We start from the raw sequence: 57,671 nt of genomic DNA, 5'->3' as shown, positions 1-57,671 counted from the left end.
GCACTGGTATACTTTTGTATGTTAGCAATATCTCCGGGATTTTGCCAGCGGGATAAGACAATTACAGGTTGATTATAATACTTGTATCCCGGAACGGTTCCGGCAAGGTTCGACAGGTAATTAACGCCGTTTTGTTTTTTAAACTCGAAAAATATATCCAGCTGGAAATTTTGATAACTTACACTGTTCTGAAATCCACCATAAAATTTAGGGTCGGTGTTAACAAGCGTGTTCCTGTCTGCCTGATTATACTTTCCATCATTATTAACATCCTGGAACTGATAAACGCCGGTTTGCGGATCAACACCTAAATAGTGATAAACCAACCTGCTCGATACGGACTGGCCAATAATATAGGTACCGGCATAGGTTGAGCTTTCTAATCCCGGAAAAGCAAGTAGCTGATTTTTAGGTATGGTTAAATTAAATGAACTATTCCAGGTAAAGGCGTGTGAATTGATGTTTTTACTGCTTAACTGAAACTCCCAGCCTTTATTGACAATAGTGGCATTGAGATTCTCTAATATGGATGTAAAACCGGTTTGTGTCGGTAAAGTATAGTTAACAAGCTGGTTCTTTGAAAGCGATCTGAAATAAGCGGCAGACAATAATATCCGGTTATTTAAAAAACCTAAATCCAATGCAAGCTCAGCCTTTTTATTTTTCTCCCACTGAAAAGACGGATTATACAGCGAAGTCGGATTTAAACTGCTGACACTTTGATAGGTGTCCGACACCGGTGTCCAGGTATCCAGGAATTGATAATCGCCGATCTGATCATTACCTGTAATACCATAGCTTCCCCTGAGTTTCCCGAAACTGACGATGTTACTAAGTGTGCTTTTTATAAATTTTTCTTCTGAAAAAATCCAGGCCGCCCCTAACGCTGCAAAATTACTGAACCTGTTTTGTGGGCCAAACCGGCTCGAACCATCTCTTCTGCCACTTATATTTACGATATATTTATCCTGTAAATTATAATTGATCCTCCCATAGATTCCTTCATACCGATACTGGCTATAACTATTGCTGCTTTGCGTAATACCTGCCGCCGCGATGGAATTTAACAGCAGATAATTATTGTAATTTGTGGCGGCTACGGTCAGGCCGTTGCTGGATTGATCCTGCCATGTTCCCCCGATCAGGACATCCAATTTTCCAATACCGACTGTTTTTATGTACTGGGCTTGCGGCTCAATTATCCAGCTTTGGAATGTCCGGTTTGCAAAATTACTGTAAGGCAGTTGCAACGAATAGGGATTAATGGATGTACTTGGAAAAGCAGCAACCTCATTGCTGTTTACGGTATTATACCCCATGCTTACTTTTAGGAGAAGATCAGGCACGAAATGATATCCGATCATTAAATTGCTATTCAGGTTGTTAAATTTTCCTGTATAAGTCTGATACTGAAATGCAAGTGGGTTGGGGTTCAGGATACCGAGGCTTGAATAAGCTTTGCCTCCTTCTGCCCAGTTTAACTTCCCGTCAGGCGTATATAATTGCAGCATCGGGTTTGAGTTGATATAACTGCTCAGGTCAGTCGTTGTGAGGTTATTTTTATTGGTGGCATAACCGGCGGTGAAGGCAATGTTCAATTTATTATCAGTTGAGTGATGATTTAGGCTCAAGTGAAGAGAGCCCCGCGTATCGCCCAAATCAGTTGGGAATACGGTTGTTTCATGATGATAGCCCCCTCCGATAATAAATTGGGTATTAACATTCCCTCCTGATAAGGAAAGCTGTGCATCAGTCGTATGAGCAGTACCACCGATTAATAGTTTCTTAAAATCTGTATACCTGGTGGTATCCCAAAGGAGCAGGTCAGGCGCATTTGTTGTGGTTGGTGTAAGCCCGCTATTTTTGAACCCTTCCCGTCGCATTTGCAAATACTGCTGCGTATTCAGCATATCCATTGTCCGTGACACTCTACTAAAACCAGTGTAGGTATTAAAATTCAATTTTACTGAGCCTGGTTTGCCCTTTTTGGTGGTTATTAAGATTACTCCGTTAGCACCCCTGCTACCGTAGATAGCTGTTGCATCGGCATCTTTCAATATCTCGATGCTTTCTATATCAGCAGGATTAATTAATTGGAAAGGGCTCAGTCCAGTGCCGCTTGAAGAAGAACCGGCAGCAGATGAAATCTGGTTTAAAGCAGAATTACCGGTTACAAATGGAACACCATCAACAATGTAAAAAGGTTCTGAACCTTGTAAAAGTGAGCTTTGTCCGCGAATCTGAACCTTAAATCCTGCTCCGCTAACCCCGCTGCTTTGTGTGACAGATAATCCGGGTACGCGCCCTTCTAATGCTGCTAAAGGATTAGATACAGGTTGTTTTTCAATGTCGGCAGCTTTGACAGAAGATACATTACCAGTGCTTAGTCTTTTAGTCGTGGTTCCATAAGCAATTATTTGTACTTCATCCAATACCCCTGTATTGTTCTTTAAACGGATGTTGAATTGTTGTTTTTGAAGTTCGGATAGTCGTATTTCTATTAGTTGATAGCCTATGAAACTAATTACAACTATGTCATTTGTAGAGGCAGGGCCAATCGTATAAGTTCCGTCTACGGCTGTATTTACGACAATTGAGCCTCCTTTTAATTTAACGGTTGCTCCGGGAAGCGGGGTGCCCTGTTCATCAGTGACTTTTCCTGTGATGATTTTACCCGGTGGTTTGTTTATGGTTTGTCCTGCCGCCCTGAAAAAAAGGCAAAGCGTGGCCAGCACTATAAAAAGTATAGTTTTTTTCATGAAATTTCTTTAGTTGAGTTGATTAAAAGATTAGTCAGATAAGACTATGAAAAGGAAAACAGCAACCTGAAATTGACTATTAACTATTAAGTTGATCTTAGGTTGCCGTTTGTCCTGGTAACTCAATCCGGAGATTTGATGATGTTTTTAAACCTGTTTTTGAGAAATTGAGATCGAGTTTCTTGAAGAAATGAAAAGTGCACTAAATGACCGTCGCTGTAAATAGCAGTCCTTGCATAACCGAAATATGACAGTTTTAAACTCATTATTGATGGATAATGAGTCTCGATGTTTGAATAAGAATAGGCAGGGCCTAACAAACCACCGCTTCTTAGGTGACAGCCAAGAAAATGGATTTACAGTAAGGCCCATACCTATTCCTACGCGCAAATATATGCACTAAGCTGATATGGGCATTATTCTTACTGTCTCGCATTCTTGGCTGTCAATCTTTGAGCGACGAGACTCTTCAGTTAATGCCTCAAAAATGAGGAGGCAATCTATCTATTGTAATTAATCTATTTTACCATAATTTATTAATAATCAAACATAAATATAATTTGTAATTATTCCAAATTTGGAATAATTATTTCTAATTAAATGAGGTCATTTTGTTTTATGGGTGAACAATTCATAGACAAAAAGTCTTTAGAAAGTATAAGAGAAAGATTGTGGAATATTTGTGGCGAGAAAAAAATAGCATTAGAAGACATTCAAGATCGAACAGGGTTTAGCTATAGTCAAGTTTATCGAATAGTTAGAGGCAAAAATAATATGTCAGTTAGTGGATTGATTGCCGTTTGTAAGGCTCTTGAAGTTCAACCAACCGAAGTATTCAATTTTAAAGTTCAAATTCCCAAACACCCACCTACAAGGAAAAACTTCAACCTGTAGTTCCAAGCTTTAGGTTAATTAAAATATGTCATTATCGTGTATTAGTCCTCGCCTGCCTTTTCCTATGGCGATTTCTCCCATGTATAGCCTCGTCATCCACATCATCCTTGATGTCGACATGGATAGGACTGATAAAGTCGTCAAGAGGCTGATCTATGGTGGGGAAATATGGATGAATGCCCGGTGCTAAGTCTATACCGGGCTGATCTTCGGCAAGGCTGATGCCTGAGTGTGCGGCTTCTTCTTTCTGATTTTGGGTTTCCATCTGCACCCGCTCGGCCAAGCTGCCGTTTTTCTGCACATTGGCATAGGCCATTGTTTCTTTAAGTAGCCTGTCAAACTCAAATAATTCGTCAAACAACGTTTCACCACACTGCTTAAAAGCCACCCGATCAAATTGCCCCATCTTTTTAGAATGATCTTCATTCTTCCCTCTTGATGTATTCATCGGGCTAAGCTTGATTTTGTTAGCCGCATCTTTTCTGCTGACAATGACCTGTACATGCATTTGCTCACCCTCCTTGCGATCCCCGCGTTCTTTAATACCCCGCTTGACTGCAGGGTCATTGTGGGTGTAATAACGGTAGTTTTCCAGCTTTCCAAACCATATCAGATCTTCATGGCTGCTAATGCCCTCCCGTTTAAAATTCTGTGCGTAGGCATCCATTACCCTTACGGCAAATCCTTTCATTTGGGCTTTGGCACCATCCTCGCCGTATTGCTCTTTTAAAAAGGCGATCTCCTTTTGACTGGGGCTGATATTAAGCAGGAAGAATTTCGCATCGTCCTTACCCAGTTTGGCGATATTATTGTCTATTGTCCGCATAGCCACGTATGGATCTATTCTGACCTGTTGCCCATTGAACCAATACTCGGGTTCATCCTTATTATAAATCCGGTTCTCTTTTTCCAGGTAATGAACCAGGCCGCTGCTGCTGCCCTTGTTAGCCGCTTCTTTACTGTCGGTAATATTAATAAACATAAAGTCGATTCGTTATAATAACCTGATCTGCTCTTTCGTAATGGCGATCAGTTCATCTTTTTCCCTGCCAGATGTCATCATACCAAAAGCCTCCCTGGATTTGATATAACCATCCAGGATAAACAGGAACTGTTCTTTCAGGGTTTCCTTGCTTTTCATAACCTTCAAGATCGCATCCATTACGCGGGCTACTTCCCCGAAGGTTTTGGCATGGCTTTGCAGGTTATTTAACACATCCACATTATGCTTCAGCACTTCGGAATTAAAGCGGTCGATGATCTTCCGCTGTGATTGGGAAACCTTATCCACCTCTGTTTTGATAGGAATGAGGAGCATAGTTTCCTGCGCTTTAATAAAACCGATGTACTGCTGATGGTTCTTCATCAGCGCATTTTTTAGCAGTTCATCATTCAGGTCTATAGGATCTTTCTTGCTTTTATAAAAATAGTCCACCATCTGAATAAAAACCTGGCGCTTTGTCCGCCCCAGTTTAAGGGCGATCTTTTCAAACTTCTGGTCCACCACAATGGGGTATCGTACTGATCTTACGTTAATATCTTCCATCACTTCATTTCATTTGTTGGCATAAGGCTGTACAGACCTATATGCCTTTATATATTTATAAAGGATACTGCCAAGTATCCTGTTTTCTTCTTCTTTGCAGGTAAAAACGCGGTAAAGTATCCCCGGAGGATACGCAAAACCCCATTTGCAGCGCAAATGGCAAGCAAAGTAGGGCTCTGCCCAACTTCCGCTTGCTCCTTTTCTTACAAGAAGAAAAGGACGTTTTGACGGCTGCATATTCCAGTAAAAGATTATATTAAGGGTATTAAAGTTCTTTGGAGAAAGTGTTTTGCAATAAGGGCCGGAGTGTTCGTTGTATGACTTCATTTGGTAACATTATATCTAACTATCGTTATAACAGATTATCAGCCGATCTTACTATCGGGTTATCTCTGTAACATTATATCTCGCTATCACCCGATTTGCTATCACGCTTATCTTCCGGCCACCCAACCTGGCTACCTTTTATCGGGTGATATGATGGGTAATAATGGATGTACCCAAAAGTTTCCAGTTCCTTTATGCATTTATGATAAGTAGCGGTAGAAGCGATCCGGCTGTAGGACATGAGCATCCTGCGATTAACCGGAAAAGGATTATTATATCCGCTTCGTTGCCAGCAAACAAACAAAGCATTATATAGGCTTATATGGGTGGCAAGCAGATGCGGATTCTTCCCCATTTGCCGTACCCGCTCCGCATAAATCGCGATTTCCTTTGTTTTAACCACTGGTTTCAATGTTTACCCCCTTCCAGTACTTTATGAATGTCTTCCAGTTTGTAATACATCATACCGCCAATCTTGGTATAGCTAAGTGTGCCATTGATACGCAGGTTTTGCAAAGTACCAGTTGAAATATTTAATAGCTTTCTCACATCTTTACTCTTCAACCATTGCTTGCTTTGTGCTTTCCCCGGCTGAAGAATAATTTCTATTTTTTCCAGGAGTCTTTTCTCGAATGCTTCCAGATCCTCTTTTGTAACTAATTCATTTGATGTCATGGTATTAAATTAAAGTAATAATGCTCCCCGCCTTAACTTTATGAGGGTGGCGAACCACTAATCCGCAATTGATTGAATCGCAGTTGCTTCCGCATAAATCAAATATAAAACATTGTTTTGATAAAATAAAATATGTCAAAACAAATGTTTAATTTTGACCTGTTCAATCAGAAAGCAACTTCATTTGGTTTGCTTATTTTTGATTAAGCTTGATAAATAATCATCAGTTATTTAACAATAGCGAACACCAAAAGCAGCCAAATAGCATCAAAAAATATTTTAAAAAAAAGTGAATAAAATCAGTTACAAAACCTACCTGAATGACCGCCTGAAGCAGGTCGACTTTCACGGACAGCTTACATACCCTTTATATGTGCAGGTAACTTTTGAGCGGAAGACCATATTTTTTAAAAGCTATTATTTTGAACTGTTCTCCAAAGCCAGGTATAGACTGGAGTCGCCGGATGGGAGTGTTAAAGGGCCTGATATGGAACAGATCATCGAAAAGGAGAACGAAGTGATCCGGTTTGTCATTGATAAAATGAAGGACGGATTTTCATTGGAGGCATTTAAAAAAAATTATGCTTATCTCAGTAAGGATCTTTGTGATGTAACCGAATTCGATTTTATCACTTTCCTGTATCTATTCTTTGACAACAAAGAAATGCCACACATGGCGGAATTAATAAAATGGGGCACGTTGCATCTGGTGACTTATGATCTCATAATGGACTTCCAAATGATACTCAAGAAATCTCTATATAATGAGCTTATTGAACAAGCATTTGAAAAGGCGCCACCTTATCTGCAATTATACAGCTTTATGATGTATACCAAAAAATGGCCGATGCTTTGCCTCACAGCTATGGAATGGGATAATATGGAAACGATCAGGTCTTTTAAGGAATACGTGGAAGTACATTATCCGAAGTTAAAGTCTACTACTCTGATTGGACAGGTAAGTGCCTGGCCGAATTATCGAAGGAAGGCTTTGTAGATTTTCAAAGAAAAAATCACGAAACAAATGATGTGTCGACCTTGATATATGACGGGTACCGATGCAGGATAATAAATAGTTATCTATTGTTAATTAATCCGATTGAGTTCTGTGGATGAATTTTATCATCTATTTCACTGACTGCCTTGTGCTCATGCATTAACTGGTTATCAAGTTTTTTTTTGTGTACTTTCTATTTCAATAATAGTTAAGCTATAAATTCTACCAGGATGTTGGCTCTGTAATAAATGCCATTATTTGCTAATGTCAATTTGTTATAACATTCACAATCTAAAACCGTTAAAATAATGTTATTTTAAACGAGTAAAAATTATAACATTTGCAGATTATTTACGACATTGGCTAAAGCCTAACACTTACAATCAAACCCTAATGGCAAGAGCTGATCTATTATTGAAACTGGTTAAAGCCGGAAGTGTTGGAGATAAAAACCTCTTTACCAAAGTCGTGGAGTCTCTAATTGCAGAAGAGCGAAACAAGCAGCACCATATCGTTGCAGATCAGTTGGCAGATATTCTAAAAAATCAGCAATTTTCAAAAGATCAAAGCTCTAAAGTCGTCCCCAAAACGTTACTCGATGAAAAGCTGGAGAGTTTTCTTTTTAGAATTTATCCCAGTAAATCTCTTGATGATATTGTATTAAATAGGGAAAACCGGGGAGTTATTGACGAAATGGTTCAGGAGCATCATAGAAGCGACCTGCTTCGGTCATATAATTTAGAACCAAGAAATCGTGTTTTGTTAGCAGGCGCTCCTGGTAATGGCAAAACTTCATTAGCTGAAGGTATTGCTCAATCTCTTATGGTGCCGTTTTACGTAATCAGGTATGATGGTATAATTGGGAGTTACCTCGGTGAAACTGCGTCAAGACTAAAAGCCATGTTTGATTTTATCAGAACACAGGAATGTGTGCTGTTTTTTGATGAATTTGATGCCATTGGCAAAGAAAGAGGAGACACCCATGAAACGGGAGAGATCAAGCGTGTGGTAAGTTCACTGCTACTACAAATAGACCGTTTACCGAGTTATGTGGTAGTTGTTGCTGCAACGAATCATCCTGAACTATTGGATAGAGCGGTTTGGCGTCGTTTTCAAATTCGTATGGAACTTGAGAAGCCAGATCGGTTAATGATTGAAAACTGGCTTAAAAAATTTGAATCTCGTGTAAAATATAGCTTAGAGCATTCGCATAGAACTATATCGGGAAAATTGGAGGGTTTAAGTTTCTCTGAAATAGAGGAGTTTGTATTGGATATTCAACGGAAATATATATTGTCGCTTCCAGAAGTTGACGTTAAAAAAATAGTTGATGAATCCCTAAACCAAATATCCAATAAGTACCAACTGCGAAATGGCTAAAAAACCACTCCTTATCTTTCCACGGGCATCATCCGGTTCCCGTGACACTTTACAACCTTTTACCGGTAATATCATATACCCTGAAAAAGAAACCCAAGTTCAAAAATTTGAAAATCGAATTTCGGAATTAGACCGGGTACTTGAAAATCAAACCGCATACTTAGGGGCCAACCCGGCTAACCTGGTTGCAGAAATGATTTTGGTATTGGAAGTCGCTGGTGACCTAAAGGATTTTTTTAAAGCAGTTGTCGCTACTCCGGGCATGGAATTTTTGGGTGAATTACAGTCAGAAATTGACCCGGATGAAAATTTTTATACCGTAAATGGGGATGGTGAACGTGTAGATAAACGTTTTGGTGCAAGGTTATTTCTTACAATGACTAATCAAGCCGCGCTTAGGGAACTGCGAGCTTATTGGGAGAAATACAAGTTAAATAGGGATGAGCAAAATTTTGTTCATGGAACAAGTAAATTTAGAATCTTGTTTGACCGGTTAAAAGACCTGCGACCGTACAGCATTGCTGATCGTATTTACGATACCGGGCTGGAAAACTACTTGGACGATATGCGTCTGCTTGAGGTTGATCCCGTAAAATTTGAGATTGAGTTAGCGTTTAAAAACGATACCGCTAAAGATGCACGAGCTTACGAGGAAGTGAATATTCTGCTACAGCAAAATAATGGACGGATAATTGAAAACTCCCGTGTCGTCATACCCGAAATTGCTTATCATGCTTTTATTGCAGAAGCGCCTATTCGTAGTTTCGATGATTTGAGCGAAAACACAAATATTACTTTTTTAAAATCACAGCAAATCTTATTTTTTCGTCCTGTAGGGCAATCCATATTTGACCTGGCCGAAGAGCCTCAGCTTTTAGATTATAATAGCGAAGTAGCGGAAAGTCAGCCGGGATTAAATCCAATTGTCGCTTTGTTGGATGGCCTGCCGTTGGAAAATCATGCCTTATTGGTTGGAAAAATAAACGTCGACGACCCAGATGATTTTGCACGGAATTATTTAGCACAAAGTCGCGTTCATGGAACAGCGATGGCATCACTTATTATAAACGGCGATTTGAGCGAAGAATCAGCTCCTTTAAATCGGCCAATTTATGTAAGGCCTATACTGAAACCGATAGCAAATAACCAGTCAGGAGGTGAATTTTTACCGGATGATAAATTACCCATTGACCTTATACATCGGGCGGTAAGACGGATGTTTGAGGGTGAAGACGGCAACCCGCCAACAGCACCGCAAATAAAACTGATTAATTTTTCTATTGGCGATCCTTTTCGGCCTTTTCACCATAACATCAGTACCTGGGCAAAATTAATTGACTGGTTGTCCTATAAGTATAACGTGTTATTTATAATAAGTGCAGGCAATAAGGTCGATGACATTGTATTAGATATCCCGGAGGCCGATTTTGATCAGACAAGTGCGGCGGATGTGCAAACAGCCACGTTGAAAAAAATGATCGAAGGCAACTTTGACCGTAAAATTTTAACTCCGGCAGAGTCGATTAATTCCATAACTGTCGGCTCTTCGCATAATGATAGTCATGGGCCGTTTAATTTCCCGCAACGAAAAAGTCTGATTACAAGCCCCTTTCTGTTAAGTCCGATTAGCAGAATTGGATTTGGCTATAACAACTCCATAAAGCCGGAAATATTAATGGCTGGTGGCAGACACCTGTATAGAAAACATATACGACAGACAGATCCTGAAAAAACACATTTGAGAATTGAAACAGGAGAATCTATCGTGCACCCGCCCGGGAATTTAGCAGCGATGCCCGGTGCGCCGGGTGATATTCAGAAAGTTGGATATTTAACAGGAACCAGCAATGCTGCAGCATTAACTTCAAATCTTGGTGCAAAGCTTTATGAAATGTTGCTGGAGCTAAATGAAGAACTGCCCAACGATCAGAAAATACCGGAAAGATATTTTACCGTCATTCTTAAAGCATTGCTTGTACACGGATCGAGCTGGGGGGAAGCACAAGAAATAATCACACAGATCATTCGCACCTTGCCTGGGATTTCGCCGCAAACCGTCAAGAGAAATATATATCCCTATTTAGGTTATGGCACCGTTGACAGCGAAAAGATATTGTATTGCACCGACCATCGTGTTACATTAATTGGTTTTGGCGAGTTAACTACCCGTACTGGCCAGGATGCCCACACCTATTCTTTTCCGTTACCGCCTTCTTTGGGGACGGTGAATATTGACAAGAGGTTAGCTATTTCATTGGCCTGGATAAGCCCGTTGAACTTTAAAACTGCACAATACAGGAAAGCCCATTTATTTTTTGATAACCTGGAAAATAATGGGCATCTGGCACTTTCAAGAAATAGTCATGATTTTAAGTTGGGTCGCAAGGGCACCGTTCAACACGATGTACTGACGGGTGAATATGCGGATGTATTTCAAGACGGTGATACGATCAATATAAAAGTAAGTTGCAGAGAAGACGCTTCTGGGCTGTCAAGGCAGGAATCAATCAAATACGCCTTAACGGTTACGCTCGAAATTAGGGAAAATGTACATACCATGATCTATGAGGAAATTCAATTAAGGCTTCAACAACGTATTCGTGAAAGAATTTAAATCGGCTATTGATGGTATTTCATGAAGATGACATAAATTTTGAGCGGCTCGATTGGAAACAGTTCGAAGAATTGTGCTATGATTTATTGGTGAAATTTCAATTCCACTCGATGGCCTGGCGACAAGGTGGTTCTGATAATGGGAGGGATATCGAAGGCAAGCGCTACATAACAGATTCAATAGTTAGCCCTTATCAGGAAAAATGGTTTGTTGAATGTAAGCGCCATAGCGCTGGCTTGTCCTTAGATCAGGTTGTTGAAAAAATAAATTGGGCAAGGGTTGAGAGGGCCGATCACTTTTTATTAATAGTATCTTCATATGTGACTACACCCACCCGCGAATGGCTGGAAAAAGCACGGCAAACAGAATTTTTTAAAATTCATCTTATTGAAGGTAAGTTTCTTAAACAGCAGTTATTACTTTTTCCTGATATAATAATTAAATATTTTGCTGATGACCATGTGAGGTTAGTAAGGAATTTAATGATGCAATGGATTTCGCATGATATTTTGCCTACGGCGAAAGCTTTATATGATCTTCACAAAAATTTAGATTTTGGCCAGTTAGACTACCAAGAACTCGGCTTTATGTGGCATGCTTATGTGCATTCTGAAGAAGCTATAGAACAGTATTGTTCGGAGCAGGACTTGGAACCAATAACTTGGGATAGGCCTGTGCCTTTTGATTTTTTAATACCCTACCTTAAATTGGCTCAAAATTGGGAATATCCTGTTATGAAAGAGTCCGAAACAGAAAAATTCGGAATGATCAATGGGCTGGGTCAACAATGGATGGAACCGCAGGGTGATGATTTTTCATTTTCTAACATCCATTATGAATTGCCAAACAAGGAAAGAGTTCAGGTCTGCTTAATCAAAGAAAGTAAAATCCTTGAGGTACGAATTGGGGTTGGATTTCGACAACAATAAAGTAGTTTGCGAACTAAATGCATTAAGCGATTCTTCTCGATTTTTCTTCCCTAAATAAAATGCCCAAATCTCTTCTTAACTGCTTTCTAAAATCTTTTGTTCCCGCCGAAATCTTTTCAACCTGTTCTGGTGAGTAGGTGCCATTATTTGCAGGACTTTTCATAATCGCATCTCGGAGCACATAAAAACTTGTTAGAGCTTCGCTCGAAATAACTAAATTAACAACACCCTTTTTCCACTCAATCAACTCTTCTACGGCTGTCTTAATTTTGACAGGATCAAAATTACCTCCCTTTTCTTTAAAGATATTATCAGTAATTTCAAATGCTTTAGGATAGTGTACTAATCTTAAATCCAATAGTTTAGTAGTCAAATTGCGATCTAATGTTTTGTCAAATTGTCGCTGTTGGAATCTCTGATTTCTAAAAAATTGATATAGAGTAATGACAGAAATCACGAGCGAAGTCAAGGAGGCAATTAGCGATGGTGATAAAATATCCTTCACTATTTTAACGCTTTATTTATAGCCTGAATCAACTTTTTCCATTGTTCAGTTTCATCTGTTGCCAATTGGTTGCATCATTTGTTTTAGTCCATCTTACATAAGCCTTTGCCAATTTATATTTGGAAAAATCCCTGATTTCTTTGGCGAAAATGTCAACTATAGGTCTGCTTGGATTTGTGTCGGCAATTTTCTTTACGTCTTTTCCAAACTCTGCTTTCGCTACTTCGATAAGGGTTTTACGTAAGAGGTCTTCTATCTCCGGTTTAGCTACCCCTGTACAGTAATCTTTTGTTCTAAGGATGTTGCTATTGCCTAAAGTATGCACCAAGTTTTCCTGTTGTGCTGCTTGATCGCCCGCCGCATCAGAATCCAACAGAGCTGCGATTTTTAATTTATGAGAGTGTAAAATTGTAGCATAGTAAACTACTTTTCCTGCCGAATTTGCGAACACCAACGCTATTTTCTCATCTAGTTTTTCAATGTTATTTGCCCTTAACAAAGCAGCCGTTGCATCAAGATACCAATAGTCCGTTAACCCTTCTAGGATCAGGTTTTTCTGTTGAGTAAATAAGCTTTGGGCTAAATCGTAACCTAATGCTTCCTGTAGTGGAAGCAGGCCTGCCGGATCGCTTGAAGAGATTGTGGTATGAACTTTTGTACCCTCATCCCTATCTTTTAATTCTACTACTCTGACAATATCCAACTCATCAGGACCAACCAAGAAAGGAGAGTGTGTAGAATAAATCGTTTGATTTTTTTCAGCTAGCTTAGATATGGTTTGGCGGAAATCACGCTGCTTCAAGCCATGCAGACTCATACCTGGTTCATCAAGTAATAAAATCGCATTTTTATGCTTGTCCATCGCTTCTGCAAAGAACACTACATAAAATGATACCAGCCATTGGAAACCTTCTGACCGTTGATCCAATTCAATTTTAACCCCAATATCGTCCTCAACAACAACTTTTAAATATTGACCATCTGCATTTATGCTTAATTTATCTGCTTCAGGGCGATTTGGATTAGGATTCCAGATGTTTCTGATTTCTCTTGTTAACTTTATACTTGCAGCATCTAACTGATAAGATCTTTTATCCAAAATATCCCTATACGCTTTCAGTCCATCAAAGTCGTTCTTGTCCGGATCAGGGGTTTTCCCGATGTCTGACAATTCTCTTGGAGAGAACCCAAGCATTTTCAAAAGGCACAAATTTCCGTAGTCGTAATGTTTATCGTCGTCCAACAATTTACGCTCTACACGGTCTGCAAGATGCTCAAGATGGATTAAAGGTTTAACTTTAAAGTAATTATTAAAAAGTACTAAAACAGGCAAATTGGCGCTTAAAATATCCAATACATTATATTTGGTTTCATTAGATTCCATTTGAGCCAAAATCCGTGCATAACGATCTTCTTCAGTTTTGTTATTTTCATCGACACTTGTATAAACGCTTTCAAACCATTTGAACAGATCTGGAGTACCACGCTTGGATGGCGCATGATTATTTCCGTATTTGTCAGTAATAAGCTTCATCGAGTCCGTCATTTTTGTTGGGGATGATGTTGGCACAGCAATCATGTTTTGTGCATCTAGATGAGCCGCAAGTCTTGCTAAATCATTTTTAAAAGAAGGATAAAGTAACCATTCCGGCGCATTATTCAAATAATGATTAAACGAATTATCGAGATGCCGATACTTGACATAAGTGCAGTTCTGATATTCTTCAGGCACTAATTTTTTGTCGTTTTCGTCCAGTGTAAACCAACCTCTTACAACCTCAACCTTGGCAGCTGTCACTTGCTTGGTTGTTATATCATTGTATAAAGACCTTGGATAATCTCTAATTTCATCAAAACCATCTATATCATCAGGTTTATTTAACTGTTGAAGAGCTTTAAGCACAACGGTTTTTCCCGCCTCGTTAGGGCCAACCAAAATAGTTTTTAAACTCTCGATTTCAAATTCACCGGTGTCCTTTATACTTCTGTAATTTTGTATCCGGGCCTTGATTAATTTCATGCAATTCGGTTATAATTGGTTTATTTAATAAGAAAGGTTATTGAGATCCTAAATTACACAAAATACTTCAACAGTGTCAGTTATAATATTTCATCATTTTGTCGACGTCCTATGTACAACACCCAAAAATTGTCTAAAAAATTTGAGGCTGTTTTGCTATTCTTTTTGATTTGCTCCTGATGGCTCTCTGAGGTCGTGGCATAATTAAAACACTGCTCACCATGTTGTAGCGATTGCTGGATAATTCTTTGCTATTTTTTAATTTTAGTAGCTTTCCTTTTTGGCACTATTGGTAGTTGGGTCCGGTCAATATTAACCACCTGTGGACGAATTGATCTGACTAAGTCGTTTTTTTTAAATTTTCCTGATAAATGATTGGTTAGTGCATTACAAGTCCCACGGGTCTAAGAGTTCCTTAGTCTCGTCTTCCGAAAAACTGAATGGAAAGGTTTTTGGCCCGTCTGGAAAATCATTGCTCCGTACAATGAGTTCAATTTTTAGGTCTGCTGGCTTTGAAAAAATCAAGGTAATTTGACCGTTAAAGATATCCGTTTCTGTCCCTTTCTGTTTTACACGAAGGGCTGTATGAGTGCCTTTTTTGGGAGTAATTTCGTAGATAGAATAAGCCGCATGTTTTTTAAATTCTACATTCATATCCATGAACAAATGTGGGGGTAACATTTTTTCTGAATATTGAGTGTAAGCGAATAGGCTTTTATCACGCCTATCCTCGGCAATCTTACGTTCGACATCTTGTGTACAGTGAGCGCTAACACCACCGATATTATAAATTTGGGCCTCAACGTCTAGGTCGATAGAAGTATTTGATAAATTTGTCACATCAACTTGCAGATGTCTATACATAGTGCTTCTCAACTCTGAAGACTTGAATCCGCCCAGCGTTATTTTAAAATCTATTTCTTTGCTACGGTCTTTAGTGGCAAAGCGTTCAGAATATATTTTTTCAAAATCATCTCGTTTTAGTTCTCGTGTTGAAGTTCCTGTCCTAACAAACCCTGTACCGATTCGATACTGATTTCCTTTCGGCTGAGTGTCCTTATATTCTTTCTTGAATAAATATGGTCTTTTATTGTTGGTAAAGAGTCTGAAGTAAGCCAAACGATTTCCTTGGTGTATAATCTCTTTGTACTCAAAATTTATTTCAGGTTCTATATATTGATTTAAAAATTGTTGATATGATGCTTGGTCGTGCAATTCATCAATAGGTTTAAAACCAATTGCAATACCATTTTCTTCTTTAACTCCTATAATAATAAACTTATCCTCTTTACTAAGGAGGTTTGCAAATGCGCACATATCTTTTAAAAATTCACCCTTCTTACTATTGCCTTTTTCAACAGGATACTGCTCTAGCTTAAAATCTAATTTGGTGTTTTCACTTTCGTTTTCAATCAGATTGATAATGGTTTCTTTCATGACTTTTCTATTCCTAATAAATTTACAAATTTTCACCTAAGAATTACCTAGGCCTCCTGGTGATTGTACCCGGACGGAAAACTTTAGAATTGTCCGTTTGTACGCTGTTACAAAAAGGGTGGAGAGGCTATAATCGTCAAAGATTTTCCGGAGTAGGCAAAATTTAATGGGGTCACCCGCGTTCAGGTTTATGCAATTCGGTTTTCAGGTCTATTTCCACGTACTGTTGGAAGTTTGTTTCCGCCAGTTTGTCGAACAGTTCCAAGTATTCCTTTCGTATTTCATCATCCAGCGCCGGATTCTCCGCCACCAAACTGCGGTATTCAGCTGGCGCATCAAACATCTCCATCACCTCTCTATGTATAAAAGCCTGCGAACGATCACGCATGTCTTGTTGTACGCTGAACTTCAAAAATTCTTTCGGGTCTTTATCAGCAAGATACTGTTTCATTTTGATAGCCAATGAAGTCTCGAAACGCCATTTTTCATAATAAGCGCCTTTTTCATCAGCAGGAACACGATAATGCTCCCTGGCACCATAGAACAGCCATAGCGTATCTTCGCTAAGCCCGTGCCCACTATCGGCCATTTGCGTAAAATAAGAATATTGATGAACTGTCATTTCATTAAGCGATATTACAAAACCCTCGCCCTTTTTCTTAAGGTGGTAGAGCAGCTCATTTTCAAAAAGGAACGGCGCAATTGCAGTCCCGAATAGATGATCGATGAACCGTTTGTAGGCATCAACATCTTTTTTGTACAATTTATCGGTATTGTGGTTGTGGTAATTATAAATCTTATCGACCAGTGCTTCATAGTCAAAACTAAACTTGCTTTCCTTTTGCACGTAAGTCCGTCCGAAAGCAAATATCCAGCGAACGACCTGCTCAAAATGCCGCCTGTCCTTATTGATGTCTTCCTGCATTAATCTAACCATCAATTCCTTGTGCAGCCCGTGACTGGCGCAATAGTCCATATATTCCCGCATGTGTCCCGAAGCCAATGCCGCTTTAAAATCCTTATCGGAAAGGTCACGCTGGGACAACCTGTAGCGGAAATAAATCTCGAAGTATAACGGATAGGAGATCGAGCTCTTGGAATCGGGATGATGATAAAGGCTGCCCTTGAACAATGCCATGAACAGCCCATCTAAAAGCGACACCTCTTCAGGAGATAGCCAGCCTAGTTTTTCAATATGCATTTTAAACAAGGAAACCTCATCGGAACGCTTCGTCGATCCTTCGGCCTTCACCATCACCGGGGAATAATATTGCTGGTGGCTTGAACGCAAAGGTTGTTCGTAGAGAAAAACGTCATGCTGCACATAGAGCAGTTCGTATATAGCGGGAAACCGGAACTTGATCAGTTCCAATAGCACCAGACATTCAAAATCCACTTCTTCGCCGATCAGTTTGTAAATGATCTTGAACCCATTGATAAAACGCACTACATCTCGCCCCTGGCGTAACACACCGCTGTAGGCTTTTTCGTAGCGACTGCGGAAACCATTAGGGATCATGATATTTTCAAAGACCGCATAGTGTTCAGACGTTACCATTTCTTTCAGACGTTCCTGTAGGGTGACGAGTAGGTCATCTTCCTCACGCTTTGGCAAAGGTATTTCTAACTGAAAAATTTTGTCGAGATAATCCAAACTACCGGCATCATTCACGGTTTTGATCGCCCCCTGCACATAGCCCTTATCGTACCCGACAAGATAGAACACATTTGAAAAATTCGCGGTATTACGGATGAGTTTCAGTACCTCCATAATTTCAGCCGGGTGCAAACGGTCAAGATCATCGATCGTGATCACAATCTTGCGACCAGTCGAACTGATCATTTGGTTGATCCGCTGGTACTCACCGGAACTCTGGACAGAACCCTTGTTGCCCAAAAAGCCTATCCAGTTCAGTAATGAAAGCGAACGTGCATCAAAGCCCGCTAACCTGCGCCCATAGCTATAAATCAGCGCCGACACGCTCAAATCAACTTCGGCAACCTTGCTGGCCAACAAATCGAAAAACTCACGCCGTATGGTTTCCGGACTGCCCGCACTCCAGGGGTCAAAAGCAATCTTCAGCACGTCATTACGGCTCAATTCACCGTGTATCAAGTTTAAAAAAGAAGTCTTGCCACTGCCATATTCCCCAAGAATGCCTATTGCAAAAGACTTCTTGTTATGGGTCAACTTAACCAGTCGTGCAATTTCTTTAGCTGCAATACTTCGCCTGAAATGGTCATCCTCCACATCCGTAACCGCATTATCCTCTATAAAGCCTTCCTTGTTTGCTGTAGTACTATGATTGCTTTCTTCTTTTAAAACATAACTTAACGGCAATAACAGCAACAATGTAATAGCAAACAAATCCCAATAAACAAGTTCATCAAAAGTTGACAGTCTGTAAAACACCCAATAACTATTGGTGCGTTGCAACACATAAAAGACCAGGCCATACAAAACCAACCGATATAGAAAAATACGCGCCTGGCTTTTTGCTATCCAGTATGCCAACAACAGTAAAACGGCATACAGTACCAAGTCAGTCCATAAACTGGCTTCTACATCAGCGAACAAAGTCCTCACCAGTACTACATCTAGCAACCGGCTCACCGGTAACCGGAAAAAAAACAATAAAGCTGCAAACAGTAAGGCAACAAAGACAGGTAAAGTATAGCGGTTTAATTTCAAGCTCGGTTTTTTAGCTAAAGATAAAACATCCCTTCAACCTCATCATATAAAACTTTCAACATCAAGATACGACCCCAGGGGAATTTTTGTTATAGCGAATTAATGAAGGATAACTGAACATTATCAATTTAATAAGTGCTCGTAATCCTGGACCGCTATTAGCAGGAATGACTATTAGCATGGTTACCTGTTTAACTGATCTTTTAAAAAGGCGCTCGCTGCCTGCATGGCCTGTTCTCCCATCTTTTCCGTCCCGAAAAATCCATGTATATTTTCATAATTTTTATAGATGATAGGCACGCCCGCCTTTTGCAGTTTGTCTGCATAGGCTTTACCCTCGTCTCTTAAGGGGTCGTAATTGCAGGTAAAGATCAAGGCCGGGGGCAAGCCTGAAAAATCGGCCGACCGAAGGATCGATGCTTCTTCGCACAATGCAGGATCGGTAACGTAATTGTCCCAAAACCATTTCATAATTTCGGCAGTCAGCACATAGTCGGTTCCATTTTCCTGGTAGGACGGATGATTGGCGCCGTAATGGTCTGTGACCGGGTAGGTTGCAAATTGTGCTTTCAATGCGATGCTTTGGCGTGTTAGCATCCTGGCAACATACAGCGCCATATAACCGCCCGCGCTGTCACCGGCAACGGCCATTCTTTCACTCGTGCCATTAAATTCTGCTGCATTTTCAAATAACCAGATAGCAGCCGCAACGCTGCTTTCAGGCCCCTGTGGATAAGGGTGCTCAGGTGCCAACTGATACGCCACTGACATGACGATAGAGCCTGTATTTTTACAGAGCTGCCGGCAAATCTCGTCATGTGTTTCCAAACCCATTAAAACAAATCCGCCGCCGTGATAATAGCTGACCACCGGGAATGGGCCTTCACCAAAAGGTATATAAATACGCACCGGGATAGACAGTTTGGTAATACTTTTATGGATCACGTCTGCCACCTGCGTAGGGCCGGGGTCCTTCGCAGCCTTTGCCATCGCTTTCCTCGTTTCTTCGGGGGGTGCCAAATTTAATTTGTCAAATCCGTGTTCCTTTGAAAAAGCTATCGTATCTAAAACTTCTTTTGATAGTGCCATGGTCTTGTATTTAGATATTGTCCTTGAATTTTTTGGGTTTCATTTTAAAGTACTTTTCAAATAAACGGGCGAAATGGCTCATATTGGTAAACCCCAGTATGTAACCCGTTTCTGACACGGTGTGATCGCTGAGCAGCTTGGCGGCTTCGTTCATCCTTGCCTTTTGAAAATAATTGTAAATGGAATCGCCGAAGATCTGGCGAAAAAGCGTTTTCATTTTGGTGGGACTCATGGAGATCTGTTTGGACAGCTCGGTCAACTGCGGCGCGACTGACAGATCCTTCAGGATGATCGATCTTACCTGGTATAATTTATCTGCATCGCTTCTGTTAATGATAACGCCGCTATGATTTACACTTTCGGTTATGCTGGCGAACAACAGGTAAATTAATTCAAGTGCTTTTATCTGGTAACGCAGTAAATAAAACGGCGAACCCGGGACGATGTTGCTGAAATCTTTCAGCGCACTTTCCATTTCAACCGGCATCAATACATTCAGCACAAACGATGGATTGCTTAAAATCCGGTTGCGCAGTGCGGATTCCTCTCCTGAAAAATGAAGCATTTCTGCTAAAAGCTCGCGTGCCACATTGATAACCAAAAAATAGATCTCCTGCTGTGCAGGAAACAATATCTCAGTAAAAAAATTGCCCGTGCCCATTTCAGCTTCGCATCCCGGTGCAAACAAGTGGGTTTCGTGCTGCCCGGTTTCCAAAACAACCTTCCGGCAGTCGAATTTTAGCGTCAGCATTTTCGACGGGCCTGCTGATTCCAGGCGTTTCAAGGAAAACTCTTCCTGAAGGATATATCGGTGCATGCACATACTCAGGCCTTGCCTTAATTGAATTTCCTGGATATACCCGTCACCTAATGACTCCGGTAAATAAACACGGTTTCCATGAACAGGCATTCCGAACCTTTTGCCGAATGCTTCTGCAAAATGGAATCCTTTTTCAATGACAAATTCAAAAGTTACCGGCATAATTAATTATTTCAACTCTTCCATAAACTGTGGAACGCTACGCGCGGGGCGGCCAAGTATCGTCTCGAGCGCCAGGGAATTGCCCCCGGAAAAACCGTATTGATCGTATTCCTTGTTCATCGCGATAAGCCCTTCACGCAATTCTCCGGGCGGGATCGGTACCTGTTTGGCCCATTCATCCACCGTTATATCTTTCGCGGTGACCGTTTTCCCCAGCTTTTTACTCATCAGCTCTGCCAGATCAACCCGGCTGAACATACCTGGGGAGGCCAGTTCAAAGGTGCCGTAAGACAAACGCTTATCGGTCATTGCCAAAGCGGCGGATTCGGCAACGTCCCGGTAGTCGACATACGCCATTTTTGAATCTTTTGAGTAGGGCATCATGATCTCGCCGCTTTGTTTGGCAGTCTCCCAGCTTTGCTGCAGCATTTGCATATACATGGCCGGCTGCAAAATGGTATAATCCATACCCGAACGGTAAAGCGCCTCCTCCGTCGGCCGTTTCTCGGCGTGATTGGCTAAGGACAGGGAAGGATGATAAACACTGGAGAAAACAAATTTGCTAACGCCAGCCGCATGAGCTGCTTTCACCAGGTTCAGGCCTGCTTCAACTTCTCGGTTAAATGCAGGGATGATGTGAAAGATGCCCTCTATACCTGCTACCGCACTTTCAAGCGTAGCTGGGTCATAAAGGTCGCCAACTACAAATTGGTCTGCACCATTTTCTTCGGCCTGTTTGCCTTTATTGCCATCCCGTACCAATGCAATAACATGATGGCCCTGTTTTTTCAATTGTGGTAAAACCAGTCCGGCAAATTTACCGGTGGCGCCGATCATTAATACTTTCATAGATCAGTCTGTTAAATGTTATCGAGGTAATCGGGCGGATAGACTTTTTGCCCATGCTTTTCGGCGATGGCCTGTAATTTTTTTACGGTTTCGTGGTCCATCTGCGCCGGCGGAAGAAACTCTCCATAACCGACCGGCCGGCCAATTTCCTCAAAAAAGGTCTCGAGGCCGGAAGGAACTACGATGCAAAGCAAATGGGCGGTCTGATCCGTTTTATTTTTGAAACTGTGTACAACGCCGCCTTTGGGGATATTGACGAAGGAGCCTTTCCGGGCAATGTAAGTACCAAACTCTGATCTCACTTCGATCTCCCCGTCGATCACATAAAATAATTCCTCGATCTGCGCATGTTCATGCGGGCCAGGGCCGCCGCCTGGCGGTATCAGCATATCAATCGCCGCAAATGCGCTATTGGTTTCAGCGCCGCCAACCAGGATGCGGTAGGTATCGCCGACAATAGAGAGGGTTTTACCTCCTGTTGCCCCTATGGTAATAGGGCTCTTTTTTTTGTTTTCCATACGCTGTTTCTTAGATGTCAAACAAAGGTCGGCTTAGTCACCTGAAAAAAATATACCGATTGGACAATTAAATAGTCCAATCGGACTTTAGAATGATCCTGATCTTTGAGATTTTTATGACGCTGTTTTTAACAATAGGGAAACTAAATCGCTTTAGTTTACTTTTGTAATGGGTTTACGGGAGGAAACCGCAGTTACTGGAGTTGCGGTACCGGTACCGTGAGCGCATGATCAAGGAAATGAACGCTAAATAATTATCATTATTCTATATGTTGATCGAGTTCGTTACCCAGCCGCAGTTCAATTTTTTGACCGCCTTCGCGGAAGCCTTAAAGGTTCCCGTTGTTAATAACGAACTGCAAATCCCTTCATCTCTTGGCGAGGGCTTTGTGCGCCGCGTTGACTTGAATGACGACTTCCGCCTGCTGATACACCGGTACCGGCTCAGCCAGGAACTGGTCTTAAAACGGATCGGTTCAAAAGAACCGGCCAGCTTCATCAGCGTCATTTTCTATAACAATGAAGAACCAGTAAGCCTGATCACAGACGATAAGCAACAACGGAATTTTAGCCGTTATAACGATCTGGCGATCCAGATCGCCTCCAATAACTTAGACTCGCTGATCACTTTCCCGGCCAATACGGATATCTATTTTACCGTGATCGGATTGAGTGCCGCGCGCCTTAAGGGCTTGTTAGCATTGAACCGGCCTGATCATTTGATCGATACCATCGTTAACCCCAAAGAATCATTTCTTTTTTATGAAAGTATGGGGACCGAAACACAAATAACACTCAAACAACTATCGGAACCACAGTCAGACAACGGGCTTGCAGGCTTTTACTTTCGCCTTAAAGCCGAGATGCTGCTGTATGACGTTTTTAACCAACTGCATAATCGCCGATCTGCCGGACATAGCCCCATTAACAAAGCCGATGCGGAAAAACTGGCTATCATCCGGAAAGCGATTCTCAGTGACCTTAGCCAACCGCCCAGCCTGCCAGATTTGGCAAGATTGGGCGGACTCAGCGAAACCAAAATGAAAGACCTGTTCAGGCAGGTATTTGGCGATAGCATTTACAACTATTATCAAACGGCCCGGATGGAGGAAGCGGCCTACCTGCTCAAACATAAGAACTACTCGGTGAGTGAGGCGGGCTACCAGTTAGGTTTTAGTAATTTAAGCCATTTTACCCGCTTATTCGAGCGGCACCACCAACAGAAGCCTAAAAAGTACGCATCAGGCGGATAGGACTATTTTTCGGGCGAAGCGCGCTATTTTAAATTCGGCATCCTGCTGACCTTTGACATATCATTTAAAAGATAAAAACAAACGATATGAAAAAGTTACTGATGCCCTACAATAGTCCATCCCTGAATTTGAAGAATCATATAGTGATGGCACCGATGACCCGCAGCCGTGCTATCGGCAATCTACCAAACGCCCTGATGGCAGAATATTATAGCCAGCGCAAGGGCGCAGGTTTGATCATCACAGAAGGTACCGCGCCCGCGCCTGAAGGATTGGGTTATGCCCGGATTCCCGGTATCTTTTCACCTGAACAAATAGCAGGCTGGAAATTAACCACGGCCGCGGTACATCAAAACGACACCAAAATATTTTTGCAATTGATGCACACCGGCCGTATCGGTCACCAGGCGAATCTGCCTCAGGGGGTTCATGTGATCGGTGCATCCGCTATACCGGCAGCAGGGCAAATGCATACCGATACGATGGGTATGCAAGATTACCCTATTCCGGTAGCATTATCAACCGAAGGCGTACAAGAGGTGATCAGCGGATATGTAACAGCCGCCAAAAACGCTGTGGCCGCAGGTTTTGACGGCGTAGAGTTACATGCGGCCAATGGTTACCTCATTGAGCAATTCTTAAATCCCAATGTGAATGACCGCACAGATATTTATGGTGGGAGCATCGAAAACCGAAGCAGGTTTGCCTTGGAAGTGGCACAACAGGTAGCGGATGCTATTGGCAAAGAAAAAGTTGGCGTACGGATCTCACCTAATTCTACCCTTGGTGACCTGCAAACTTATGATGCCGATGCTACGGAGGAGACGTACATTCACTTAAGCCGGGAGTTTAACCGTATCGGGCTTGCCTATATACACATCAGCATTAACCCGCAGGTGCCTGCACAAACCTTAGCAGCTATCCGGACCGAATTTGAGGGGACCATTATTTACTGCAACACTTTTACTGCCGAAAAAGCAGAAGCTGAATTGAGTAAAGGGGATGCGGACCTTATCGCCTTTGGCAGGCCATTTTTAGCGAATCCGGACCTGGAGCAGCGCATTATCAACGGAGCAGAATTCAACGCACCTGATTTTACCACTTTATATACGCCCGGTGCTAAAGGATATACCGATTACCCGGTTTTATTCAATTGATCCTATACATTAAAGGTTATAAATAATTAAAAAATAATGGAAAAAGTTAAAAAAGAGCATATTGTTGCTTGTTTACGGGCACTGATGCTGACTGTTATACTACCCGTATTTTTGCCCGGGAATGTTCATGCGCAACAATTATCGTTGGCAGAGCAGTCGGTAAGTTCCCTTGGCGCGGAAAACGCCGCATTGAAATTATTACAGGGAAATTTTGATGTAAAGGAAACCATATGGAGTTCCCCTACCTCAAAACCCGTTTACAATACCAACTTAATTGCCCGGAGACAAATGATCGGTTCTGTTTTACAGGAATTTATCTATGCTGCGCCAGCAACAGCCAATGCTCCCGTAGAAAGGATAGAATACATGAGTTTTAACAGGATCGAGGGCCGTTGGAGATCCATTTCTATGGATATCAGGGTTCCGGTTGGGCTAATGCCTGCCGCAAGTTTCGACCGCGGTCAAGCAAGTAAAATCAGGGTAATATTTGACCCGTTTCCAATTGCCGGTAAGGGATCGTCTGTCACCGGTCAAATGCTGCGCATGGACGAAACCATCAACTTTGAGAATCCGGACCACGTTGTCAAAGAACAGCATTTTATTTTGGCGGACGGCACCGGCAAAAGCTGGCTTGCTCACCGGTACGAATATACCAGGAGAAAATAGTATGAAAAAACCTTGAGCGGCGATTACAGTTTTGAGGCGGGGTCAAAAATATGCCCGGGACGGGATCAAGCTTTCTTTGAGATCAGCCAACGGCCTAAGCTAAGTATTGCGAAAAACACAAGGCGGTAAAATTTGTTAATCTTAAAGCAAATTTAGCCTATGAAAGCGAACCGGATACATGAGTTCGGCGGCACCGATGTGCTGGAACTCGAAGATATTGAAAAACCACAGCCCAAGGACGATGAAGTCCTCATCAAGGTTTACGCCAGTTCGGTTAACCCGGTCGATCAGAAGATCGTCGAAGGTGCGGCGCAGGAACGGTTCCCGACGCATTTCCCGCTGACCATCGGCTGGGATGTTTCGGGTGTGATCGAAGCCGCGGGCAACCATGTCCGCAAATTCAGTATTGGCGATGAAGTTTACGGCCGGCCTTTCCCGACCACCAATGGCGCTTTTGCGGAGTACCTGGTCATCAAAGCCGACCAGATCGCGCTGAAGCCGAAAAGCCTGGATCATATCAACGCGGCGGCGGTACCACTTGCCGGCCTCACCGCCTGGCAGGGTCTCTTCAAGTTCGGCAGGCTGGAAAAAGGACAGCGCGTATTGATTCATGCCGCTTCAGGCGGCGTTGGCAGTTTTGCCGTCCAGTTCGCCAAATGGAAAGGGGCCTATGTCATTGGTACCGCATCAGTCGACAACCTGGCATTCATCAAGCAATTGGGGGCCGACGAAGCCATCGATTATCAGAACGAACGTTTTGAAGAAAAGCTCAGTGACATCGACCTGGTCTTTGACTTGATCGGTAAGGACACGCAGCAGCGCTCCCTGCAGGTGATCAAGCCAGGCGGCCGCCTGGTGACCACCGTCATGCAGGAATTCAAAGAAGAAGCTAAAGAAAAACAGATCCAACTGGAAGGCTTTACTGCGCAGTCCTATCCGGAAGACCTGGAAAAAATAGCTGAGCTGATCGAACAGGGTATGGTGCAGCCGCTCGTATCGGCCGTATTTAATCTGGATGAAGCCGCCAAAGCGGAACGACTCAGCGCCGAAAAGCATACCCGGGGCAAGATCGTCATCAAAGTGGTTTAAACCGGCGCGACCGGCGGCCTCATTTTGAGACGCTGATCGCCGTTGTAAAACTGAATTAATGTTTCCAATAATGGTAGCGGAGTGTTCCCCCGCTGCCATTGCCTATTATTGGAGGAGTTCACCCATACCGAAGACCGTCAGGCCTTGCGCAAGTTGCGCCGCAACCGCTTCATTTGCGGCCTCAATGTATTTACCGGTGATCGGGTCAACTACGGTTCTTAAAGGCCTTTGGCCTTTTGGGGTGCCGATCAGTTTTACAATGGTGTTGGCCACATCCTGCGGGTTTGGGGATTGAGGGGGGGTAGCCTGCATCTCTCCGCCAAATGCGGTATCAGCTGCTCTATGGCTTTCCAGTTTACTACGGTATTGCCGATCTGGTTCCAGTCCTTTTTCGAAAAGACCAGCAGTTCGCAGTCCGTTTCTGCCTGGATATATTCGGACGATATGATCTGACTCGACCCCGGACACCTATTGTTCGATTTCGTTACATTTGACCTGAATTCATTTAATTTAAAATCCTATCGATCAGACTTTTATTTGTTTGGAATATGCCTTGACGAGAGAATAGGAATGAACGGACACCAGTTGCATATGAATTTAGATGACATGCTGCTGGTCGGCCTGGTATTTATCGGGCTGGCTTTTGCAGCGTTGTTATGGCTGATTAAGGGACCCGAGACAAAAGCCAACAGGTTTCTGGGGTTGGCACTTCTTGTTGTAAGCTTTTGGCTGATCCGGGTCATGGGCGGACAGACATGGCCGCTCAAACTTTCACTGGCAATCGGGCCGCTGCTGTACTTTTATGTACGTCAGCTAACCCAGCCGGATCAACAGACCCGCTACCAGGATTTTCTGCATTGCGTTCCTGCGCTGGCGGAACTGTCCTTGCAACTTGCCGGCCGGAACTTGGGCCTAGGTTTTACCATTTGTTCTGCCGGCATTTATTTATACCTGTCGAGCCGCGCCATGACTCGGTTTTATAATGCCCAGCAATTTCAGGAAGGTGACCGCTATCGTAACCGCTTGAAAAACGTTCAGATCTCGTTGGGCCTATTAGGAATTGCTGTGCTATTAGCGTTATGTTACGGCATGATCAACCTATTTTTTTACCGGTCAAACTTAACTTATACGCCTTGCTACCTATTGCCGGCGGCGATGCTGATCCGCATGGCAGGGCTGTCAATCATTAAACCGGTGACCCTTCCGGTAGCTACGGTCGTACCAATTACCCAGCGCCGGTCGGAACTGAAGCGTGAGGTGGCCTGGTTAAAAAGGTCGGTACAAAACGGTCACTATCACCGGAACCCGGAACTGACACTGAACAGCCTTGCCGGAAAGTTGCTGCTGACCACGCATGAACTTTCCCGGCTGATCAATCAGGGTTTGAAAAAGAGCTTTAACGATTTTATCAATGAACTCCGGGTGGCCGAAGTTATCCAAAAAATGCAGGATCCGGCTTTTGATGAGTTTACCCTGGAGGGCATGGCCTTCGATTCGGGTTTTAACTCGCCTAGCACCTTTCATCGCGCATTCAAGCAGGTGACCGGAAAAACCCCTGCGGTGTATAAAAAACAACTGTCATCTTATAACTTGACATATGGTTCCCGGCCTGCGCCGGTAATTTCGTACCAGGTAACCCGGAATCATATGTTTAAAAATTATTTGAAAATTGCCTGGCGGAACACGACCAGGAACAAAGCCTCCTCATTGATCAATATTAGCGGCCTGGCGGTGGGTATGGCTGTGACTATGCTCATTGGTTTATGGATATGGGACGAGGTATCGTTCAATAAATTCAACGCGAATTATGACCGCATCGTGCAGGTGCTGGCTAATAAGCATGTCGGCGGCGGCATAGCGACGCAGGCCTCGCAGCCTTTTCCGCTTTCAGCAGAATTGCGGAGGCAGTATGGCAGCGATTTTAAAGCTGTTTCTGCTACAGTTATCTACGAGCAGAACATCAATTATAATAACGATGCCTTTTCCCGGATCGGCTGTTTTGCCGAACCTGCAATGACCGATATCATCACGCTGAATATGGTAAAGGGATCGAAAACAGCGTTCAAGATACCGGGCACCATACTGATTAATGAATCACTCGCACGGGCCGTGTTCGGAGATGCTGATCCTATAAACAAAACAATCAAGATCAGCGATGCTTATCTGGTACAGGTTGCCGGAGTGTACCGGGACCTGCCGCAAAACACGCAGTTTGGCAATGTTGAGTTTATAGCGCCTATCCGCTTGCTGTTTAAAAATGCCGAAGACATGGGTAACTGGAATAACAGTTCCTTCCAGGTTTTTGCCTTACTGAATGAGGGAAGCCAGCTGCCGCAAGTAGCCCACAAAATACGCAACATCCTGTCTGAACGCAGGGAAAAAGATGCTACCAAACCCGAGTTGATCTTATTTCCCATGCGGGCTTGGCATCTTTATGAGTTTAAGGATGGCATTGCTGTCGCAGGTCGCCTACAGTTCGTATGGCTTTTTGGCATCATCGGCTTATTCGTTCTGCTTCTGGCCTGCATTAATTTCATGAACCTGAGCACGGCCAGGAGCGAAAAACGCGCAAAAGAGGTAGGTATACGTAAAGCCATCGGCTCCCTGCGGGGCCAACTGGTGATGCAGTTTCTAAGCGAATCTTTTCTAATTGTCGCTATATCGTTCCTAATCGCTGTTCTGCTGACCTGGCTTAGCCTGCCCTTTTTTAACGACATTTCGGGCAAGCAGCTTCACCTGATCTGGAATGACCCGCTGGTATGGCTGATCTGTTTTTGCTTTTGCCTCCTGACCGGACTTGCCGCAGGCAGTTACCCGGCACTTTACTTATCATCCTTTAATGCCGTTAAAGTATTGAAGGGAACCTTCAAGGCAGGACCATCGGCTGCCATGCCCCGCAAAGTATTGGTAGTCCTTCAATTTGCCGTTTCTGTTACGATCATCATCGGGACCATCGTTGTTTTCAAACAAATTGAATTCGCAAAGGACAGGCCGGTAGGTTACAACCGGGACAACCTTGTATCGATCCCTTATAATGCAATCAGGGAGTATAGCGCTTTCCGTCAAGAACTGCTAAACACTGGCGCAGTATCGGGCGTATCCCCGGCTGGCAACCCAACGACCGGAACATGGTCGTCAGCAGATAACCTGAGCTGGAGGGGAAAAGACCCCAGCCGGCAGGAGGTTTTCGGCACCGTGCTGGTCGACCCCGATTTTGGCAGCGTGGTAGGTTGGAAAATGAAGGAAGGCCGGGATTTCTCCAGGCAGTTCCTGAGTGATTCGTCAGGCTTTTTATTCAATGAGGCAGCCATCAGGCAGATGGGACTGAAAGAACCGATAGGCGAAACCATCAAATGGCATGGCAAAGACTGGAAGGTGTTGGGTGTGGTAAAAGATATGGTCATGAATTCACCTTTCGAACCCGTAACCCCGGTGGTATTTTTGATGGATGACCGGGAGCGATCATTCAATGTGATAATTTTGAAACTCAGGGACGGTATGCCTGCATCCGTTGCACTCGCCAGGATCGAAGCCGTCTATAAAAAATTCGCTCCGGAGGCGCCTTTTAATTACAAATTCGCGGATAGTGAATATGCGCAAAAATTCTTAGCCGAAGAACGTACCGGAAAGCTGGCTTCCGTGTTCGCGGTGCTCGCTATCTTTATCTCCTGTCTTGGATTATTCGGAGTGGCATCATTTGTGGCTGAACAACGCATCAAAGAGATCGGTATTCGCAAGGTATTGGGCGCGTCCGTGATGAGCATCTGGGGTTCGTTATCGAAAGAATTTATCATGCTTGTGGGAATCGCGTTGGTCATCTCCGTCCCGCTCTCCTGGTATTTTATGCATCAGTGGCTGCAGCATTATACATATCGTGCCAGGTTGTCCTGGTGGGTTTTTGCATTGACCGGAGCAGGGGCGTTACTGATCACTTTGCTCACCATTAGTTACCACAGCATCAAAGCCGCATTGACCAACCCAGTGAAAAGCCTCCGGTCGGAATAATTCTGATACAAGAACTTGAATCCTTGAGATGGGGTTTGGGATTAGTTGAATAGGTGCGTTCCGGGGTGAGATACGGGACGCATTATTAGTGGTATACAATTAAAAGGAATTTTACCGATCCGGTGCATCCTTCAAGAAGGTAACTGGTCAAAGGCTGCCTGGAAGTTTACCGCTTAGGTAGTTTTGGCGCATTAGCCATTGGGGTATACCAATTTTATGGAACAGTTAATGGCAGCGAAGAGTTGGAAGCCACTGCAAGGTTTACCGAAGTTTGGGAGAACAGGAACGGCAAGTGGCAGGTGAAGCGCGAAATGAGTTACGATCACAGGTAAAAGTTGTCCGGAATTCCGTAACGTCTTTAAAATCGATGCTAAATAGATGGAACTTATATCCCTTGTAATAACCGCAATTGTTCAGAAAGTCTTCGGTTACCATAAGCGTGACCGACAAAGGCTTGGGTATCTGGCCCTCACGATTAGCGACGCAGCTTAATCTCCGCATGAGATGACGTTTGCCTCTTATCTGGCGCAAAATCAAAAAATGATAATAACTCCTGACAAACAGCTGTCACCGAGAAACTACCAAATGGTTCTTAAGTCTACAAACTCTAATTATATTTAGATTAGATTTTATAAGCGTTTTGAGTTGAACAACTCAAAACGCTTTATTTAATATTTCATTCTGTTTTTAAGCTTTGTACAGGATTAATCAAAGCAGCCTTTACGCTTAGCCATGATATAGTCGCAAAGGCGATGATCAATACGGTTACAAAAGGGACCACAAATAAAACCGGACCGTTATTAAACGGTTAGATATTTCTGTTTAAGAGCTGCCATATCCTGGCTCACTTTTAAGTCCAGGATTTTAGCATAGTGCTGGGTGGTTTTGATATTGGTATGCCCTAACATTTTGCTGACCGTTTCTATTGGTACGCTATTGGATAGGGTAACGGTTGTGGCAAACGTATGCCTTGCCAGGTGAAACGTCAAGTGTTTAACGACATCCGATAGGTCAGCTATTTCTTTAAGGTAGGCATTCATTTTTTGATTGCTCAATACAGGTAATAGTAATCCTTTATTTTCACATTGGGGATGATCCTGATAGCGGTTTAATATTGTTAAAGCTACGGGGAGCAGTGGGATGCGGGAAGATGTGTCCGTTTTTTGGCGACTGGTAAATATCCATTGTTCGCCGTCTACGCCAATGCCGATCTCGTTGCGCCTTAGTTTCTTTACATCGGCATAAGACAAACCGGTGTAACAGCAAAAAACAAAAATATCCCTTACTTGCTTCAGACGTTCAATCGTAATTTTAGGGGATGTCGTAATATTATCCAGTTCTTGCTGCGTAAGAAAAGTGCGTTCTTTTGCCTTGGTAGTAGATTTAAAATTGATGAATGGATTTTGCTTTAGCCAGCCGTTAGCGATACAGTGATTAGCTATTTTTTTAAGATGTTTAATGTACTTGGCGGCAGATACACCGGTAATTTTACAATCTGCTTTCAGGTAAAACTCAAATCCAGTAATAAAGGCGTAGTCTAATTGACTGATCTCTATATCTGTTTTGCCATATTTTTTTTGGAGGAAGCCAGTAAGGTGTTTTTCAGATGTATTGTATCCTTTTAATGTATTCGCCTCAAAACCATTACCAATCAATGCCTTTACTTTGGCATTATGTTCAGCAAACAATTGCATCAGATAGCGACTCTTTTCTGTTTTTCCTGTGAATTGGTTCTGTAGGCTTTCAGTGGTGATGCGCTGGTTTGCATCAATCAGCACCTGGTGCGCATTTCTAACTTTGGTTAGCAGGCTGTCCAGATAATTATTAAGCGATTTGATCTCTTCTTTTACGCCGATGGCTCGACCCGCATGGCTGTTCCATTTCGCCGGATCACATTCACGTCCGGCAGACATTTCTACGCGTTTACCATCTACGGTAATGCGCATGTAGACGGCCATAGGGCCACCTTTGTAGTTCTTTTGCTTTCTCAGGTAAAAAAGCAGATGGAAATTACTTTTCATAATTACAAGCTTAAAAGTGAAACAAAAGTAAGTTTGTAGCCTGCTATTATCAAGATGTTTAATGATTGAACATCTTGATAATCAATTAATTATAAGCAATTCGGTGCGTAGCATTTTTCCATTTAGGTACGCACCGAATTTGCATCTTTTTTGTTGCGATTCGGTGCATAAAATGGTGTTTGATAGAAACAAAAAAACCTGCAATCATTTGATTTGCAGGTTTTTAGCATCTTTCGATATTGTTTTAAGTAGCCCGTAGGGGAATCGAACCCCTGTTTGAAGAATGAAAATCTCCTGTCCTAACCCCTAGACGAACGGGCCTTTTTTATTTATTTTCCCTTGTTTTGGGATTGCAAAGATATAGCTTTATAGATAAATTAAAAATAAAATTTAAAAAAAATATTTTAGCCCTAAAGGCCCCCTTTTTAAAGGGGTTTCAAACAAAATCGTCCATTTATCATTGTAAATGTTTGCCATGTTAAAGCTATCTTTATAAATAAATAAAACATACTTTATGAAAGCAATTTGGAACGATCAGATCATCGCTGAAAGTAATGATACTATCGTGGTCGAAAATAATCACTATTTCCCGATAGAAAGCGTTAAGGCCGAATACCTTGAAAATACCGATACTCATACTACTTGCCCATGGAAAGGACTGGCATCTTATTATACCCTGAATGTGGATGGTAAAAAAAACCAGGATGCCGCATGGTATTATCCGCAACCGAAGGAAGCGGCAAACCACATTACCAATTATGTGGCTTTCTGGAAAGGTGTTAAAGTAACCGAATAAACATGAAGAAGTACGATGCCATTATTATCGGCGCCGGGCAAGCGGGTGCACCATTAGCCAAAAAACTGGCTATTGCGGGCAAAAAAACTGCCATTGTCGAAAAAAGATTTTATGGTGGTACCTGCGTAAATGATGGTTGCACACCTACAAAAACCATGGTGGCATCGGCAAAAGCTGCTTACATGGCCAGTAAAAGCGCGGAGCTTGGTGTACTCATAAAAAAGTTTTCGGTGAATATGCCTCAGATCAAAAAACGCAAAGACGAGATCGTACTTCGTTCACGCAATGGGGGGCTGCATGCGGCAGAAAAAACTCAAAACCTTGATGTATTATTTGGCGAAGCTACTTTCACTGGGCATAAAACTATTCAGGTAGAGTTGAATAATGGCAAAAAACAAACTCTGCAGGCTGATCTTATTTTTCTGAACCCCGGCGATAACCCTTTCATACCCGAAATAGAGGGCTTGAGTGATATTGACTACCTGACATCAACAACTATACTCGATCTGGATTATGTTCCTGAGCATTTATTGATATTGGGTGGTAATTATATCGGCCTGGAGTTTGGGCAAATGTTTCGCCGGTTTGGCAGCAAGGTTACTATATTAGAAAAATCAGCCAGGATCGTATCACACGAAGACGAAGATATCTCTGTCGAAATGCAAAAGATATTGGAGGCCGAAGCCATTACTATCTATAACCAAACACAAGCTACAGGATTTAATCAGAAAAAAGGTGGTAAAATAACCGCCACGATATCTGTACATGGTGAAGAAAAAAAGGTCAAATGCACACATGTATTAGTAGCCGTTGGCCGCACCCCGCAAACAGAGGCACTTAACTTATCCAGTACAGGTGTGGCTGTAGACGAAAAGGGGAATATTAAAGTAAATAACAAACTGGAGACCAGCACTCCCGGCATATACGCCCTTGGTGATGCAAAAGGAGGGCCAGCATTTACACACATCTCTTATAACGATTATACCATTGTTTACCGAAATCTCATCGAAAAACAAGATCTGAATACAGATGATCGCCCAGTTCCTTATTGTATGTTTACCGACCCACAGTTGGGCCGGGTAGGGATAGATGAAACCGAAGCTAAAAAACAAGGCTTAAATTTCAAAGTGGCCAAATTACCCATGGCCCACGTAGCCCGCGCTATAGAAACCGGGGATACCCGTGGGTTTATGAAAGCTGTTGTTGACACCAAAACAAAAAAGATCTTAGGAGCTACTGTTTTAGGCCCCGAAGGCGGAGAGATCATGACCGTGCTGCAAATGGCGATGGAGGGCGGCATTACGTACGACCGGATCCGCTATTGTGTGTTTGCTCATCCCCTGTATTCAGAATCATTAAATAACTTGTTTATGACCCTGGAGGATTAACCCCCGCTTATGATAAAGGTTAAAGATATAAGCAAGCATTTTGGTAAAGTTAAAGCGGTTGATACCATTAGCTTTGAAGTTCAGGAACAAGAGAACCTCATTCTGTTAGGTACAAGTGGATGCGGTAAAACTACTACCCTTAAAATGATCAACCGGCTTATAGAGCCAACATCAGGCAGCATTTTCATTAATGGAAAAAACATTGCCGATGAACAGCCTGAAACGCTAAGACGTGGCATTGGTTATGTTTTACAAAACAACGGACTATTTCCACATTATACGGTTGCCGAAAACATCGCCGTGGTACCTCAATTATTAAAGTGGGATAAAAAGAAAATAGCTGATCGCACTGCCGAGTTGATGGAGAAACTACACCTTAGCTCCGATTACCTGCATGCTTACCCCAATGAATTAAGCGGTGGTCAGCAGCAGCGCATTGGCTTGGCCCGGGCCCTGGTGTCTGATCCGCCGGTTTTATTGATGGACGAGCCCTTTGGTGCTTTGGATAACGTTACACGAGCCTCCATTCATAAAGAATTCAAGGCACTTGATGAGTTAAAAAGAAAAACCATCATCATGGTTACCCACGATGTGCAGGAAGCTTTTGAGCTGGGCGACAGGATATGCCTTATGGACAAAGGAAAGATCATACAATCTGGCACGCCCACCGATCTACTGTTCAGCCCACCAAATAACTTTGTAAAGGATTTTCTGAAAGATCAACGCCTGCAACTGGAATTCAAGGCGATACGGCTACTGGATATTTGGGACTTGTTGCCCGATCTCCACAAAACCGACCAATCACCCACAATATCTGCCAATACAAATCTATGGACCGGCCTCGAACAGTTTAAATTTACTGATTCAGAGACGATCAGTATCAGCAAAGACCAAAACGAAATAAAAATCATTGGATTTGAGCAGCTCATGTCGGCATTTAACCAATATAAAAATAAACAGGGGCATGAATGAGCATCAGCAAACCTTACTGGAGTTTATGCAGCAGCAGGCCGATAAGCTGGCAGTGCAAACTATGCAGCACATCGGACTTACCTTTATATCGCTCTTTTTCGCAGTGTTGATAGGTTTGCCCCTGGGTATTGTTATCGCCCGTAAAAGACAGCTTTCTGGTTCTGTCCTGGGCTTTGCCGGTGTACTGCAAACCATTCCGAGTATCGCTTTGCTGGGTTTTATGATCCCTCTTTTAGGAATTGGCCCCAAACCGGCTATTGTTGCTTTATTATTATATGCCCTGCTACCTATTATCCGGAATACCTATACCGGTATTACCGGGGTAGATGCCGCGGTTAAAGAAGCGGCCACAGCTATGGGCATGAGCAAATGGCAAATATTATTCAAGGTAGAACTTCCACTGGCTATGCCGGTTATTTTGGCCGGTATCCGCACTGCTACGGTCATTAATGTGGGCGTGGCAACACTGGCATCCTTCATCGCAGCGGGAGGCTTGGGCGAGTTTATTTTCGGTGGCATATCGCTCAACAATACCAATATGATCCTTGCCGGGGCTATTCCGGCAGCTTTACTGGCCATTATTTTTGATTTTCTGTTATCACTGGTACAAAAACTCAATTTCAGAAAACTTAAACGTAGCAGTTATGCACTGCCTATTGTTCTGTTGCTGTTATCATCGTTTTATTTTATACCCACTGCCTATGGAAGTAAGCTTACAGCCGGTTTTACGCCCGAGTTTATGGGCCGGCAGGATGGTAACCTCGGCTTAGAAAGCAAATACGGCTTAAAGATCCATACCATTGTGATCAGTGATGCAGTGATGTACAAGGCAGCCTATCAAAAAGAGCTGGATGTGATCAGCGGATACTCCACCGATGGGCGTTTAAAAGCTTATGGCCTCGTAGTTCTGGATGATGATAAAGGCATATTCCCACCATACTATGCCGCGCCAATTGTAAGGAATGACGCGTTGAAGAAATTTCCGGAACTCGAAAGAACACTGAATTTGTTATCCGGCAAAATAAATGATTCCGTGATGACCGATTTAAATTACCGTACTGACTATCTTCACCAAAGCCCGGAGCGGGTAGCCAAAGATTTTTTAGTGAATCATAAATTGTTTAAACCGGCCCGTAAGGCCAATGAAGAGAACATTGTACGCATTGGCTCTAAAATATTTGGCGAACAATATATACTGGCCAACATGTACAGCATGCTTATAAAAGGATACACCAATTATGATGTATCAACAAAAACAGGGCTCGGAGGAACAAAGATTTGTTTTGATGCTTTAACTAATAACCAGATAGATTTTTATCCGGAATATACCGGCACCGGCTTACTAGCCATATTACAAGCCTCATCAAAAACTATAAATGAGGTAACTAAAAATAAGGATAGCACTTACAATTATGTGCAGCGGGAATTTAAAAAGCAGTACCAAATAAGCTGGCTAAAACCAATTGGGTTTAATAATGCGTATGCTTTAATGATGAGAGAGCAGCAAGCAAAAAGTTTAAATATTAAAACAATTTCCAACCTCAAACGATATTTGAATAGTAAATAGTCCCATGAATTTAGTTGATTGTTATAAGAAAGTACGGCAGCGTACCGAATACATTTGTAGCCCGCTGCAAACAGAAGACTACGTGGTACAGCCTGTGGTAGATGTTAGTCCGCCTAAGTGGCATATTGGACACACCACCTGGTTTTTTGAAACTTTTATCCTGAAACCTTATTTCATGGGCTACCAGGAGTTCAATCCCAACTACAACTATGTCTTCAACAGCTATTACGAAACTGTTGGTAATCGCGTTATTCGTACAGACAGGGGCAATTTAAGTCGCCCAACCGTTAACGACATCTACCAGTACCGGGCCTACGTAGATGAAGCCATGGAAAAATTTCTGAGCACGGAACCCTCGGGGGATATTAAAGAGCTGCTGATATTAGGCTTCAATCACGAAGAGCAGCACCAGGAACTGTTACTAACCGATATCAAATATATTTTAGGCCATAATCCATTATTTCCTCCATATTCAAGCAGCTATGTATCGCCTAAGGTGATTACTGCAGATGTTGATTTTATCAGCATCGATGAGGGCATCTATGAAATAGGATTTACCGGTGAAGGGTTTTGTTTTGATAACGAACTAAACCGCCATAAGGTTTATTTAAACGCCTATGAAATAAGCGCGAACCTGGTAACCAATGCCGAGTATCTGGAGTTTATCAACAGCGGTGGGTATCATGATTTTCGGCATTGGCATGCTGAGGGTTGGGATTGGGTGAAGAATAATCAGATCGAAGCACCGCTTTACTGGCACTTAATTGATGAGGAGTGGCATAATTACACCTTTCATGGTTTAGAATTGCTTAACCCTAACAACCCGGTATGCCACATCAGTTATTTTGAAGCATATGCATACGCTTCCTGGAAAGGGCTCCGCTTACCAACCGAGTTTGAATGGGAAGCCGCGGCAACACAATTTAGCTGGGGCAAAAGCTGGGAATGGACAGAAAGCTCCTATCTGCCTTATCCAGGCTTTGCCAAAGCCCCGGGAGCCATCGGCGAATACAACGGCAAGTTTATGGTAAACCAAAAAGTATTACGCGGCGCTTCGGAAGCTACCCCGCCGGGACATAGCCGCATCACTTACCGCAATTTTTTTCAAACAAATTTACGCTGGCAGTTTACCGGCATCAGGCTTGCTAAATAATTGCATAATTACCTCAATATGGACTCAACCTTAGCACATACGGACTTGAACGACCCATCACAAACAAAAACCGACTTGTTTTACAATGATGTGATAACCGGATTAAAATCAACACCAAAACGGTTAAACTCAAAATACTTTTATGATGCCAATGGCGATAAGCTTTTTCAGGAGCTCATGAACAGCCCGGAGTATTACCCAACCGACTGTGAGCTGGAGATATTTTCTGAAAAAACCGCCGAAATTGCAGATGCTATTGTTGCCGATGGTGATGCCTTTGACCTGATTGAATTGGGTGCCGGCGATGCCACTAAATCAAGTTATCTGCTTAAATATTTATTGGAGAAAAAAGCCGATTTCACTTACCTTCCTATTGATATTTCTGAAAATGTAATAAGCTATTTGAATATGACCCTCCCGGTTACTTTACCCGGTTTACAAATCACGGGCCTAAATGGCGAATATTTTCAAATGCTTACCAAAGCGGCCTCTATTTCGTCCCGTCGTAAGGTGGTTTTGTTCCTGGGATCAAACATTGGCAATATGCCTATAAATGATGCTATTGAATTTTGCAGGGAGTTACGCAAACATTTATCGCCGGGTGATATGGCCCTCATTGGCATGGATCTTAAAAAAGACCCTAAAGTTGTGCTGGCCGCTTATAATGACAAAGAAGGCATCACCAAACGGTTTAACCTTAATCTGTTGGCGCGTATTAACCGCGAACTAAACTCCAATTTCGATATCTCTAAATTTGAGCATTACCCAACTTATGATCCGGAAACAGGTGCTTGCAAAAGCTATCTCATCAGCACCGTTGACCAGCAGGTAACTATCAATGACAAAGAAACTATCGCGTTTTTAAAAGACGAGTATATTTACATGGAAATATCTCAAAAGTTCACCATTATGCAGGCCGATCAAATAGCTATCAATACAGGCTTTGTACCGGTAGGGCAATTTTTCGATACCAAAAAATGGTTTATTGACGCTATCTGGATGGCCGCATAATTTTTTGAACAGACAGTCTGTTTTGTTACAAAAGCGGGTTTACATGGTTTACACTTTTTAGGGTTAAAATTATATTCAAATAATTGATAATCAATGATTTATATACAATTTCCATCAAATAATGGATTAAAAGTGTAAACCATCATGTTAACCCAAAAATCATGGTTCAGACAAAAATATTATAATAGTTTCGGGTTCAACTCCGAGTCGATCAATCCACCTATAGGTTTACCCATGAGCCATTTTTGATGGTCGTTTTTTTGCCATTCATTTTTGTAGGGGATTATCCGGGCACCATCAGCCACATAAATAATGGTCATTATCTCGCGCATCCGATCTGAATTATTACCCGGCGCGTTATGAATAGTAAACCCTCGGTGCCAGGTGGCATCGCCCGCCTTCATAGTTTTGGCTCTGCTGATCTCAAACCCTTTTTGTTTTACATAATCATCAAAGAGCGATTCTGATTCGTCAGAAATTTCATGGTTAAAAACCGCGCCGTCAACATATGATCCCGACGCGAAAGTTAACATACCCATATCTACATCAATATCAACCAGGGGCATCCACATGGTTATGGTATTGTGGGTATCAATAGGCCAATAATACTGATCCTGGTGCCATGGAGTAGGCCCTCCGCCAGGCTCTTTGAACAAAGCCTGATCATGATATAGCCGCACACTGTCAACCCCCATTAAATCGGCAGCTATTTTTGCCATTCGCCGGGCGGTAACAAATTTTTTACTATCAGCATCAGCCTGCCATAAGTTCATGATCTGTAAAAAAGCCTTCCCGTAAGTGTCTCTTTCCTCCAGCTTGCGCTTTTCTGTATTATACCTTTCTGCGGCCCCTACTATTACAGGCCTATAGGCGTTTATCTCTTCTTCTGAAAGAATGTTTTTAATTAATGTGTGTCCCTTTTCGCGAAACTCTTGAATACTTTCGGCAGGTAATTTCTTAAAATTATCAAGCTCAGGCAGATAGGTAGATGCACTAATCATAATTTTATTAGCTTTTTTTTCAAAGGAAGCTTATCTTTATATAAAAAAAAATGAAATGAATGGCAGGAAAGTGGCGTATATTATCCACCGCTCAATAAAATTCATTACTTTACGTTAAAATATGCAATGATCAAAGCCTCTTACGAAGTCCTTCAGCCCGCAAACAGTCAATCATTCCTTGTCCGGAAATTTGATAAACTGGCATTTGATGCCCCTTACCATTTTCATGAAGAATATGAATTGACATGTGTTATTAAAGGCACAGGCAAACGCTATGTGGGCAGCCACATGGAAGATTTTGTTTCTGGCGACCTGGTATTACTTGGCCCCAATCTTCCGCACTGCTGGAAATTGGAATCCAGTGAAATACCTATTGAGGAAGCCAGCGCCATAGTAATACAATTTAACGACGCTTTTTTGGGCGATGAGTTTTTTAATAAATTTGAGCTGCAGCACATTAAAAAACTTTTTCAAAAAAGTGGCTGCGGTATTTTATTCCACTCCGACACGCAAAAAGAAGTAAAAGAGCTTTTGCTAAAATTGGCTGATGAAAAAAGCAATTTCCGGATATTGATATCTTTGCTGGAAATATTACAACGGATGGCATCATCCGAAGATTATATACTGCTTGATCAGCACCGGGTGATAGCCGAGCGCTCCCTGGCAGAACGTGAGCGGATAAATCCGGTATTAGCTTATCTGGTTGAAAATTTCAGAAAACAAGTTTCATTGGATGCCGCGGCAAGTATAGCCAACATGACCACTAACGCGTTTTGCAAGTACTTTAAAAAAGTAACCCGTAAAACATTTATGGAAACCATAATTGAGTACAGACTTAATTATGCTATACAACAACTGGTACAAACAGACAAGCCCATATCAGAAATATCTTTTGAAAGTGGTTTTGGCGATGTATCGCACTTTTACAAAATGTTTAAGGCTAAAATGCACCTGAGCCCACTTAATTACCGCAAAAGGTTTATGCGTAACCTGCTTAATGACGATAAAAAGTTATCTGCTTAATACCCGGGGGTTATACACTGATTATACCGCGTTTAATAGCATATATAACCAGGCCTACCAGGTTTTTTGAACAGGTTTTTTCAAATAAGCGCGCCCGGTATCCTTCAACGGTTCGTACGCTCAGGAATATTTTATCAGCTATTTCCTGGTTAGAGTATTCCTGGCAAACCAGTTTCAGCACCTCAATTTCACGTTCGTTAAGATCGGCCTTGTTGTTTGGAATACTATCGCCGTGCTCATTGGTAACCAATTGCTTGATCAGCGTTATGGATAAGTGTTCGTTAAAGTAAAAACCCTTGTGATATACTGTTGATATGGCTTCAATGATCTCCTCCGGTTCGGCATTTTTAAGCAGATAACCCGATGCCCCGGCCTTCATCATATCTACGATATATTTGTCTTCGTTAAACATCGATAGCGCCAGTATCTTGATATGCTTATAGTGTTGGTGCACATAATCAGCGGTTTGGATACCATCCATCTCGGGCATCTTGATATCCATCAATAATACATCCGGAGATCTATCGGTTAACAGCCCAATCAGTTCTTTGCCATTTGATGCTTCTAATATCAGGTCAAAATCTTCACAATCTTCTAACGTTGCTTTTAATCCGTTCCTGAAAATTTTATGATCATCAATAATGCCTAATTTTATCGTACTCATTGTATAACAAATAGTTGGCTATAAAGATAGTAAATAGTATCAAGTAGCCAGTGTCAAGTATCGTGATTATTCGCGGTTAAATATAGCACATCTTATGATCAAAGTCGTGATACCTGATGCTAACTACTTGATAATGAATTATTCTATTTTTAATCTAATAGTAGTAAATGTACCCGCCGATGGCTTGCTTATAATATTAATTTCGCCGTTGATGAGTTGTACCCGGCTTTCCAGGTTCTTAATACCGAACCCTTGTTTTACTTCATTCAATTTAAATCCCACTCCGTTATCTTTAAATTCCATCACCATAAAATCACCCTCCTGTTTTACCGAGAGATGAATAATAGTAGCATCAGCGTGTTTGATAGCATTGCCAAAAAGCTCCTGCGCTATGCGGTATAGCGCCAGCTCAATTTCATGGGGAAAACGCTGGTCGCTTATTTTTTTTTCAAACCTTACTTTAATACGTGTAGCCTGCTCTACTTTATTACCCAGGGCTTCCAAAGCTATCAGGAAACCGTAATCGGTAAGCACCGGGGGTAAAACGTTGTGGATAATGTTGCGTATTTCCTGGATACTCTCGTCAATTAGTCTTCGGGTATCAGCCAGCAGGGGCTGGGAGCTTTGGCTGATGCAGTTTTTATCCAGCCGATGCATATTGAGCTTAATGGCCGACAGAACTTGCCCCACACTATCATGCAAATCTTCGGCAAGGCGCTTGCGTTCGCTCTCTTGTGTTTCAAAAACAGCGTTCATCAAATCGCCTTGCCGCTGATCATGCAGCGTACGTAATTCTTTCTGATTCTTCAGCATTTTACGCTGGTAAATGATCACAAAGAAAAACAGGCAAGTAATTAATATAACAACCACCAAAGTCCCGATAATTAATACCGGGATCAGGTTGTTTCCTGTGGCTTGCAAAATAATCCTACTGAAAATAATATATTGGAAATAATGTTAGTTATGCTGTTAATGATATAATAATTGGGCCGATCTTCAAGCGGTATTTGTGTAAATATCATGAAAAGAAAGATATTAACAGCATAATATATCAGAACCCCCGCATTTATCCAGAAAAGCCCTTGCTTTTCAATATCAACAAATTTTTCAGGATTAAGTAGCTGATAAAAATAAGTCAATGATAAAAAGATAAGTAAAATACCCATAGCTGTTTTTGAAACAGAAGGATATTCCTGCAAATTCAAACTATGATATAATGCTATAATTAAGGTAACTGCAGAAAGCGTTATAGTGATCTTTTTTAAAACCGGCTTTGTGAAAAGCTTATAATAGATAACTGTAAAAAACGAAACCGTGACTATAATATTAATATGAATAGACGGCATGTTGTTCTTGACATGGAACCAATGAGGCAAGATCCACATAATTGGATCAAAAAGCGATTCAACAAGAAAAAAGGCTGCGGCTATTTTTAATACTTTATCAAGATGTCTATAATTATAAATAGCCGTAACTACAGGGAAAAAACCTGATATTGTAGAAATAATGACCAATGTAACATCGATAGCCATACCTTAGGGTTATAGAATATTTATCAAAGTTTTTAAATAATCAACCGCCTGTTAGCTTGTTTTTAGGACAACCCGTTGAGCCTGGGCAAGGATATGAATCATCACCTAAGGAGTTATCGTCCATAGAGTCTAATAATTTAAATGTCTTCACATTGGTTGAATATGTCGTAGACATAACGGTCTCACCTTTCATATCGCCAGGCAGCATATCTTCACCATCTTCGGTAACACCTGATATTACAAAACGCATATCGCCATCGGCATTGGCAATGGTTTTGATAAAAAAGTTACCAATGGCTACAAAAAACTTTTGAAAACCACTTAGCTGTTGCCTGTTGGCGTAATAAATACGGATAGCCAAGCAACCTGGCTGAGCAAGGATCTTGTTGACAATCACCTGTCCAAAAAGCTGGGAAATAGCTGCGCCTTTGGGGCTGCGGTGCCTGTGATTGGCAGTAAACCTCGCGGCACTATCAAGGCTTATAACGGCGCCTTCGTTACCAGTGATAACACCTCTTGCCTGTTGTGTTTCTGTTGTTGTAGTTGTTGTTTCCATGATTTTAATTAATAGGGTTTGGGATTAGTGGTTAAAACTAACATTAATTAGTAATTAATTCAACAAATCCGAACCGGGACGTAAAACTTATCCCAGCATTAACAATCACGTAACAAACTCATAAACAGCAAATAACAAGCTTCAATTGATTCCAGGGAAGTATAAGATCACGTAATTTTACGTATCAAAAACTGTAATATTACGCGGCGCATAAAATGCTATTATTATGCCATATAAAGCCTTTATGCTAAAGGTCCGTATAATTGACGCAAATAGTTATTAACAATAATTAACAAGCAGATATTGCCGGCATTAAATTTATTATTTAGGTTTATAACAACTATAAACTGATCTTATAAATAAGGGCGAAGCCTTAATGCGCTGCCCTTTTACATTTTAAAACAATCGTAATATATAGGAAAACTCGTACACAATAAAAACAATCACCAATACGGCATGAAATGCCCGATTGTTTACTTTTATAGCCACCATGCACAGCACAAAGTGAGTAACGTTACGGATGGGGTATTCAATGCCGTAATGATGCAGGTAGGTGTTGCCTTTGATCAGGGTATCAATAATATCAAGTAAATAGCTAAAACCCAATATGCCGAAGATCCATTTTCGGCGGGAGTAAAAATAATCTTCATAATCTTTATAATCATTCAGGTCATCGGGATATAGTAAAGCGCAAACACTATAGTATACTACGATGTAAATAATTACAAAAAGGTATTCGGCAAAAAGCCAGTGTTTAATATCGTGCAGATTATACTCCCACCACCAAAAATGGAGCAGTAAGATAAACAGGTAAAACGACCATAGGGAATGTACCCAATAGGGTTTACTGCGCCCAGGATGCTGAATTTGCTTGGCAGCTCCCCGGAGCAGGTGCGTAATACTCAAACCCAGTATAATACCAATGGCAGACTTGATATGGCTGAAAATATCCATAGGCAACTGTTATGGAGAATAATAAAACTAAAAATATAAATTTTTAGTCAGCATTTTAGCTCCAAAACATTTAGAATAGCTAATTACTAAAATATAGCCTCGGCTATGCGTTTGGTTGGCCCGGCGTTGCTCATGGTATAAAAATGCAATACGGGCACACCAAATTTCACCAGCTCTTTACATTGGTTTATCATCCACTCAATCCCCATATCTTTTACATCTTTTTCTGATTTACATCCGTGAATAGCATCACACAAATCCTCTGGCATATCAATATGAAAAGTTTTGGCTAAACCTGTTAATTGTTTTGAAGTGGTGATAGGTTTCAACCCTGGTATAATAGGTACCGTGATGCCGTTGGCCCGGCAATTGTTCACAAAATCAAAATATTTCTGATTATCAAAAAACATCTGGGTAACAATAAAGCTGGCACCCATATCTACCTTTTGTTTCAGGTATTTAAAGTCTGTTTTTAGGTTTGGGGCTTCAAAATGTTTTTCGGGATAACCGGCCACCCCAATACAGAAATTGGTTTTGGCGATATTATCATAATCTTCATGCAAATAAACACCATTGTTCATGTTCACTACCTGCTGTAGCAGATCGGTAGCATAAGCATGCCCGTTGGGAGTAGGCACAAACGATGAATCGCTGCTGCGGGCATCGCCACGCAATACCAGTACATTCTCGATACCCAAAAACTCCAACTCGATCAGGGCGTTCTCCGTTTCATCACGGGTAAAACCACCACAAAGCAAATGCGGAACGGTATCTACCTTATACCGGTTCATGATAGCCGCGCAGATGGCAATAGTGCCGGGGCGTTTGCGATAGCTTAATTTCTCCAACAAACCATTGGGGTGCTGCTTATAAATATAGTCCTCGCGCAGCGAGGTCACATCAATAAATGGCGGCTTAAACTCCATTAACGGATCAATAGCGTTATATATGCCCTGTATGCTTTGTCCCTTTAGTGGTGGAATTAGCTCAAAAGAGAAAAGTGTTTTGCCTGCTGCATTAGCTATATGTTCGGTTATTTTCATGGTTCGGGTTGCGGGGCTCGGGTTGCGTTTTTATCATTCCGTCATTGCGAGATTTTTATTCTTCCGTCATTGCGAGCGTAGCGTGGCAATCCCTAACTATACAAAGCGACTCTGCTTATTGGGGATTGCCACGCTACGCTCGCAATGACGTCTATTTGTGTTTATTTCTTCGCAATGACACGTGTGTTTTGTTTTTATTTAATTCAATAGTTAATATTCGGACTAAGCCAGCGTTCAACCGTTTCGAGATCCATGTTCTTACGGGTAGCATAATCCTCCACCTGATCTTTACTGATCTTACCCAGGCCAAAATACCTGGCCTGCGGATGCGCGAAGTAGAAGCCGCTTACCGATGCAGCCGGCATCATGGCCAAACTTTCGGTGAGATGCATGTGGGCGTTATCCTCAGCCTTGAGCAGATCAAACAAGGTGGTTTTCTCGGTATGATCCGGACAGGCCGGATAGCCCGGCGCCGGGCGGATACCTTGATATTCTTCCTTGATCAGGTCTTCGTTACTTAACTGTTCGCCTTTTGAATAGCCCCAGTGCTCTTTACGCACCAGCTCATGCATTTTTTCGGCAAAGGCTTCGGCCAAACGATCGGCCAATGCTTTGGCCATAATGCTGTTATAATCGTCATGGTCACGCTCAAATTCTTCTACCAGTTCATCGCAGCCCAAACCCGTTGTTACAGCAAAGCCCCCCATGTAATCGGGCACTCCACTTTCTTTCGGCGCAATAAAATCCGACAGGGCATAATATGGGTCACCTTTCATTTTTTCGGTTTGCTGCCGCAGGGTATGTATGCGGGTTAACAGTTGCGTTCGGCTTTCATCAGTGTATAATTCTATATCATCACCCACACTATTGGCTGGCCAAAATCCTATCACGCCACAGGCTTTTAACAGTTTCTGATCCACAATTCTTTTCAGTAATTCCTGTGCATCATCATAAAGCTTTTTAGCTTCATCGCCTATAAATTTATCGGCAAATATTTTGGGGTAACTGCCGCGGAGTTCCCAGGTATGGAAAAACGGTGTCCAGTCGATATAGGGCACCAACTCTTCCAGTGGGTACGATTCAAATACTTTGGTGCCGGTAAACGTTGGTTTTATAGCCACATCGCCATCCAGACTGATCTGGAATTTTGACTTACGGGCATCATCTATAGTCACAAAACGCTTGTCTGATTTTTTGTTCAGATGCGCTTCACGGGCCTTAGCATACTCGTCTTTTATACTTTGGATGTAAGCATCGCGGTTATCCTTACTCATTAAATTACTGCACATCGTCACGCTTCGCGATGCGTCGATTCCATGAATTACCGGACCGGAATAGTTCGGGTCGATCTTCACGGCAGCATGGATGCGCGATGTGGTTGCGCCGCCAACAATTAACGGAATAGTAAAGCCGTTTCGCTCCATTTCCTTGGCAAAATGCACCATTTCGTCAAGCGAAGGAGTGATCAGTCCGCTCAAGCCAATAATGTCCACATTCTGAGCTTTGGCTTCTTCAATAATTTTTTGCGCAGGCACCATCACGCCCAGGTCAATGATCTCGAAGTTATTACAGGCCAAAACTACACCTACTATATTTTTACCAATATCATGCACATCACCTTTCACGGTAGCCATTAATATTTTACCGGCATTGGCCCGGCTACCGCTTGAATCTTCACCGGCGGCAATAACCCTTTGTTTTTCGAGCTCGATAAAAGGCAGCAGATAGGCCACCGCCTTTTTCATTACCCGGGCCGATTTTACTACCTGTGGCAAAAACATTTTACCGGCTCCAAACAGGTCGCCCACGATGTTCATCCCGTCCATCAGCGGGCCTTCTATTACTTCCAGCGGTTTGCTGTATGCCAAACGGGCCTCTTCCACATCATCATCCAGGTATTCGATGATGCCTTTTACCAAGGCATGTGAAAGACGTTCCTGAACAGTACCTTTGCGCCATTCTTCGTCACGCACTACCTCTTTGCCTTTACTTTTGATGGTATCGGCATATTCTACCAGGCGTTCAGTGGCATCCTCACGGCGGTTCAGCAGCACATCTTCAACCAGCTCTAATAAGGTCTTATCAATTTCCTGGTACACTTCCAGCATACCGGCATTTACAATACCCATATCCATACCTGCACGGATGGCATGGTATAAAAATGCAGAGTGCATCGCCTCGCGCACTACATTATTGCCCCTGAACGAGAAGGAGATATTACTTACCCCACCACTTACTTTGGCATACGGCAGATTTTGTTTTATCCAGCGGGTAGCTTCAATAAAGTCGACGGCGTAGTTATTGTGCTCTTCCAGACCGGTGGCTACGGTTAATATATTGGGATCGAATATGATGTCCTGAGGAGGAAAACCAACTTCATTCACCAGGATATCATAAGAACGTTTACATATCTCGATACGGCGCTGCAGCGAATCGGCCTGACCGGTTTCGTCAAAAGCCATTACTACCGTAGCAGCTCCATAGCTTAATATTTTACGGGCATGTTCTTTGAACTTTTCTTCGCCTTCTTTCAGCGAGATGGAATTTACGATGCCCTTGCCCTGGATGCATTTTAATCCCGCTTCAATGACTGTCCATTTTGAGGAGTCGATCATGATGGGCAGTTTGGCAATATCCGGTTCAGAAGCTACCAGGTTCAGGAACTTCACCATCACTGCTTCCGAATCGATCATACCTTCATCCATGTTAATATCTATCACCTGGGCTCCTCCTTCTACCTGCTGTAGGGCTACGGCCAAAGCCGCTTCATAATCCTCGGCAAGGATCAGTTTCGAAAATTTGGGCGATCCGGTAATGTTGGTACGCTCACCCACGTTCACAAAAATGCTTTCGGGGGTGATGGTAACAGCTTCCAATCCGCTCAAGCGCAGGTTCGGATCGACCGTAGGAACTATCCTTGGCGAATATTTAGCGGCTTTTTCGGCAATACATTTAATGTGCTCAGGTGTAGTACCGCAACATCCACCCACAATGTTTACCAGGCCCGCTTTTATAAAATCATCCAGCTGATGAGCGGTTTCGTGCGCGGTTTCATCATATTGGCCAAACTCGTTAGGCAAACCCGCGTTAGGATAAGCTGATATAAATACATCGGCTTTTTCGGAAAGCTCGGCCAGGTGAGGCCGCATTTCTTTAGCACCCAAAGCACAGTTTAAACCTACCGAAAGCAGGTTAGCATGCCGTACCGAGTTCCAGAAAGCCTCCACAGTTTGACCCGACAGGGTACGCCCCGAAGCATCGGTAATAGTACCTGAGATCATAATAGGCAGATGTTTACCCGATTCATTTGCATACCTGTTGATAGCAAATAAAGCAGCCTTGGCGTTCAGGGTATCAAATATGGTTTCAACGAGCAACAGATCGCTGCCGCCATCAACCAGGCCACGTACCTGGTCATAATAAGCTTCGGCCAGGTCATCAAATGTTACAGCACGATATCCCGGATCATTTACATCTGGGGACAGCGATGCGGTACGGTTGGTTGGCCCAACAGCACCTGCCACAAAACGAGGTTTAGCCGGATTTTTGGCGGTATATTCTTCGGCAACTTCTCGGGCCAGGCGTGCACCTTCAAAACTCAGCTCATAAGCCAGCTCCTCCAGCTTATAATCGGCCAGGGAAATTATTTGCGTGCTGAAGGTATTCGTTTCAATAATATCGGCACCGGCATCCAGGTATTCGGCATGTATAGCCTTGATAATATCAGGGCGGGTGATGTTCAGCAGGTCGTTATTGCCCTGCAAGTCGGTCGTGTGATCTTTAAAACGCTCCCCACGAAAATCCTGCTCGGATAATTGGTACCGTTGTATCATGGTACCCATTGCCCCATCAATTACCAGTATGCGTTTCTCTAGTTCTTTTTTAATATCCATGTTGGTATCAAATAGCTAGTATCAAGTATCAAGGACCGAAAACCCGGCGCCTGATGGTAGTATAGCAGGAATAAAGGCAGAAACTGTCTTGCTACCTGATACTAGCTACTTGATACTAAAAAATACAGCTTATCTCGAAAAGTCGGGTATATGACTGACTTTCGCTTATCTTTCCCAACATGTTGTGTATTGTTGAGTAGAATGTAGCACCTTGTATGGTACAGGTTGCTAAGACATCGCAGGGTCTAATCCCTCCGCCTTTCTCTATAAGCAATGCAAAGGTGCACAATAAAGCTTTAATATGCAATAGTTTTACCTCCTCCAATGGTGTACTTTATACGTGTTTACAATTGCATGAATATTTAGCATGAGGTATAGAGGAGTTATGCTACTAAAATCCCGCCATTACGTGTCCGGGAAAACTTTTTAAACCTTAAATTTTAACATTTTTTAATCAAAAACGAAGTAAAAACGCTTGTTTTTTGATCACTTTAACAAAGTTTTAACGCTGTTTTAACACTTTTTAACAAAATTTTTGCCCGTTTTGGAAAGTTTAAAAAGTATTAAATGATTGACCATAAAAGAGCGAAATACCGAACGGTCGGTTTTGTGCTTATCTGGACTTTAACTAAACAGCCCGGTTCTTTTTGCAAAGAACCGGGCTGTTGTATAAAAATATGTTTTCTGGCTATTATCTTCTTCTGCCGAATAAGCGCAGGATCATCAGGAAAAGATTGATGAAATCCAGATATAAAGTTAAGCCACCCATCAATGCCATTTTTGAAGCCGATGCATCACCGTATTCCAAACCTGCGCCAATACGTTTTAGTTTCTGTACGTCATAAGCGGTTAAACCTACAAATACAGCTACACCTACGTAGCTAATGATATAATCTAAGCCACTGCTGTGCATAAACATATTCAATAAAGATGCTACGATAATACCAATCAGTCCCATCATCAGGATTGGGCCATATTTGGTCAAATCGGTATTTGTTGTATAACCGGCGATGGCCATTACACCAAATACTACCGATGTAGTGATAAACACACCTAAAACCGAGCCTGCCGTAAAAACCAACAGTATATAGCTTAAGCTAATACCCATTATTGCCGAAAAAGCAATAAACAAGAACGCTAAAACCCCGTAGGATAACCGGTTAAAGCCAAAAGAGATGATTAACACGAATGCAAGCGGTGCAAACATCGTAATAGTACCTAAACCTGTATTACGACCAGTGACAGGATCGATAAGCATATTAAGCAGGGCCTGATTCTGAGAAAATAAGAATGCACAGACTGCCGAAAGGCCCAATGCCACAAACATCCATAAAAACACATTGGCTATGAATTTACGTGATGCATCCGTTTCGTTTAATTGTATTACGTTTTTATAAACGTATTCAGGATCTTTAGTTTCCATTTTTTTATTAAAATAAATTAATATACGAATTTACGAATAAAATGTGAATATCGTGTGAAGGGGTTTGGGTAGGGTGATAGCATATGATTGACTGGCGTATACCCGCTCTTGGCCGCGGGAGGGCCTTTACTTTGTAGCCACAAAGTAACCAAAGGGCTTTCAGCAGATAGGCTTCTTTGCGCTCAGGGCTTTTGCCCGGCAAACAAGGCAGAACCACGGGCTGCAATTATTTTGCCCTATTTCATTCGCTCGTTTCCCTGCGCTTCAGCAAAAACTAGCTATGCCCCAGCAACCGCACAGTCCACCATTGTTCTGCCCGCTTTCGCCCGAAGCTTATCTGCTGACGGGGAAGGAAAAGGTTGTTTTAATCAATAATTCAATAACTCAGTAATTCAATAATTAAAAAGGCCTATCTGCTGACGGGGAAGAAGACACGGCTGGGTTATGCATTTCTTATAAATATTCCCTCGTTTTCAAATAATCCTGATTTTTTTTTTAAAAAAATCTAAAAAGCTGTATATCAGAAATAAAAACTTCAACATACTACCAATTAACAGGCCATTTAAGTCATAAAACGATCGTTTTTAGCCCTTTTGGACTCATCATTTTAAGACGAAAACATAATAATTTATCTTATAGATGTAACCCACAATGTTTTTATGCTGCGAGCAAAGCTTTCAACCAGCTATCATCCGGCTATAAACGACATTGGAATTATTTGACTTTTGATAAAACCCGCCAAAACATAATATATCGGTATGAAGACAATTATAGATTTATCTACAGCAATAATAGGACTGACAACTGCGCTGATCGGCTTGTTTATCGCCTTCAGGAATATTAACCAATCACGTCAAAACCATAAAACAATGACAGAAAAAACAACTTTGATCATTGCTATAGGAGCAGTGTTCGCCATGGTCATATTTGCCATATGTTACATAAGTAAAAGGCCATGAAAAATATCATTGAGTCAACAGGCCATTGCCATCCTTTTTACCCCTTGTTTTCCAGCTCTTTACTTTTCTTCAGCAGCTCCGGGTTTTGGGCGGGTAGTTCTTTTACGTGCCGCTCTACCTCGGTTTGCTGTACATGTACGGCGTACTCCGCTGGCTCAATATGGCTGCCGCTGGCTTCGGCATAAACCTGGGTAAACTCCGCGCCGATGTATAGTATGGCCGATGTATAATAGATCCACACCAGGATAACGATGAGCGAGCCCGCAGCGCCATATACCGATCCCTGCGCCGTATATTGAATATACAAACCGATGAGATACTGCCCCAGCATAAACAGCAAGGCTGTAAAAAACGCGCCGCTACGCACATCCTTCCATTTGATCTTCACATCGGGCAAAAACTTAAATATGATGCCAAACAAAATGGAGATCACCATTAACGTTACGCCCAGGTTAATACCTTGTACCAATAATTTAGTAAACTTTAAGGCAGGCAAAAGCTCCTCTATTTTGGATCCTACAGCGTCTATAATAAAATTAACCAGCAACGATGCCAGCAGCAAAAAACCTAAACTAATGATCAATGAAAATGACACAAAACGGTTCCGGAGCAGTTTGATCCAGCCGCTTTTGGGCTTTGCCTTTACTCTCCAGATGATGTTTAGCGAGTCTTGTATCTCTACAAATATGCTGCTTGCACCTACCAATAAGGTAACAATACCTATAGCAAAACCAAAGCCACTCTTCCCGTTTAATTTAAGGCTGGCTACCGTACTGTGAATCTGGTTGGCTGCATCGGCACCAACATAGGTACCTATTTGCTGATATAGTGTATCTGTTTTGGCAATAGGAATTAAACCAACTACTGCGATAAGCAAAAAGAGCAGGGGCGCGATGGAAAAAATGGTGTAATAAGCCAATGACGCGCTTAGTTTTAAGCCATTATCGTTGATGAAGCCACTAAAAGTAGCTACCAGTATTTTCCACAATCGTTTTAAACGTTCTTTACCAAAAAGTTTCATTTGCGCCTATTTAATTGATGCATCGAACCAAAGCGTAGCAATTTTAATGCCTTCTTTGGGACTTTGAGATTTGGAGACTTTTAGATTTGGGGACTTTGGAACAAGGATTTGGAGAGCAAGGAATAAGGACAGGGAAAATCTTTTCCTATTCCGGCTCTTTGTTCCAAAAATCCAAAAGTTCTTGCTTCATAAATCCTTACCCCAAAAATCCTATAGTCCCGAAAACGGAACATCCAACAATTCATAACCGGCCCAGCCGTTAAAATCATAATGCCACCACTCCGTTTTCAATACGGTAAAGCCATGGGCCTGCATTATTGTTTTTAATAATTCGCGATTCTCCAGCTGTTTTTTGCTGAGGGTGGGATAATTGGCCGCGGCCTTTTTGCTAAAGCTGTCAAACGGGGTAGGCATATCCAGCTCCTTTCCTGTTTTCAGGTCAATCAAACTCAAATCCACAGCACAACCCCTGTTATGTTTGGATCCCCTGCGCGGGTTGGCCACAAAATTGGTGTCCGGGGTCATTTCATAAAATTTAACCGTAACCGAATAGGGGCGATAAGCATCATAAATTTTAAGACCGAGGCCACGGGTTTGCAGATCGGTTTCTACCAGTTGTAATGCTTTTACCACAGGCAGGCGAGCATAGGCTTTTGCCTGCTGATACATACGCCTGTGCATAAAATTATTGGTGGTAGCGTAACGAATGTCCAGCGCTATCTGCGGGATGTACCGCCTGATCTCGACCAGCTGTTTATCGGGATTGGTTTTTACTTGTTTTTTGTACCACGCAGGGCCGCTTATTTTGGTGCTATCAATGTACTTATAATGCTGCGCGCTGGCATTTATACCAGTTAAAACAAAAATCAGTACTATGATAAAACGATGCATAGGATAGGGTTTACCGGTGCGATACGATAAGCAGATCCAGATCTTTACAAGGGATAGTAAAACGCTCGCCAATATGTTTATTGGTGAGGTGCCCATGATAAATATATACTGCGTTACGCACGCCCGATTTTTGCCATATCACGTTTTTAATACCGCCCTGGTCACCGATATCCAGCAGTATAGGCGCGAATATATTGGTAAGGGCGTAAGTGGCGGTACGGGCCACTCGCGAGGCTATATTGGGTACACAATAATGGATAACATCGTGCTTACGGAACACTGGATGGGTGTGGTTGGTAACCTCGGAGGTTTCGAAACAACCGCCCTGATCGATACTCACATCAATGATCACCGAGTCGCGCTTCATGCGGCTTACCGTAGCTTCAGAAATAATACACGGACTGCGCCCGTCTTCGGCCCGCATGGCGCCAATGGCTACATCACAGGTGGTAATGGCTTTTTCGAGCACGATAGGCTGCACTACCGAGGTAAAAACCCGGCTGCCAATGTTATTTTGCAGGCGGCGCAGTTTATATATCGATGGATCAAAAACTTTCACCTCGGCACCCAGAGATATAGCTGTACGGGCAGCATATTCGCCAACGGTGCCAGCACCCAGTATCACAATTTCGGTAGGGGGTACGCCAGTAATACCGCCCAGCATCAGGCCTTTGCCGTCAAATACATTACTCAAATACTCGGCCGCTATCAATATAGATGTGGCGCCTACAATTTCGCTCATGGCGCGTACCACGCTCAGGGTATTGCCCTCATCGCGCAGATGTTCAAAACTCAGCGCCGTGATTTTTTTGGCCATCATGGCATGCAGGCACTCAGCCTTCAGGGTAGCCAGCTGCAAGGCCGATATCAGTATTTGTCCGGGCTTCATGAGCTCAATTTCGGCCATTACCGGCGGAGCTATTTTAATGATGATATCGGCATCATGATAAACAGATTTGGTATCATAAACAATACGCGCACCCTGTTCGCTGTAATCTTTATCAGAAAAATTGGCTGCCTGCCCGGCATTGCTTTCTAAAATAACATCGTGCCCGTTATTAACCAATAAAGCAACCGAAAGCGGGGTTAAGGGAATACGGTTTTCCTGGAAAGATACCTCTTTTGGAATGCCGATGTATAACTTGTTCTTTTTGCTCTTAACCTCCAGCATCGACTCCTGAGGCTGCATCATTGCCTGTTTGGCAACGTCAGAAAACCCACTGTATATCCCTGAACTCATGATGTTTTAATTGTGGCTGATGAAGATAAAAATAATTATTGAATTACTGATTTGGATTAATTATTGAATTACTGATTTATTGAATTAGTGATTTTTCATATCGCAGAAGTTTTCTAAAAAACGAAAAAAAAACGTCATTGCGAGGAGGAACGACGTGGACAACCGACTGAAAGGAGCTCATTAATCCCGATAAAAACAATAACACATTAATAATCCCCGATTTACAGAGTCGCTCTGTATAGTTTGGGATTGCCACGCTATCGCTCGCAATGACGATCGTTTTAGTTATTTGCACATCTACACATTCGCTCATACATTTTCCATATTAACCTCTCGCAAACCATTATTTACGGCTTTTATACTGATGCGGGTATAATGATCTGGCAGCAGATCGGGTATCTTTTCGGGCCATTCAATAAAGCAGTAAGCACCGGCATAAAAGTATTCTTCATAACCCATATCCAGCGCTTCTGTTTGATCTTTAAGCCGGTAAAAATCAAAATGGTAAATTTTATCTTCCGGTCTTTGATATTCGTTCACAATAGCAAACGTTGGGCTGGTGACCGTATCTTCAGTGCCTAAAAAACTGCACAGGCTTTTGATCAATGTGGTTTTGCCGGCTCCCATATCACCATAAAAAAGAAATATCCGGTTATTGCCCGCATGGGCTATGATGGCTTCGGCGACGGCAGGCAGATCTGCCAGTGATTGTACAGTTATTAACACGCTAATTGACTATTTTAAAATGTTTGTCATCCTGAGGAACGAAGGATCTATTCTTCTCATTGCCTATTGTATAATAGATGCTTCACTACGTTCAGCATGACAAAAGGGGGTTTTCTTCTCCAAAAATACCTAAATACTTTGACCTTATAAATCACCACTTACTAAATATTATCATCCAGCGCCTTTAAAAACTTTTCGGGCACTTCAATGTGTGGTATATGGCCGCAGTTATCAAATTCAATGAGCTTACAGCCGGGAATCTTTTTAGCTGTTTCGGGGCCCAGTATTTTATATTGCCCGTGTTTTGCTTTTTCGGCATCGGTTAACAGGCCTTTGCCTACAATGGTTTTGTCTTCTTTACCGGTAAACAATACGGTGGGTACTTTGATCAACCCAAACTCATAGCAAACCGGCTGCTCGTAAATCATTTCAAAAGTAAGCGCGGCAACTTTAGCATATCGCGGAAAGTCGGCGCTTTTGCTTACGCCCGAGCCTATTTTCACCAGGTAATCATACCCCGGTTTCCAGCTGGTAAAGTACGATGTCTGGTAATATTTCTTTACAGATTCAAACGTGGTTTTCAACTCCGTTTTATAATCATCTTCGGCGCTTTGGTAGGGTACAAAGGTTCGGTAATCTTCCAGACCAATGGGATCTTCCAATAAAAGCTTTTCCACCCGGTCGGGATACATGAGTGTAAAGCGGGTAGCCAGCATACCACCCATGGAGTGGCCCAGGATGGTTACTTTCTGCACACCCAAAGTATCGAGCAGGTTTTTATTAAAGCGGGCCAACTGGTGAAAGCTGTAATGGATAATAGCTTTTGACGATTTGCCGAAGCCGATTTGATCGGGCACTATGACGCGATAGCCTTTGGCGGTAAGGGCCTGGATCACGTTTGTCCAGTAATAACCACCGAAGTTTTTACCGTGAAACAATACCACGGTTTTGCCATTAGCATTGTCCGGTTTCACATCCATGTAGGCCATCCGGATATCCTGCCCTTCTACCTTGATAGGCATAAAACTTACCGGGTAGGGATATTTTACATTTTCGAGCGTGATGGAAAGGGTATCCGACTGTGCATATACAGCGGCGGACAGGGTAAGTATAGTGAATAGCAGTATGATTTTTAAACGCATGATGTTAATACGGGCGAGGGTTATAAATGTTTAAAGGATTGGGTCAGGAAAAAGTCATTATGAGTATGGGGAGCGTTGTTGCAGAGCGCTCAATTGCCGCTAAGGGCTATTCCTTGGGTAGAAAGAAAAAAGCAAATAAAACTTAGTTAACAAGCAGCCCCAAGATCCCTTTCAGGAGACCCTTAGGGGACGAAAAATTATGATGTAAAAGGCAAGGCGCATATCGACTCACCTTTGGTTTTAAGATAGTTCTATTTAGTACTAGTTGTTATTGTTGAAATGGGGGGTGCAGGGGGGGGTTAAGAACTAAAT

Annotated in this window: 47 protein-coding genes, 1 tRNA gene and 1 riboswitch (1 of these 49 running past the window's edge); of the genes, 18 read left to right on the top strand and 30 right to left on the bottom strand. The window is 42.4% G+C overall.

The annotated features are described in order from the left end of the window. A protein-coding gene (locus FHW89_RS14790; RefSeq protein ID WP_172335841.1) for a SusC/RagA family TonB-linked outer membrane protein crosses the window boundary here: on the bottom strand, positions 1-2,759 show its 5' portion. It extends 277 nt beyond the left edge of the window; 2,759 of the gene's 3,036 nt are visible here — the first part of the coding sequence; the start codon lies at positions 2,757-2,759; the stop codon falls past the left edge of the window. A gap of 618 nt (positions 2,760-3,377) precedes the next feature. On the opposite strand from FHW89_RS14790, the gene FHW89_RS14785 reads away from it, so the two are divergent. Next, complete coding sequence (locus tag FHW89_RS14785; RefSeq protein WP_172335840.1) at positions 3,378-3,653, top strand: helix-turn-helix transcriptional regulator; 276 nt, start codon at positions 3,378-3,380, stop codon at positions 3,651-3,653. A gap of 31 nt (positions 3,654-3,684) precedes the next feature. On the opposite strand, the gene FHW89_RS14780 is transcribed toward FHW89_RS14785, so the two are convergent. The 4 genes from FHW89_RS14780 to FHW89_RS14765 all read right to left on the bottom strand — a co-directional run bounded on the left by FHW89_RS14780 (position 3,685) and on the right by FHW89_RS14765 (position 6,201). After that, the gene (locus FHW89_RS14780; protein WP_172335839.1) at positions 3,685-4,635 is read right to left on the bottom strand and encodes a DUF5712 family protein; all 951 of its coding nucleotides are present in this window, start codon (positions 4,633-4,635) and stop codon (positions 3,685-3,687) included. Positions 4,636-4,647: 12 nt separating this feature from the next. After that, on the bottom strand, positions 4,648-5,199 hold the full coding sequence (locus tag FHW89_RS14775; protein WP_172335838.1) for a BfmA/BtgA family mobilization protein: 552 nt from the start codon (positions 5,197-5,199) through the stop codon (positions 4,648-4,650). A gap of 400 nt (positions 5,200-5,599) precedes the next feature. Next, positions 5,600-5,929: a hypothetical protein gene (locus tag FHW89_RS14770; RefSeq protein ID WP_371742458.1), complete on the bottom strand. Its 330-nt coding sequence runs from the start codon at positions 5,927-5,929 to the stop codon at positions 5,600-5,602. 5 nt (positions 5,930-5,934) lie between these two features. Further along, positions 5,935-6,201 carry a helix-turn-helix domain-containing protein gene (locus FHW89_RS14765; protein ID WP_172335837.1) on the bottom strand — a complete coding sequence of 89 codons (267 nt, stop codon included), beginning with the start codon at positions 6,199-6,201 and terminating at the stop codon, positions 5,935-5,937. A 289-nt stretch (positions 6,202-6,490) separates the two neighbouring features. Between FHW89_RS14765 and FHW89_RS14760 the strand changes: the two genes are divergently transcribed. From FHW89_RS14760 to FHW89_RS14745, 4 genes are all read left to right on the top strand, one after another. Continuing rightward, on the top strand, positions 6,491-7,198 hold the full coding sequence (locus FHW89_RS14760; RefSeq protein ID WP_172335836.1) for a hypothetical protein: 708 nt from the start codon (positions 6,491-6,493) through the stop codon (positions 7,196-7,198). Positions 7,199-7,591: 393 nt separating this feature from the next. Beyond that, positions 7,592-8,578, top strand: coding sequence for an AAA family ATPase (locus FHW89_RS14755; protein WP_172335835.1), 987 nt, complete (start codon positions 7,592-7,594; stop codon positions 8,576-8,578). Further along, positions 8,571-11,192, top strand: coding sequence for a S8 family peptidase (locus tag FHW89_RS14750; protein ID WP_172335834.1), 2,622 nt, complete (start codon positions 8,571-8,573; stop codon positions 11,190-11,192). Before FHW89_RS14755 ends, FHW89_RS14750 begins: the two co-directional genes overlap by 8 nt. Before the next feature lie 11 nt (positions 11,193-11,203). Then, positions 11,204-12,121 carry a restriction endonuclease gene (locus FHW89_RS14745; protein ID WP_172335833.1) on the top strand — a complete coding sequence of 306 codons (918 nt, stop codon included), beginning with the start codon at positions 11,204-11,206 and terminating at the stop codon, positions 12,119-12,121. Between the two features lie 22 nt (positions 12,122-12,143). On the opposite strand, the gene FHW89_RS14740 is transcribed toward FHW89_RS14745, so the two are convergent. The 8 genes from FHW89_RS14740 to FHW89_RS14705 all read right to left on the bottom strand — a co-directional run bounded on the left by FHW89_RS14740 (position 12,144) and on the right by FHW89_RS14705 (position 22,234). Beyond that, positions 12,144-12,494 carry a hypothetical protein gene (locus FHW89_RS14740; protein ID WP_172335832.1) on the bottom strand — a complete coding sequence of 117 codons (351 nt, stop codon included), beginning with the start codon at positions 12,492-12,494 and terminating at the stop codon, positions 12,144-12,146. 160 nt (positions 12,495-12,654) lie between these two features. Continuing rightward, the gene (locus tag FHW89_RS14735; protein WP_216650579.1) at positions 12,655-14,646 is read right to left on the bottom strand and encodes an AAA family ATPase; all 1,992 of its coding nucleotides are present in this window, start codon (positions 14,644-14,646) and stop codon (positions 12,655-12,657) included. Between the two features lie 387 nt (positions 14,647-15,033). Next, positions 15,034-16,083, bottom strand: a complete 1,050-nt coding sequence (locus tag FHW89_RS14730; protein WP_172335831.1) for a helix-turn-helix domain-containing protein — start codon at positions 16,081-16,083, stop codon at positions 15,034-15,036. Between the two features lie 172 nt (positions 16,084-16,255). Then, positions 16,256-18,775, bottom strand: a complete 2,520-nt coding sequence (locus tag FHW89_RS14725; protein ID WP_172335830.1) for a P-loop NTPase fold protein — start codon at positions 18,773-18,775, stop codon at positions 16,256-16,258. A 183-nt stretch (positions 18,776-18,958) separates the two neighbouring features. Beyond that, positions 18,959-19,864, bottom strand: coding sequence for an alpha/beta hydrolase (locus tag FHW89_RS14720; protein WP_172335829.1), 906 nt, complete (start codon positions 19,862-19,864; stop codon positions 18,959-18,961). Positions 19,865-19,874: 10 nt separating this feature from the next. Continuing rightward, positions 19,875-20,846: an AraC family transcriptional regulator gene (locus FHW89_RS14715; protein WP_172335828.1), complete on the bottom strand. Its 972-nt coding sequence runs from the start codon at positions 20,844-20,846 to the stop codon at positions 19,875-19,877. Positions 20,847-20,852: 6 nt separating this feature from the next. Continuing rightward, the gene (locus FHW89_RS14710) at positions 20,853-21,695 is read right to left on the bottom strand and encodes an SDR family oxidoreductase (protein ID WP_172335827.1); all 843 of its coding nucleotides are present in this window, start codon (positions 21,693-21,695) and stop codon (positions 20,853-20,855) included. An 11-nt stretch (positions 21,696-21,706) separates the two neighbouring features. Next, positions 21,707-22,234, bottom strand: coding sequence for a cupin domain-containing protein (locus FHW89_RS14705; RefSeq protein WP_253952239.1), 528 nt, complete (start codon positions 22,232-22,234; stop codon positions 21,707-21,709). Between the two features lie 248 nt (positions 22,235-22,482). On the opposite strand from FHW89_RS14705, the gene FHW89_RS14700 reads away from it, so the two are divergent. From FHW89_RS14700 to FHW89_RS14685, 4 genes are all read left to right on the top strand, one after another. Then, positions 22,483-23,466 carry a helix-turn-helix transcriptional regulator gene (locus FHW89_RS14700; protein ID WP_172335826.1) on the top strand — a complete coding sequence of 328 codons (984 nt, stop codon included), beginning with the start codon at positions 22,483-22,485 and terminating at the stop codon, positions 23,464-23,466. An 86-nt stretch (positions 23,467-23,552) separates the two neighbouring features. After that, positions 23,553-24,623 carry an alkene reductase gene (locus FHW89_RS14695; protein ID WP_172335825.1) on the top strand — a complete coding sequence of 357 codons (1,071 nt, stop codon included), beginning with the start codon at positions 23,553-23,555 and terminating at the stop codon, positions 24,621-24,623. Positions 24,624-24,659: 36 nt separating this feature from the next. Further along, positions 24,660-25,289 carry a hypothetical protein gene (locus FHW89_RS14690; protein WP_172335824.1) on the top strand — a complete coding sequence of 210 codons (630 nt, stop codon included), beginning with the start codon at positions 24,660-24,662 and terminating at the stop codon, positions 25,287-25,289. 159 nt (positions 25,290-25,448) lie between these two features. Beyond that, positions 25,449-26,378 (top strand): NADP-dependent oxidoreductase, encoded by a 930-nt coding sequence (locus tag FHW89_RS14685; protein WP_172335823.1) that lies wholly within the window; start codon positions 25,449-25,451, stop codon positions 26,376-26,378. A gap of 105 nt (positions 26,379-26,483) precedes the next feature. Here the strand turns inward: FHW89_RS14685 and FHW89_RS28650 are convergent, their stop codons facing one another. Then, positions 26,484-26,846 (bottom strand): hypothetical protein, encoded by a 363-nt coding sequence (locus FHW89_RS28650; RefSeq protein ID WP_216650578.1) that lies wholly within the window; start codon positions 26,844-26,846, stop codon positions 26,484-26,486. A gap of 123 nt (positions 26,847-26,969) precedes the next feature. Between FHW89_RS28650 and FHW89_RS14675 the strand changes: the two genes are divergently transcribed. Both FHW89_RS14675 and FHW89_RS29155 read left to right on the top strand, forming a co-directional pair. Beyond that, positions 26,970-30,383, top strand: coding sequence for an ABC transporter permease (locus tag FHW89_RS14675; RefSeq protein WP_172335822.1), 3,414 nt, complete (start codon positions 26,970-26,972; stop codon positions 30,381-30,383). 143 nt (positions 30,384-30,526) lie between these two features. After that, positions 30,527-30,715, top strand: coding sequence for a DUF4440 domain-containing protein (locus FHW89_RS29155; RefSeq protein ID WP_172336161.1), 189 nt, complete (start codon positions 30,527-30,529; stop codon positions 30,713-30,715). Between the two features lie 468 nt (positions 30,716-31,183). On the opposite strand, the gene FHW89_RS14665 is transcribed toward FHW89_RS29155, so the two are convergent. Next, positions 31,184-32,404 (bottom strand): site-specific integrase, encoded by a 1,221-nt coding sequence (locus tag FHW89_RS14665; protein WP_172335821.1) that lies wholly within the window; start codon positions 32,402-32,404, stop codon positions 31,184-31,186. A gap of 249 nt (positions 32,405-32,653) precedes the next feature. Further along, a tRNA-Glu gene (locus FHW89_RS14660) sits at positions 32,654-32,725 on the bottom strand. Between the two features lie 193 nt (positions 32,726-32,918). Here FHW89_RS14660 and FHW89_RS14655 point away from each other — a divergent pair. The 6 genes from FHW89_RS14655 to FHW89_RS14630 are packed head-to-tail and all read left to right on the top strand — an operon-like array spanning position 32,919 to position 39,291. After that, a complete protein-coding gene (locus tag FHW89_RS14655) occupies positions 32,919-33,200 on the top strand; it encodes a DUF427 domain-containing protein (RefSeq protein WP_172335820.1) in 282 nt (93 codons plus the stop codon). Between the two features lie 2 nt (positions 33,201-33,202). Beyond that, positions 33,203-34,588 (top strand): mercuric reductase, encoded by a 1,386-nt coding sequence (locus tag FHW89_RS14650; RefSeq protein WP_172335819.1) that lies wholly within the window; start codon positions 33,203-33,205, stop codon positions 34,586-34,588. A 9-nt stretch (positions 34,589-34,597) separates the two neighbouring features. Then, entirely contained in the window at positions 34,598-35,560 is a 963-nt protein-coding gene (locus FHW89_RS14645; protein WP_172335818.1) for an ABC transporter ATP-binding protein, read from the top strand. Next, the gene (locus FHW89_RS14640; RefSeq protein ID WP_172335817.1) at positions 35,553-37,127 is read left to right on the top strand and encodes an ABC transporter permease/substrate-binding protein; all 1,575 of its coding nucleotides are present in this window, start codon (positions 35,553-35,555) and stop codon (positions 37,125-37,127) included. Before FHW89_RS14645 ends, FHW89_RS14640 begins: the two co-directional genes overlap by 8 nt. Positions 37,128-37,131: 4 nt before the next feature. Then, entirely contained in the window at positions 37,132-38,280 is a 1,149-nt protein-coding gene (gene egtB / locus FHW89_RS14635) for an ergothioneine biosynthesis protein EgtB (protein ID WP_172335816.1), read from the top strand. Positions 38,281-38,298: 18 nt separating this feature from the next. Further along, the gene (locus tag FHW89_RS14630; protein WP_172335815.1) at positions 38,299-39,291 is read left to right on the top strand and encodes an L-histidine N(alpha)-methyltransferase; all 993 of its coding nucleotides are present in this window, start codon (positions 38,299-38,301) and stop codon (positions 39,289-39,291) included. A 179-nt stretch (positions 39,292-39,470) separates the two neighbouring features. Here FHW89_RS14630 and FHW89_RS14625 read toward each other — a convergent pair whose 3' ends face one another. Next, entirely contained in the window at positions 39,471-40,292 is an 822-nt protein-coding gene (locus FHW89_RS14625; RefSeq protein WP_172335814.1) for a phytanoyl-CoA dioxygenase family protein, read from the bottom strand. 126 nt (positions 40,293-40,418) lie between these two features. On the opposite strand from FHW89_RS14625, the gene FHW89_RS14620 reads away from it, so the two are divergent. After that, on the top strand, positions 40,419-41,315 hold the full coding sequence (locus FHW89_RS14620; protein WP_172335813.1) for an AraC family transcriptional regulator: 897 nt from the start codon (positions 40,419-40,421) through the stop codon (positions 41,313-41,315). A 10-nt stretch (positions 41,316-41,325) separates the two neighbouring features. On the opposite strand, the gene FHW89_RS14615 is transcribed toward FHW89_RS14620, so the two are convergent. The 13 genes from FHW89_RS14615 to FHW89_RS14555 form a co-directional block, all read right to left on the bottom strand. Continuing rightward, positions 41,326-41,979 carry a response regulator transcription factor gene (locus tag FHW89_RS14615; RefSeq protein ID WP_172335812.1) on the bottom strand — a complete coding sequence of 218 codons (654 nt, stop codon included), beginning with the start codon at positions 41,977-41,979 and terminating at the stop codon, positions 41,326-41,328. Positions 41,980-42,117: 138 nt separating this feature from the next. Then, on the bottom strand, positions 42,118-42,900 hold the full coding sequence (locus FHW89_RS14610) for a sensor histidine kinase (protein ID WP_172335811.1): 783 nt from the start codon (positions 42,898-42,900) through the stop codon (positions 42,118-42,120). Then, positions 42,876-43,511: a hypothetical protein gene (locus FHW89_RS14605; protein ID WP_172335810.1), complete on the bottom strand. Its 636-nt coding sequence runs from the start codon at positions 43,509-43,511 to the stop codon at positions 42,876-42,878. The genes FHW89_RS14610 and FHW89_RS14605 overlap by 25 nt, the downstream gene beginning before the upstream one ends. 40 nt (positions 43,512-43,551) lie before the next feature. Further along, positions 43,552-44,067: a hypothetical protein gene (locus FHW89_RS14600; protein WP_172335809.1), complete on the bottom strand. Its 516-nt coding sequence runs from the start codon at positions 44,065-44,067 to the stop codon at positions 43,552-43,554. Positions 44,068-44,463: 396 nt separating this feature from the next. Continuing rightward, a complete protein-coding gene (locus FHW89_RS14595) occupies positions 44,464-45,021 on the bottom strand; it encodes a hypothetical protein (RefSeq protein ID WP_172335808.1) in 558 nt (185 codons plus the stop codon). Positions 45,022-45,107: 86 nt separating this feature from the next. After that, the gene (gene metF / locus FHW89_RS14590; RefSeq protein WP_172335807.1) at positions 45,108-46,064 is read right to left on the bottom strand and encodes a methylenetetrahydrofolate reductase [NAD(P)H]; all 957 of its coding nucleotides are present in this window, start codon (positions 46,062-46,064) and stop codon (positions 45,108-45,110) included. A 203-nt stretch (positions 46,065-46,267) separates the two neighbouring features. Further along, positions 46,268-49,957 carry a methionine synthase gene (gene metH, locus FHW89_RS14585; RefSeq protein ID WP_172335806.1) on the bottom strand — a complete coding sequence of 1,230 codons (3,690 nt, stop codon included), beginning with the start codon at positions 49,955-49,957 and terminating at the stop codon, positions 46,268-46,270. A 162-nt stretch (positions 49,958-50,119) separates the two neighbouring features. Continuing rightward, a riboswitch (SAM riboswitch) is annotated at positions 50,120-50,230 on the bottom strand. 418 nt (positions 50,231-50,648) lie between these two features. Further along, positions 50,649-51,380: a Bax inhibitor-1/YccA family protein gene (locus tag FHW89_RS14580; RefSeq protein ID WP_172335805.1), complete on the bottom strand. Its 732-nt coding sequence runs from the start codon at positions 51,378-51,380 to the stop codon at positions 50,649-50,651. Positions 51,381-52,376: 996 nt separating this feature from the next. After that, on the bottom strand, positions 52,377-53,360 hold the full coding sequence (locus tag FHW89_RS14575) for a YihY/virulence factor BrkB family protein (RefSeq protein ID WP_172335804.1): 984 nt from the start codon (positions 53,358-53,360) through the stop codon (positions 52,377-52,379). A gap of 210 nt (positions 53,361-53,570) precedes the next feature. Next, positions 53,571-54,251 (bottom strand): M15 family metallopeptidase, encoded by a 681-nt coding sequence (locus tag FHW89_RS14570; RefSeq protein ID WP_172335803.1) that lies wholly within the window; start codon positions 54,249-54,251, stop codon positions 53,571-53,573. 10 nt (positions 54,252-54,261) lie between these two features. Beyond that, positions 54,262-55,491: an alanine dehydrogenase gene (locus FHW89_RS14565; protein ID WP_172335802.1), complete on the bottom strand. Its 1,230-nt coding sequence runs from the start codon at positions 55,489-55,491 to the stop codon at positions 54,262-54,264. Positions 55,492-55,800: 309 nt separating this feature from the next. Continuing rightward, the gene (tsaE, locus tag FHW89_RS14560; protein ID WP_172335801.1) at positions 55,801-56,217 is read right to left on the bottom strand and encodes a tRNA (adenosine(37)-N6)-threonylcarbamoyltransferase complex ATPase subunit type 1 TsaE; all 417 of its coding nucleotides are present in this window, start codon (positions 56,215-56,217) and stop codon (positions 55,801-55,803) included. Positions 56,218-56,378: 161 nt separating this feature from the next. Further along, positions 56,379-57,359 (bottom strand): alpha/beta fold hydrolase, encoded by a 981-nt coding sequence (locus FHW89_RS14555; RefSeq protein WP_172335800.1) that lies wholly within the window; start codon positions 57,357-57,359, stop codon positions 56,379-56,381. Positions 57,360-57,671: the final 312 nt, after the last annotated feature.

This window comes from Mucilaginibacter sp. SG564 (assembly GCF_013149275.1).
Taxonomy (GTDB): Bacteria; Bacteroidota; Bacteroidia; order Sphingobacteriales; family Sphingobacteriaceae; genus Mucilaginibacter.
Note: the sequence above shows the minus strand (reverse complement) of the source record. Positions and strands in the feature narration are given on the sequence as shown.

Coding starts and splice junctions, on each gene's coding strand:
- FHW89_RS14785 (WP_172335840.1), top strand. CDS start 3,378: ATGGGTGAACAATTCATAGACAAAAAGTCTTTAGAAAGTATAAGAGAA.
- FHW89_RS14780 (WP_172335839.1), bottom strand. CDS start 4,635: ATGTTTATTAATATTACCGACAGTAAAGAAGCGGCTAACAAGGGCAGC.
- FHW89_RS14775 (WP_172335838.1), bottom strand. CDS start 5,199: ATGGAAGATATTAACGTAAGATCAGTACGATACCCCATTGTGGTGGAC.
- FHW89_RS14765 (WP_172335837.1), bottom strand. CDS start 6,201: ATGACATCAAATGAATTAGTTACAAAAGAGGATCTGGAAGCATTCGAG.
- FHW89_RS14755 (WP_172335835.1), top strand. CDS start 7,592: ATGGCAAGAGCTGATCTATTATTGAAACTGGTTAAAGCCGGAAGTGTT.
- FHW89_RS14750 (WP_172335834.1), top strand. CDS start 8,571: ATGGCTAAAAAACCACTCCTTATCTTTCCACGGGCATCATCCGGTTCC.
- FHW89_RS14745 (WP_172335833.1), top strand. CDS start 11,204: ATGGTATTTCATGAAGATGACATAAATTTTGAGCGGCTCGATTGGAAA.
- FHW89_RS14735 (WP_216650579.1), bottom strand. CDS start 14,646: ATGAAATTAATCAAGGCCCGGATACAAAATTACAGAAGTATAAAGGAC.
- FHW89_RS14730 (WP_172335831.1), bottom strand. CDS start 16,083: ATGAAAGAAACCATTATCAATCTGATTGAAAACGAAAGTGAAAACACC.
- FHW89_RS14720 (WP_172335829.1), bottom strand. CDS start 19,864: ATGGCACTATCAAAAGAAGTTTTAGATACGATAGCTTTTTCAAAGGAA.
- FHW89_RS14715 (WP_172335828.1), bottom strand. CDS start 20,846: ATGCCGGTAACTTTTGAATTTGTCATTGAAAAAGGATTCCATTTTGCA.
- FHW89_RS14710 (WP_172335827.1), bottom strand. CDS start 21,695: ATGAAAGTATTAATGATCGGCGCCACCGGTAAATTTGCCGGACTGGTT.
- FHW89_RS14700 (WP_172335826.1), top strand. CDS start 22,483: ATGTTGATCGAGTTCGTTACCCAGCCGCAGTTCAATTTTTTGACCGCC.
- FHW89_RS14695 (WP_172335825.1), top strand. CDS start 23,553: ATGAAAAAGTTACTGATGCCCTACAATAGTCCATCCCTGAATTTGAAG.
- FHW89_RS14690 (WP_172335824.1), top strand. CDS start 24,660: ATGGAAAAAGTTAAAAAAGAGCATATTGTTGCTTGTTTACGGGCACTG.
- FHW89_RS14685 (WP_172335823.1), top strand. CDS start 25,449: ATGAAAGCGAACCGGATACATGAGTTCGGCGGCACCGATGTGCTGGAA.
- FHW89_RS14675 (WP_172335822.1), top strand. CDS start 26,970: ATGAATTTAGATGACATGCTGCTGGTCGGCCTGGTATTTATCGGGCTG.
- FHW89_RS14665 (WP_172335821.1), bottom strand. CDS start 32,404: ATGAAAAGTAATTTCCATCTGCTTTTTTACCTGAGAAAGCAAAAGAAC.
- FHW89_RS14655 (WP_172335820.1), top strand. CDS start 32,919: ATGAAAGCAATTTGGAACGATCAGATCATCGCTGAAAGTAATGATACT.
- FHW89_RS14650 (WP_172335819.1), top strand. CDS start 33,203: ATGAAGAAGTACGATGCCATTATTATCGGCGCCGGGCAAGCGGGTGCA.
- FHW89_RS14645 (WP_172335818.1), top strand. CDS start 34,598: ATGATAAAGGTTAAAGATATAAGCAAGCATTTTGGTAAAGTTAAAGCG.
- FHW89_RS14640 (WP_172335817.1), top strand. CDS start 35,553: ATGAATGAGCATCAGCAAACCTTACTGGAGTTTATGCAGCAGCAGGCC.
- egtB (WP_172335816.1), top strand. CDS start 37,132: ATGAATTTAGTTGATTGTTATAAGAAAGTACGGCAGCGTACCGAATAC.
- FHW89_RS14630 (WP_172335815.1), top strand. CDS start 38,299: ATGGACTCAACCTTAGCACATACGGACTTGAACGACCCATCACAAACA.
- FHW89_RS14625 (WP_172335814.1), bottom strand. CDS start 40,292: ATGATTAGTGCATCTACCTATCTGCCTGAGCTTGATAATTTTAAGAAA.
- FHW89_RS14620 (WP_172335813.1), top strand. CDS start 40,419: ATGATCAAAGCCTCTTACGAAGTCCTTCAGCCCGCAAACAGTCAATCA.
- FHW89_RS14615 (WP_172335812.1), bottom strand. CDS start 41,979: ATGAGTACGATAAAATTAGGCATTATTGATGATCATAAAATTTTCAGG.
- FHW89_RS14605 (WP_172335810.1), bottom strand. CDS start 43,511: ATGGCTATCGATGTTACATTGGTCATTATTTCTACAATATCAGGTTTT.
- FHW89_RS14600 (WP_172335809.1), bottom strand. CDS start 44,067: ATGGAAACAACAACTACAACAACAGAAACACAACAGGCAAGAGGTGTT.
- FHW89_RS14595 (WP_172335808.1), bottom strand. CDS start 45,021: ATGGATATTTTCAGCCATATCAAGTCTGCCATTGGTATTATACTGGGT.
- metF (WP_172335807.1), bottom strand. CDS start 46,064: ATGAAAATAACCGAACATATAGCTAATGCAGCAGGCAAAACACTTTTC.
- metH (WP_172335806.1), bottom strand. CDS start 49,957: ATGGATATTAAAAAAGAACTAGAGAAACGCATACTGGTAATTGATGGG.
- FHW89_RS14580 (WP_172335805.1), bottom strand. CDS start 51,380: ATGGAAACTAAAGATCCTGAATACGTTTATAAAAACGTAATACAATTA.
- FHW89_RS14575 (WP_172335804.1), bottom strand. CDS start 53,360: ATGAAACTTTTTGGTAAAGAACGTTTAAAACGATTGTGGAAAATACTG.
- FHW89_RS14570 (WP_172335803.1), bottom strand. CDS start 54,251: ATGCATCGTTTTATCATAGTACTGATTTTTGTTTTAACTGGTATAAAT.
- FHW89_RS14565 (WP_172335802.1), bottom strand. CDS start 55,491: ATGAGTTCAGGGATATACAGTGGGTTTTCTGACGTTGCCAAACAGGCA.
- FHW89_RS14555 (WP_172335800.1), bottom strand. CDS start 57,359: ATGCGTTTAAAAATCATACTGCTATTCACTATACTTACCCTGTCCGCC.